This window comes from Aromatoleum buckelii, assembly GCF_012910785.2.
GTDB lineage: Bacteria > Pseudomonadota > Gammaproteobacteria > Burkholderiales > Rhodocyclaceae > Aromatoleum > Aromatoleum buckelii.
The window spans coordinates 1,819,531-1,862,418 of record NZ_WTVH02000010.1 but is presented as its reverse complement, the minus strand read 5'-3'; the positions used below and the strand labels follow the sequence as shown (position 1 = coordinate 1,862,418).

Annotated in this window: 44 protein-coding genes (1 of these 44 only partly in view); 10 read left to right on the top strand and 34 right to left on the bottom strand. The window is 64.3% G+C overall.

The features are described 5' to 3' along the window. On the bottom strand, window positions 1-1,533 hold a 1,533-nt coding region (istA, locus tag GO608_RS19470), incomplete at its 3' end, for an IS21 family transposase (RefSeq protein WP_247003382.1). A gap of 355 nt (window positions 1,534-1,888) precedes the next feature. Here istA and GO608_RS19465 point away from each other — a divergent pair. The 6 genes from GO608_RS19465 to GO608_RS19440 all read left to right on the top strand — a co-directional run bounded on the left by GO608_RS19465 (window position 1,889) and on the right by GO608_RS19440 (window position 9,920). After that, the gene (locus tag GO608_RS19465) at window positions 1,889-3,055 is read left to right on the top strand and encodes an IS91 family transposase (RefSeq protein WP_169200652.1); all 1,167 of its coding nucleotides are present in this window, start codon (window positions 1,889-1,891) and stop codon (window positions 3,053-3,055) included. Between the two features lie 802 nt (window positions 3,056-3,857). Next, window positions 3,858-4,889: an IS630-like element ISAzo33 family transposase gene (locus tag GO608_RS19460; RefSeq protein WP_247002968.1), complete on the top strand. Its 1,032-nt coding sequence runs from the start codon at window positions 3,858-3,860 to the stop codon at window positions 4,887-4,889. Window positions 4,890-7,021: 2,132 nt separating this feature from the next. Further along, window positions 7,022-7,444, top strand: coding sequence for an IS66 family insertion sequence element accessory protein TnpA (tnpA, locus tag GO608_RS19455; RefSeq protein WP_169200637.1), 423 nt, complete (start codon window positions 7,022-7,024; stop codon window positions 7,442-7,444). Next, window positions 7,441-7,788, top strand: a complete 348-nt coding sequence (gene tnpB, locus GO608_RS19450) for an IS66 family insertion sequence element accessory protein TnpB (RefSeq protein ID WP_011236007.1) — start codon at window positions 7,441-7,443, stop codon at window positions 7,786-7,788. The genes tnpA and tnpB overlap by 4 nt, the downstream gene beginning before the upstream one ends. Window positions 7,789-7,866: 78 nt before the next feature. Further along, the gene (gene tnpC / locus GO608_RS19445; RefSeq protein ID WP_247003351.1) at window positions 7,867-9,423 is read left to right on the top strand and encodes an IS66 family transposase; all 1,557 of its coding nucleotides are present in this window, start codon (window positions 7,867-7,869) and stop codon (window positions 9,421-9,423) included. Beyond that, window positions 9,420-9,920 carry a hypothetical protein gene (locus tag GO608_RS19440; protein WP_169200605.1) on the top strand — a complete coding sequence of 167 codons (501 nt, stop codon included), beginning with the start codon at window positions 9,420-9,422 and terminating at the stop codon, window positions 9,918-9,920. The genes tnpC and GO608_RS19440 overlap by 4 nt, the downstream gene beginning before the upstream one ends. Here the strand turns inward: GO608_RS19440 and GO608_RS19760 are convergent. Together GO608_RS19760 and GO608_RS19435 are read right to left on the bottom strand one after the other, a co-directional pair. Further along, a complete protein-coding gene (locus GO608_RS19760; RefSeq protein WP_211159649.1) occupies window positions 9,869-10,063 on the bottom strand; it encodes an SEC-C metal-binding domain-containing protein in 195 nt (64 codons plus the stop codon). The genes GO608_RS19440 and GO608_RS19760 overlap by 52 nt on opposite strands. Window positions 10,064-10,245: 182 nt before the next feature. Beyond that, entirely contained in the window at window positions 10,246-10,860 is a 615-nt protein-coding gene (locus GO608_RS19435; protein ID WP_169200606.1) for a tyrosine-type recombinase/integrase, read from the bottom strand. Between the two features lie 245 nt (window positions 10,861-11,105). Here GO608_RS19435 and GO608_RS19430 point away from each other — a divergent pair, with 245 nt between their 5' ends. The 3 genes from GO608_RS19430 to GO608_RS19420 all read left to right on the top strand — a co-directional run bounded on the left by GO608_RS19430 (window position 11,106) and on the right by GO608_RS19420 (window position 13,765). After that, the gene (locus GO608_RS19430) at window positions 11,106-11,714 is read left to right on the top strand and encodes a toll/interleukin-1 receptor domain-containing protein (RefSeq protein ID WP_169200607.1); all 609 of its coding nucleotides are present in this window, start codon (window positions 11,106-11,108) and stop codon (window positions 11,712-11,714) included. 144 nt (window positions 11,715-11,858) lie between these two features. Then, on the top strand, window positions 11,859-13,283 hold the full coding sequence (locus GO608_RS19425) for an SIR2 family protein (protein WP_169200608.1): 1,425 nt from the start codon (window positions 11,859-11,861) through the stop codon (window positions 13,281-13,283). Next, window positions 13,280-13,765 carry a TIR domain-containing protein gene (locus GO608_RS19420; protein WP_211159650.1) on the top strand — a complete coding sequence of 162 codons (486 nt, stop codon included), beginning with the start codon at window positions 13,280-13,282 and terminating at the stop codon, window positions 13,763-13,765. The genes GO608_RS19425 and GO608_RS19420 overlap by 4 nt, the downstream gene beginning before the upstream one ends. Before the next feature lie 601 nt (window positions 13,766-14,366). Here the strand turns inward: GO608_RS19420 and GO608_RS19415 are convergent. From GO608_RS19415 to GO608_RS19340, 16 genes are all read right to left on the bottom strand, one after another. Then, a complete protein-coding gene (locus tag GO608_RS19415) occupies window positions 14,367-15,533 on the bottom strand; it encodes an IS91 family transposase (RefSeq protein ID WP_169200652.1) in 1,167 nt (388 codons plus the stop codon). Window positions 15,534-15,540: 7 nt separating this feature from the next. Continuing rightward, a complete protein-coding gene (locus GO608_RS19410) occupies window positions 15,541-16,416 on the bottom strand; it encodes a tyrosine-type recombinase/integrase (RefSeq protein ID WP_247003349.1) in 876 nt (291 codons plus the stop codon). Window positions 16,417-16,704: 288 nt separating this feature from the next. Next, window positions 16,705-17,566 (bottom strand): IS5 family transposase gene (locus tag GO608_RS19405; RefSeq protein ID WP_169200595.1). Its coding sequence is split into 2 segments (ribosomal slippage): window positions 16,705-17,152 and window positions 17,151-17,566, totalling 864 coding nucleotides; the frame shifts between segments, so codons are not numbered across the junction. 66 nt (window positions 17,567-17,632) lie between these two features. Further along, entirely contained in the window at window positions 17,633-18,076 is a 444-nt protein-coding gene (locus tag GO608_RS19400; RefSeq protein WP_169200596.1) for an H-NS histone family protein, read from the bottom strand. 192 nt (window positions 18,077-18,268) lie between these two features. Further along, window positions 18,269-19,168: a putative bifunctional diguanylate cyclase/phosphodiesterase gene (locus GO608_RS19395; RefSeq protein WP_169200597.1), complete on the bottom strand. Its 900-nt coding sequence runs from the start codon at window positions 19,166-19,168 to the stop codon at window positions 18,269-18,271. Between the two features lie 430 nt (window positions 19,169-19,598). Further along, window positions 19,599-19,832: a hypothetical protein gene (locus GO608_RS19390; RefSeq protein WP_169200598.1), complete on the bottom strand. Its 234-nt coding sequence runs from the start codon at window positions 19,830-19,832 to the stop codon at window positions 19,599-19,601. A gap of 211 nt (window positions 19,833-20,043) precedes the next feature. Further along, entirely contained in the window at window positions 20,044-20,868 is an 825-nt protein-coding gene (locus GO608_RS19385) for a hypothetical protein (RefSeq protein WP_169200599.1), read from the bottom strand. Then, complete coding sequence (locus tag GO608_RS19380) at window positions 20,865-21,827, bottom strand: helix-turn-helix domain-containing protein (protein ID WP_247003347.1); 963 nt, start codon at window positions 21,825-21,827, stop codon at window positions 20,865-20,867. The genes GO608_RS19385 and GO608_RS19380 overlap by 4 nt, the downstream gene beginning before the upstream one ends. Window positions 21,828-22,467: 640 nt before the next feature. After that, entirely contained in the window at window positions 22,468-23,049 is a 582-nt protein-coding gene (gene radC, locus GO608_RS19375; RefSeq protein WP_247003345.1) for a RadC family protein, read from the bottom strand. Window positions 23,050-23,499: 450 nt separating this feature from the next. Then, window positions 23,500-24,153: a hypothetical protein gene (locus GO608_RS19370; protein ID WP_247003343.1), complete on the bottom strand. Its 654-nt coding sequence runs from the start codon at window positions 24,151-24,153 to the stop codon at window positions 23,500-23,502. Between the two features lie 5 nt (window positions 24,154-24,158). Then, window positions 24,159-25,076: a transglycosylase SLT domain-containing protein gene (locus GO608_RS19365; RefSeq protein ID WP_169200431.1), complete on the bottom strand. Its 918-nt coding sequence runs from the start codon at window positions 25,074-25,076 to the stop codon at window positions 24,159-24,161. A 10-nt stretch (window positions 25,077-25,086) separates the two neighbouring features. Continuing rightward, window positions 25,087-25,647, bottom strand: coding sequence for a hypothetical protein (locus tag GO608_RS19360; protein WP_169200430.1), 561 nt, complete (start codon window positions 25,645-25,647; stop codon window positions 25,087-25,089). 10 nt (window positions 25,648-25,657) lie between these two features. Beyond that, complete coding sequence (locus tag GO608_RS19355; RefSeq protein ID WP_169200429.1) at window positions 25,658-26,197, bottom strand: PFL_4695 family integrating conjugative element protein; 540 nt, start codon at window positions 26,195-26,197, stop codon at window positions 25,658-25,660. Window positions 26,198-26,202: 5 nt separating this feature from the next. Further along, window positions 26,203-27,231 carry a TIGR03756 family integrating conjugative element protein gene (locus tag GO608_RS19350; protein WP_169200428.1) on the bottom strand — a complete coding sequence of 343 codons (1,029 nt, stop codon included), beginning with the start codon at window positions 27,229-27,231 and terminating at the stop codon, window positions 26,203-26,205. Between the two features lie 10 nt (window positions 27,232-27,241). After that, on the bottom strand, window positions 27,242-27,661 hold the full coding sequence (locus GO608_RS19345; RefSeq protein ID WP_169200427.1) for a TIGR03757 family integrating conjugative element protein: 420 nt from the start codon (window positions 27,659-27,661) through the stop codon (window positions 27,242-27,244). Then, window positions 27,658-28,386 (bottom strand): DsbC family protein, encoded by a 729-nt coding sequence (locus GO608_RS19340; RefSeq protein WP_169200426.1) that lies wholly within the window; start codon window positions 28,384-28,386, stop codon window positions 27,658-27,660. The genes GO608_RS19345 and GO608_RS19340 overlap by 4 nt, the downstream gene beginning before the upstream one ends. Before the next feature lie 122 nt (window positions 28,387-28,508). Between GO608_RS19340 and GO608_RS19335 the strand changes: the two genes are divergently transcribed. After that, window positions 28,509-28,817, top strand: coding sequence for a hypothetical protein (locus GO608_RS19335; RefSeq protein ID WP_169200425.1), 309 nt, complete (start codon window positions 28,509-28,511; stop codon window positions 28,815-28,817). An 11-nt stretch (window positions 28,818-28,828) separates the two neighbouring features. On the opposite strand, the gene GO608_RS19330 is transcribed toward GO608_RS19335, so the two are convergent. The 15 genes from GO608_RS19330 to traD all read right to left on the bottom strand — a co-directional run. Further along, window positions 28,829-30,421 (bottom strand): conjugal transfer protein TraG N-terminal domain-containing protein, encoded by a 1,593-nt coding sequence (locus GO608_RS19330; protein WP_169200424.1) that lies wholly within the window; start codon window positions 30,419-30,421, stop codon window positions 28,829-28,831. A gap of 12 nt (window positions 30,422-30,433) precedes the next feature. Further along, a complete protein-coding gene (locus tag GO608_RS19325) occupies window positions 30,434-30,808 on the bottom strand; it encodes a hypothetical protein (protein ID WP_169200423.1) in 375 nt (124 codons plus the stop codon). Further along, the gene (locus GO608_RS19320; protein ID WP_169200422.1) at window positions 30,805-32,124 is read right to left on the bottom strand and encodes an integrating conjugative element protein; all 1,320 of its coding nucleotides are present in this window, start codon (window positions 32,122-32,124) and stop codon (window positions 30,805-30,807) included. The genes GO608_RS19325 and GO608_RS19320 overlap by 4 nt, the downstream gene beginning before the upstream one ends. Next, a complete protein-coding gene (locus GO608_RS19315) occupies window positions 32,121-32,657 on the bottom strand; it encodes a hypothetical protein (protein WP_169200421.1) in 537 nt (178 codons plus the stop codon). Before GO608_RS19315 ends, GO608_RS19320 begins: the two co-directional genes overlap by 4 nt. Beyond that, window positions 32,657-35,506, bottom strand: a complete 2,850-nt coding sequence (locus tag GO608_RS19310; RefSeq protein WP_169200420.1) for a conjugative transfer ATPase — start codon at window positions 35,504-35,506, stop codon at window positions 32,657-32,659. Before GO608_RS19310 ends, GO608_RS19315 begins: the two co-directional genes overlap by 1 nt. Window positions 35,507-35,519: 13 nt before the next feature. Further along, the gene (locus GO608_RS19305; RefSeq protein WP_247003341.1) at window positions 35,520-36,017 is read right to left on the bottom strand and encodes a TIGR03751 family conjugal transfer lipoprotein; all 498 of its coding nucleotides are present in this window, start codon (window positions 36,015-36,017) and stop codon (window positions 35,520-35,522) included. Continuing rightward, a complete protein-coding gene (locus GO608_RS19300; protein ID WP_169200447.1) occupies window positions 36,004-37,458 on the bottom strand; it encodes a TIGR03752 family integrating conjugative element protein in 1,455 nt (484 codons plus the stop codon). The genes GO608_RS19305 and GO608_RS19300 overlap by 14 nt, the downstream gene beginning before the upstream one ends. Window positions 37,459-37,467: 9 nt before the next feature. After that, window positions 37,468-38,178: a TIGR03749 family integrating conjugative element protein gene (locus GO608_RS19295; protein WP_169200446.1), complete on the bottom strand. Its 711-nt coding sequence runs from the start codon at window positions 38,176-38,178 to the stop codon at window positions 37,468-37,470. Window positions 38,179-38,519: 341 nt separating this feature from the next. Continuing rightward, a complete protein-coding gene (locus tag GO608_RS19290) occupies window positions 38,520-39,293 on the bottom strand; it encodes a PFL_4703 family integrating conjugative element protein (RefSeq protein ID WP_169200445.1) in 774 nt (257 codons plus the stop codon). A gap of 16 nt (window positions 39,294-39,309) precedes the next feature. Beyond that, the gene (locus GO608_RS19285; RefSeq protein ID WP_169200444.1) at window positions 39,310-39,744 is read right to left on the bottom strand and encodes a TIGR03750 family conjugal transfer protein; all 435 of its coding nucleotides are present in this window, start codon (window positions 39,742-39,744) and stop codon (window positions 39,310-39,312) included. A gap of 8 nt (window positions 39,745-39,752) precedes the next feature. After that, complete coding sequence (locus GO608_RS19280; RefSeq protein ID WP_169200443.1) at window positions 39,753-40,190, bottom strand: TIGR03745 family integrating conjugative element membrane protein; 438 nt, start codon at window positions 40,188-40,190, stop codon at window positions 39,753-39,755. Between the two features lie 81 nt (window positions 40,191-40,271). Continuing rightward, complete coding sequence (locus tag GO608_RS19275; protein WP_169200442.1) at window positions 40,272-40,502, bottom strand: DUF3262 family protein; 231 nt, start codon at window positions 40,500-40,502, stop codon at window positions 40,272-40,274. A gap of 16 nt (window positions 40,503-40,518) precedes the next feature. After that, window positions 40,519-40,815, bottom strand: a complete 297-nt coding sequence (locus GO608_RS19270) for an integrative conjugative element protein, RAQPRD family (RefSeq protein ID WP_169200441.1) — start codon at window positions 40,813-40,815, stop codon at window positions 40,519-40,521. A 17-nt stretch (window positions 40,816-40,832) separates the two neighbouring features. Next, entirely contained in the window at window positions 40,833-41,603 is a 771-nt protein-coding gene (locus tag GO608_RS19265; RefSeq protein ID WP_169200440.1) for a TIGR03747 family integrating conjugative element membrane protein, read from the bottom strand. Continuing rightward, window positions 41,600-42,888, bottom strand: partial view of a type IV conjugative transfer system coupling protein TraD gene (traD, locus tag GO608_RS19260; RefSeq protein WP_169200439.1) — the 3' portion only. 841 nt of this gene lie beyond the right edge of the window; the window shows 1,289 of its 2,130 coding nt (coding positions 842-2,130); the start codon falls outside the window, past its right edge; it ends in the stop codon at window positions 41,600-41,602. The genes GO608_RS19265 and traD overlap by 4 nt, the downstream gene beginning before the upstream one ends.

Genomic DNA, 42,888 nt, shown 5'->3' with positions numbered 1-42,888 from the left:
CACGGTGGGAAGTGCCAGTTCGGTTTGGCTAGCGGCAGTGGGAGTGGGAGTGGGGAGCGGCGCGCGGTCGAGCCCGCTCTTGAGGATCGAGGCGACGTTGCGGTAACGCATCGCCCCGAGGGTGACGGCCCGGGTAGCCGCGGCTTCGAGGCGTTCGTTGCCGTATTGACGACCGAGGCGCATCAGCCCGAGGCACGCCCGGTAGCCCTGCTCGGGGTGCGGCATGCGTTCGAGTTGGTGGCTGACCACCTGCTCGGTATGAGGTCCGACCGTGGCGCCCCAGGCGATGAGTTTGCCCGGGGACCACTGGCGATGCGCCTGATGAGAAGCGGGCATGTGTTCGGTGAGCGTGGTGAACGCCCCGTGCCGGTGGCTTCTCGCATGCACCGCGACGCGGCGGCCCGCGGCAAAGCATTCGATGCTGCTCGCGGTGATGCGCAACTCCACCGGTTGACCCGCGAGCGCATACGGCACGCTGTAGTAATGCCCGTCGAACTCGACGTGGTAGTCGATATTGGGCTTGGCTCCTTTCCACCGGGCGAACTGGAAGGGCGTGACCGGCAAGGGGCGCAGCGCCGGCCGGTCGAGCGTCTCGAACGCTTCGCGGCGGCAGCCCGGCAGGCGCCGGAAGGGGCGCGTGTTCAGCGGCTCGAGTAACGCAGCGATCGCACCGTTGAGCTCCACTAGCGAGAAGAAACGCCGGTGCCGCAGCCGCGCCAGAATCCAGCGCTGCACGATCTGCACGCCGACTTCGACCTTGGCCTTGTCCTGCGGCTTGTAGGGGCGCGCGGGCAGGATCGCCACGCCGTAATGTGCGGCGAATTCGGCGGTGGTGCGTTGCAATCGCGGCTCGTAGCGGTCGGCCTGACCGACGAGCGAGCGCGTATTGTCCGGCACGATCAACTCGGGCAGGCCGCCGATAAAGGCCAGCGCCTTCGCGAGCGATCCCAGCCAGTCGGCCTGCGACTGCGTCGCCGTGGCGCAGGCAAACGTATAGCTCGAGGCGCCGAGCACCGCGACGAAGATCTGCGCGCGCGAAATCTCGCCGGTGTCGGCGTCGACGATCGGCACCGTGTCGCCGGCGTAATCGATGAAGAGCTTCTCGCCGGCGCGATGCACCTGGCGCATCGAGCGCTTCAGGCGCCGGGCGAACGCGCGGTACAGGTCGCAAAAGCGCGAGTACTGATAGCTCGGCCCGCCGGCCGTCTGCACGTACTCTTCCCACAGCAACGCCAGCGTGACGTTCTTTCGCTTGAGCCCCTGATGCACCGCCGCCAGATCCGGCGCCGCATAGCCGACGCTCGCGCCGCGTCCACGCCTGGCCACCCCCAGCACCCGGCGCAGCTCTGCCTCGTCGGCCGCCGACAACTCGGCCCACGTCAGCTCGCTCGCCTTGGCCGCCTTCACATACTTGGCGACCACTCCTTTGGAAATCGACAGCGCGCGGGCAATGCGCTCATGCGACAGCGCGCAGTCGTATTTGAGCCGTAACAGCTCCCTGATCTTGTGCATGGCAATCCGCTCCGCCGGCATTCCCGTCTCCGCGCAAAGCACGCGAGGGTAGCCGGCCTGACAAACGACGTTGCCACGCTTGGCCTCACAAACCCGTTCCGATTTGATCGTGACCGACGATTCCGACATCGTGACCGCCCATTCCGACAACTCGCCGAAATCGGTCACGATCAAATCGGAATCCGCGGTCACTACCCACGGAATCACCGGTCACACTATTTCGGTATCAGCGGTCACGTTGGGTCGGAATCCGCAATCCAGGTCCTGCTCGGGCACAAGAAGCTGGAAACCACCGCCCTGTATGCCCAAGTCGCCACCGACATCCTGCGCGAGGTCGTCAGCCCGTTGGAGAAGCTGAACTCGCCGTAGCGCGGCCATGGTGCGGCCTGCCCTGGAGGTCGCCGACATCTTCCGCACCCATGGCCCCGCGTGGCGAACAAAGCAGTCAGGCCACCTGAGCCTCGGTCAGCTCAAGGTCATGTCGGCCATCGAACAGTGCCGTACCGCGGCGCTGGGCGGACACGCATTGCGTTGCAATGCCTGCGGCCATGAGGAGATCAGCTACAACTCCTGCCGCAATCGACATTGCCCGAAGTGCCAGGCGCGTGCCGCGCAGCGCTGGCTCGAGGCCCGACAGGCCGATCTGCTGCCCGTCGAGTACTACCACGTCGTCTTCACGCTGCCCGAACCGATCAGCGCCATCGCCTACACCAACAAGGCGGTGATCTACCGGCTGTTGTTCGACATGGCAGCGGAAACGCTGACGACGATCGCCGCCGATCCGAAACACCTCGGCGCCCAGATCGGCGCCACCCTGGTCCTGCACACCTGGGGTTCGGCATTGACGCATCATCCCCACGTGCATGGCATCGTCCCCGGCGGTGGAATTTCTCCAGACGGCAAACGCTGGGTAACCTGCCGGCGCGGGTTCTTCCTGCCGGTGCGCGTGCTGTCGCGCTTGTTCCGTCGGCGCTTCATCGAGGAACTCGAGAAGCTCTATCGCGCCGGCCAGCTGCAATTCTTCGGCGAGCACGAGCCCCTGGCCGATGCCGGCGCGTTCGGCCGGTGGTTGGTGCCGCTGCGCAGGTGCGAGTGGGTGGTGTATGCCAAGCGTCCGTTCGCCGGTCCCGAGGCCGTATTGGCCTATCTCTCCCGCTACACCCACCGGGTGGCCATCTCGAACCGGCGATTGGTGGCGATGGATGAGCACGGCGTGTCCTTCCGCTGGAAGGACTACCGCGCCAAGGGGGGTACCCGCCACAAGACGATGACGCTTGCCGCCGACGAGTTCATGCGGCGCTTCCTGCTGCATGTGTTGCCAACGGGTTTCCACCGCATCCGTCACTACGGACTGCTGGCCAATGCCGGGCGACAGCAGAATCTGGCGAGGGCGCGTACCTTGCTCGATGTGCCTCGACCCGAACCGGTCGACAACGAAAGCGCCGTCACGCCGTCACCGACCTTCGTCTGTCGCTGCTGCGGCAGCGCCATGCTGGTCGTCGAGATCATCATGCGTCGACAGCCAATTCGTGCTCCGCCATGATGCACCGCTTGCAGCTCTCTCGTCACACGACAGCCTCGGCGCCCGAGTTCCCGGCGCCGGCAGCGGCCGGCTGTTGTTCGATGCCTTCTCGCCAGCATTCGCCGCTTCCGGCACGCGCGATCGTGGCGCCAATGACCGCCCTCGGTGCCGAGCTGTGCGTTGCCGACGGTTCGAGGCGCCAATCATCGGTCATCCCGGGAACACCGGCTGGCGTCAAATTCCCATAGGCCGCGTCCCGCCCAAACCGCGCGGCAGCATCCCGCGGTTTCGTCCCTGGAGGTTTATTCAACGTCTGCCCGCAGGCGCTCTCGCGTCATCCAGCCTCGTCACGTGGAGGGCAGACGTCAAACAAACCTAAACCTGACCGGCCGTTGGGGTATGTCGCCGCCAAAGGCAGCAACGCGTCAGTCAGCGGTCGTAGCTCCGAAAGTTGGCCTCTACGTCCGCTCCGAAGTTCATCCTACAGCCGGACCCGACCCCGAGCGGAGACCAAGCTATGAAGCTCCAGCCGATCTCACTGAATCAATTCCCGCTCCGCGCTGGGGGTTGGGCGATTCCCTTGTGTTTGAAGGCTATCTAGAGCTTCGCCAACTATTTCCTGTGGGGTGCGCTCGACGATCAAGAGTGATTCAGGGCTGCCCACTTGAACGTGCAGAAGTGCATCAGTGAGACGGTTAAGGCTATTCCTACCTTTGCTGCCGAGGACCCGACAGATCTGTTCCTCGACCGACGTAAACCAGTCCGGGTTACCGCGGTTACTAACTTTCCCGAAAGTAATGCCATATAGGCGATAATATGCGGCATGAAATGCAAGCGAACTTCCGACGGTCGCGCCCACGATCATCACACCTTGCAGGTGATGCGGCAGCAGGCCATCAAAGCGGTGCGTGAGGGGCAGACCGTGCAGAGCGTCGCCGCCTCGTTCGGCGTGAATCCTCGCAGCGTCTTCCGCTGGCTGGCCGACTTCGCCAACGGCGGCCAGAACGCCCTGCTCGCCAAGCCGATCCCGGGACGTCCGCCCAGGCTCAGCGCCGAGGAGATGGCCTGGCTCGCCCGCGCGGTCCGCGACCACACCCCGCAGCAGTTCAAGTTCGAGTTCGGGCTGTGGACGCTGACGCTGATCCGTCACCTGATCAATCGTCAGCTCAAGAAGGAACTGTCGGTTTCCTCGGTCCACCGGCTCATGAAGATCCTGGGCTTCAGCGCCCAGAAACCGCTCTATCAGGCCTGGCAGCAGGATCCCGTGCTGGTGCGGACCTGGGAGACCGAGACCTATCCCGCCATTCGCGCCGAAGCGCGTGCGACGGGCGCGACGATCTACTTCGCCGACGAGTCGGGAATCCGTTCCGACTACCACACCGGCACCACCTGGGCGCCGCAGGGCCAGACGCCGGTGGTGACGGCCACCGGCCGGCGCTTTTCGCTGAACATGATCTCGGCGGTGAGCGCGCAGGGCGAGTTTCGGTTCATGCTGCATGAAGGCTCGGTCGGTGCGAAGGTCTTTCTGGAGTTCCTCAAGCGCTTGATGATCGGCGCTCAGAAGCCGGTGTTCGTCATCGTCGATGGTCATCCGATCCACAAGGCAAAGTTGATCAAGACCTATGTCGACAGCCTCGGCGGCCGGCTGAAGCTGTTCTACCTGCCGCCGTATTCGCCGCACCTGAACCCGGACGAAACGGTCTGGGCGCATGTGAAGCGCAAGGTTTCGCGCCAGGTGGTCGAGAGCAAGGAGGACATGAAGCGCCTCGCACTCGGGGCCCTGCGCAGCATTCAGAAACTCCCCGAGCTCGTGAAGTCATTCTTCCGGCAACCAGAGTGTCAATACACTCTATAGTGACACTACTTATTGAAAAGTTAGTAATCTCCATGTTCGCGTGCAATTGGATGTCGTCCCTTTGCGAGGGCGAGATCGTTGCGTTGGCAACAAGTGGCAGCAAGACCTCCGAGACGTGAGCCATTCGAAGCATCCCGGCCAGGAAAGATCGCCAATCAATTCCATGCGGACTCCGCCGTAGTGCAAGCGGGAGGAACTCGGCTATTCGAAGGGCTAGCCTGGCGACAAACACGGCCTCGACGCGTGCATCGATAGGAAGCAACGTACCAAGAACGGCTCGTGCTCCCAGCAATAGCATTCCGGCCGAACTAGAGCCGTGAGACCCGTCAAGGGGAAACGTATCGCAGGCGCTAAACAGCGCGATGGGGGGAACTCTTACCTCGGTACGGTATTGCCACAAGTGTAAAGGCGCTCCACCGATCACAATCGTGCCCGAATGATCGTCGTGATCTCGGGCTCCGTGGCAATCAAAAATCACTACAGAGGAATCGAAAGAGTTAAGAGCAGCTACGAATTCCTCAGGCGTATTTACATCCACTATCCTGAACGATACTGAGACGCCCCTTTCTTGCTGCAGACGGCGGATTGCGCGCTCAAGCAAGAGGCGGCATGGATCCCCTTCGCAGAACGAACGCACTACGAGAATCTCGGCGAAGGTGCTTCTTGGGAGGATCGCCATATCCGACCGGAGAAGGCTCCAAAGGGACAAGCTGCCGGGTGTTACGGGGATTCGGCTACAGTCGTATCGCAGGCTGAGTGGTAGGGATCCGATGGTAAGGAACTCAATGGGCAGATCAGTTACAAGTTTGATCCCCCCAGTGCGATGGGAAGATTCTGCGAGTTCCGACAGCACCCGGATGTCGATAAGGTCACGCATCTCATGGCAGAGCGCTGTAAACAACTTCTGCATCTTGAAAGGACGGTGCGGTCCTGATCCGCGCGCGCATCCTCCAAGTTGGATTAGCCTCGGACGTATTTCATTGATCTTCGGCTCGAGGCGAAGCACAGGAGTCAGATCCTGCGCACTGAGAGCAGTTAAGCCAGCTACGTATGCCATCATCTCTGCACTTCGATGCTGCATCATCAGCTGGATGAGCGGATTGCTCACGTCCACCCCGAGAGGAAGTGGCAAATGAGTAACGAATTCTCGTTGTCGTCTCGTGTGTGTCCAGAGGACTCGGAGGAGCCGCCGTTCATTGGCATCCTCAACGCGATGAAAGTCGGGCGGTGATCGGTCAAAGACCCATGCTGGCGACATTGCCGTCAGGATGTAGCGATTTAAGACCTTGCTCTTGAGATCATCGCGAAGGAGTTCTGATCTTGCTTCCGCTACTGCGCGTGCCGATTCCAGCATAGCCTCGATCAGGATGTCACGCGCCTGCCCGTCAAGGCGTGTCTCGGTGCCCGACGCGTGACTGAACGCCGCCAGAGCCACTTCATTCGCCGCAGTGAGGCCGTGACTGTAGGCAGCACACCGAGCTGGTAGGACCGATCGATTAATGTCCTCCGCTAGTACCTCCCCAGCTGCTTGGCGGAAGCCGTCTTCGGACTCACGATTGTTCAGGACTGATCTGGCAAAGTCACGTAGCAACTCGACTGAGACATCGCCGATTGCAACGATGCCTTGGCTAGGTTCATCCGAAATATGAAGGATAGGACGGTCAATGCGACTCAAGATCGCTGCAACATGGTCGCGGGTAGCAGAAGTAGTGATCACGACCACGAATGGACCAATCTGGAGATCGCCCAAATGCTCCAGTGCCGCAAACTCGATCGGCAAGATCCGCTGGTCAATGAGGCGCAATGCTCGGAACATCAGCTTGTGTCTCGGATCAGCGGCAAACTCGCGAATATCGCCTGGCCATTGACAGACTGCCATGACCAAATGCGCTGTGTCGAGCACTCCCGGCGTGTAGAGCTGAAAAGCTGAGGCATCGTCGAGATCCTGATCGGGGTGAGGGATCAGGTAGCAGATACGAAAGCGAGGATCTCTAAGCATAAGATCAGCCAATGCCCGTCGTGCTCGCGAACGCTCGCGCGCGATCAACGTATCCGTCCGGTAACCCCCGTTCTTCCGTTCCTGCCCGCGTTGTTGGATCGTTGTCGCTCCTTGAATAGCGGAGCAGGCGACGATGGAAGGACAGTTGGGTTCGGATGGCGACAGCGGTATGGGTGCGGCGGGCGGTCGGATCGACTGGCGCACGGGCAAGCGGATGATGGCCCGCGGCGACGCGTTCTGGCAGCAGCATGAAGCGCTGCGTCGCGAGCAGGGGCTGAGCATCCCGCAGTACTGCGAGGCGAACGGGTTGGCGCTGTCGACGTTTCGGCGTCGGGTCGGGCGTCTGGTGCGCGCCGAGACCGACGTCGAGCCCGCGTCGCGGGCAAAGTCGAAGTCGGCCGATGCGCGGGGCCAGTTCATCGCACTCCCTCATGGTGCGGATGCGTCCTCCCGCAGCGCGGAAATCGAAGTGCGCCTGCCCGGCACGATGACGCTGCGTCTGCAAGGGGCGGCCGCGCAGCAGGTGCTCGATCGCATCCTGGCGCAGTTGCTGTGATCCTGTCCTCGGCGGTCAGGGCCTATGTGTATAGCGAGGCGGTCGACATGAGGAAATCGATCGACGCGCTGGCGCAGCTGGTCGCCTCCTGCATGGGCATGGATCCGCTGTCGGGGCAGGTGTTCGTGTTCATCGGCCGGCGCCGCGACAAGGTGAAGCTCCTGGTGTGGGACCGCCACGGCTTCTGGGTGCTGTACAAGCGCCTGGAACGGGGCCGCTTCGCCGATCCGGCACGCCTTGCGGCCGGCGCTCTGGCGATGAGCGAACTGGTGGCGTGGCTCGAGGGTATCGATCTGGCCCGCGTGCGGCGCCTCCCGGCGGTGGCCGCGTCCCGCGTGAGCTGAGTGCGAGGCCGCGCTCTGCCATGCAATTGGGGTTTGACCGACTGCCCCGAGGCGGCGCCCGCTGGCAAGATGGGCGCCATGAATCGCCCTGCCGTCATCGATCGCGCGACCCTGCCCACCGCCGTGGAGCCGCTCCAGGATATGGTGCTGGAGATGGCCGCGCAGCTCGACGGGTTGCGGACGCAGTTCGACGCACAGATGGAGAGCCTGCGCCACCAACTGGCCGAACTGCGCCGGCGGCTGTTCGGTCCGCGCAGCGAAGCGATCCACGCGGGGCAAGGCGAATTGTGGAGCGAGACGGTCGAAGTACCGGTGCCGCCGGAAGCGTTTCGCGAGGTCGAGGCGCACCGCCGGCGCCAACCGGGGCGTGCCGCGATCGGTGAACACTTGCCGCGGCGACGCGTCGAGCACGATCTGTCCGCGGACGAGAAAGCCGCCTTCGCCGTGGTCGAGCGCATCGGCGAGGAAGTCTCCGAGATGCTCGAGTACATCCCGGCGCGCCTCGAAGTCATCCAGAACGTGCGTCTGAAGTACCGCTGCGAGCGCGCCGACGGCAGCAGCACGATCCGCACCGCCACCGCCCAGGGTTCGCCGCTCGCCAAGAGCAACGCCGGGCCGGGGCTGCTCGCGCACGTGATGGTGTCGAAATACCTCGATCATTGCCCGCTCGCCCGTCAGCAGCGCATCCTCGCCCGCGACGGCGTCGTGATCGCGCGCCAGACGCTGTGCGACTGGGTACTCGACGGGGCCGAGCTCTTGAGCGTGCTGATGCCGGCGCTGCATCGGCACGTGCTCGCGAGCCCGGTGATCTTCACCGACGACACGACGCTCGCGCTGCAGGCGCCGGGCAAGACCGTCACGGCGCGGATGTGGGCATATCTGGCCGGAGGCCATCACAAGGACGAGCACGGCCGCTGGCAGGCGGTGGCGCCGGCGGCACTGTACGACTTCACGCTGGATCGCAGCGGCACGCACCCACGCCGTATCCTCGGGGACTGGCGCGGCTATCTGCAAGCCGACGACTACAGTGGTTACCACGCAAGCTTCCGTGAAGGGGTGACTCACGTTGCGTGCTGGGCCCATGCAAGGAGGAAGTACTTCGACGTGGTCAAGGCCATGCCCAAGGGGGCCCGGCCGGGACTTGCGCATCATGCGCTGCGCTTCATCGGGCTGATCTACCGCATCGAAAGCCAAATTGCCCAGGCCGATCCCGACGTCCGACGGCAACAGCGACAACGACGCACGACACGCGTGCTCGCCTGGTTCCATCGCTGGCTCACCGCACACGCCCCGACCCTGCTGCCGAAGTCGCCGCTGGCGAAAGCCTTCGCCTATACGCTGTCGAACTGGACGGCGCTCACCGTGTTCGTCAATGACGGCAGTCTCGCCGCGGACAACAATCTGAGCGAACGCGCCATGCGCCCGGTGGCCCTGTCGCGCAAGAATTGGCTCTTCGCCGGCAGCCCACGCGGCGGGCGGGCCGCTGCGGTACTCTTCAGCCTGATCGAGACGGCGCGCCTGAACGGTGTCGAGCCCTATGCCTATCTGAAGGACGTGCTCGCACGGATCAACACCCACCGCGTCGATCGCCTCGAAGAACTGCTGCCGATGAACTGGACGCCCGCCGCCGCATGAACGCTGCCCTGATCGAAGCCCTCAACCGCGCCACCAGCCTCGAACTCTTCCACCTCTCGACGATTCTCGAACGCCTGATGTCGGACCCGGCCCGGATCATCGAAATCCGTCGCCATCTGCATCTTGGGCAGTCGGTGCGTTTCCTCGACGGGCAACAGGCCGGCGCCCAGGTGTCGCTGCGCACGGGGCGGATCGTCGCGATGAAGGACACGCAACTCACCGTGCAGGACGAGCGCACCCGGCGCGAATGGAAATTGCCGTATGCGGCGATCGAAATCCCGGACGCCGCTTCGATCCCGGCGCCATCGGTGCCCGAGCCGCCGTCTCCGACCCGCGCAGACTTCCGAGTCGGCGACCAAGTGAGCTTCGAAGACCGTCACCTGCAGACCCGCATCGGAACCATCGTGCGCATCAATCAGCGCACCGCCACCCTCGACTGCGACGGTCAAAGCTGGCGCGTCTCCTTCCCGCTGTTGCGGCACCTCGTCGATCTCTGATCCGTGCCCCTGACGGGGATTGCCGGACAGATACCGATCAACTCCCCGGCGCCCGGTTGCTTAACGCTCGCCCCGTGGCATTTTTTGTACTTCCGCCCACTTCCGCAGGGACAGGGATCGTTACGACCAGTTTTGGTTCGCATAGGCCTCATCCAGGCAGCGCCGATAAATACTTCATCATATACCGCTGGAGAATCAGTTCTTTTGAGTTCGCCTATCGGCACCGTGGTCTGAACGGCCGCGTTTGGCCGATCCTACCCTTCCGGCTGCGCGCTCGTAAGCAGCCGCTCGCCGCGAATGCTCTCGGAGAGCGGCCGTGCTACGGTCAGATCTCGATCTGCTCTGAGATCTCCAAGGCATCATCGACCTCGATGCCGAGGTAACGGACCGTCGACTCCAACTTGGAGTGGCCAAGTAGGAGTTGGACGGCCCTCAGGTTCTTCGTCCGTTTGTAGATCAGGGTCACCTTCGTCCGCCGCATCGAATGCGTGCCATAGGCGGATGGATCTAGCCCCGCTGCGGTCACCCATTGCTCGACGATCCTCGCATACTGCCGGGTGGATACATGCGGCGAGTCGTGCAGCCGGCTTGGAAAGAGGAAGTCCTCCGGCCTTAGCTTCGCCTTGTCGATCCATGTCGCCACCGTCGTTCGGGTTGGTTCGGTCAGTTCGAACTGAACCGGCCGCTGCGTCTTTTTCTGAACGACCGCTGTGCGGGACAACACTTGACAGCCGTGGGTCACGTCACGGACGCGCAGGGCGACGAGGTCGCATCCACGCAGTTTGCTGTCGATGGCCAAATTGAACAGCGCCAGATCCCGAACTCGGTGGCCGTTCTGAAGGTGGATACGGATGGCCCAAATATCCTTGGGCTTCAACGGCGCCTTCTGACCCACCAGCCTTCCCTTGTTCCACGGTTCCCGATGCTCATTGGATTCCATGTCAGACTCCTTGGCTGTTGATCGGAATCTGATTGAAGACCGGCGAGCGTCCGACCGCTTACAGGGAGGACTTCAACTCGTGCTGACGGCCACAAGGCGACGGTCGTCGTCCTCACATTACCACGCGTACGTGATATGCCATCTGGGGCAGTAGCACGTGTAATATTTCATTTCAAAGAGCCCATACGAAAACGGTGCAATCGAGGCGGAGCCGTCTGGGCCCAACCACCGCCCCAGGGGGAAGCTTGGCTACGTACTTCACCAAGAGCGAAGCGCGCACTGCTGCACGCACGGCCACAATCGCAAAGTCTCAGTTCGTCAAGGCATCCGCGCAGATCCTGAAGGAGGACCGCCAAGCGAGTAGGGACAGCGAGTCCTTTGACGTCTTCCTGTCCCACTCGAGCACTGACGCCGATCTGGTGCTGGGCGTCAAGCGTTTGCTTGAAGCGCGCGGCTTAAAGGTCTACGTGGACTGGGACACTGATACACAGCTCGATCGCAGCACTGTTAGTTCCGAGACGGCGGAATTACTACGACGCCGGATGAGGCAGTCGGCCTCGTTGATCTACTTGGCAACCGAGGCGGCGTCTACTTCCAAGTGGATGCCGTGGGAACTCGGCTACTTCGACGGACTGCGTAGTGGCCAGGTAGCGGTCATGCCTTTGATGAATAACGAGAACGACAAGTTCTCGGGTCAGGAGTACCTAGGGCTCTATCCCAAGATCACTAAAGACACGTACCAAAACACGAGGCAGAAGGATGTGTTCGTTGAGGGGCAAGGCCGCTGGACAACGCTGCGTGAATTCAACGACCGCAAACCGAACTGGAGATCCTACGCTACGTCCTCCAAGTGAGAAGTGGGTTGCCAGCATGGGGAGGATGGGCGCTTTAGCGCTCGCGTGGCAAAGGCACCGGCGTCCGCGCAGACCACAGAGCGCTGCATGATCCGATCACCCCGAATGGCAATCGCCATAACCTAACCACAGAGCCAAGCACCGATGACCCCAAAACATGAGATTGACGCGTTCATCAAGGATTTCGTGAAGGACCTGGAGCAGGGCACCGCGGCGGTATTTGCCGGCGCCGGGATGTCGAAGGGCTCCGGGTTTGTCGACTGGCCTGAACTGATGCGGGATATCGCTGCGGAGCTCGGGCTAAAAGTCGAACTCGAGCACGACCTCATCTCGGTAGCCCAATTTCACTTCAACCGTCGCAAGACAAGCGACGGCTTGGCCAAGAAGATCCTCGAGGAGTTCTCCGGCCACGCGGAGCCGTCGCCCGTCCACGAGGTCTTGGCGCGCTTGCCCATCCATACCTACTGGACAACCAACTACGACACCCTGATTGAGGATGCGCTGCGCAAGGCCTATCGCGTGCCCGACGTCAAGTTCGACGTAGAGCACCTCACGACCACCAAGCCCAAGAGGGACGCCGTGGTCTACAAGATGCACGGTGACGTTTCTTTCCCGAATTCCGCGGTCCTGTACAAGGAGCAGTACGAGAAGTACCACAACACACACGCGCCCTTCATCACGGCACTCGGCGGTGATCTGGTCTCTAAGACGTTCCTCTTCATTGGCTTTAGCTTCTCCGACCCCAACCTGGACTACATGCTCAGCAGGCTTCATGTCTTCGGAGGCAAGAAGCGCACGCACTACTGTTTCATGAGAGAGGTCCAGAAGGAGGCAGGAGACGACGACGAGCTCTTCACGTACAAGCGAAGGAAGCAGGACCTCCGCATCGACGATCTGAAGCGGTTCGGCATCCAGACGCTACTGGTTGATGACTACTGCGATATTCCGGAGATCCTGCAGCGCATAGAAAGCCGGTTTCGCAAGAAGACCATCTTCGTGTCGGGAAGCGCCGAAGAGTATGGCGACTGGGACCGCCAGGAAGCTCTGAACTTTGTGCACGCGCTGGCCGCAGAGAGTGTCAAAGCCAACCTGCGCGTGGTCAACGGGTTCGGGTGGGGGATAGGCAGCGCGGTCATTAACGGCGCGCTGGAGGCGATTTACGGCAACCCGCAAAAATACTCTGAGGATCAACTCGTGGTCAGGCCGTTCCCGCAGCATGGCGATAACCTTCAGATGCTCTGGGAGCAGTACCGGCAACGCATGGTCTCACTTGCCGGCATTGCGGTTTTCGTTTTTGGTAACAAGCGCGTCAACGGCGACGTGGTGGACGCGTCAGGTGTGCGTCGAGAGTTCGAGATCGCCATCGAGCATGGCCTGGTGCCGATCCCAGTTGCTGCTAGCGGCTACATGGCGAAGGCGCTTTGGGATGAAGTGCTTGCAGACCCTGCCAAATACTATCCCGGCATGGATTGGATCGTACCCCTCATTAAAGCCCTGGATACACGCCAGCCGAACGACACTGATTTGGTTTCGCGCATCATCAAGATCATAAAGGATCTGAACAAATGAACGGCATAAAACGCAAAGTCTTCTACAGCTTCCATTTCGACAACGATGTGTTCCGCGTACAACAGGTGCGCAATATGGGTGTTATCGAGGGTAACGAGCCAACCACTCCGAACAACTGGGAGCAGATCAGGCGCACGGCCGGTGGGGTAGAGCGATGGATTAACGACAATATGCAAGGAAAGACCTGCGCCATAGTGCTCATCGGCATGGAGACTGCGCAAAGACCGTGGGTGCAGTATGAGATCAAAAAGGCTTGGAAGGATGGCAAGGGGCTCTTCGGCATCAATGTGCATAACTTGAAATGCCCGAAAATGGGGATTTGCCGGAAGGGCCCCAATCCGTTTGACGGCACCAAGTTCACCAAGGCAAATGGGCAGATCTACGTTCCTAAAACGTACGACCCCTCCGCATCCGACGCGTACGGTGATATCAACAGGAACTTGTCCACGTGGATTGAACGAGCAATTGCGGACGCCATGTGAGCAATCCCGCTCTGACCTCTCGCGAGCGTTCCTTCAACCGGGCCTAAGCCGCCGGAACTAGCCCGTTGAGCTTGGCCGTTGCCACGAGGATGTACATCGCGCACCCAGAGGACACGCCGCTATGGGTCGTTGTTCGCGTTCAACGGTTAGCGAAGCCGCCGTTCGAGCATTCTCAAGGTTGAACGGCTGGTAACCCATGCAATGCAGCCCGATTGAGGGCGACAGGCCAACGGCGGCATTGGTTTAGGTTTGTTTGACGTCTGCCCTCCACGTGACGAGGCTGGATGACGCGAGAGCGCCTGCGGGCAGACGTTGAATAAACCTCCAGGGACGAAACCGCGGGATGCTGCCGCGCGGTTTGGGCGGGACGCGGCCTATGGGAATTTGACGCCAGCCGGTGTTCCCGGGATGACCGATGATTGGCGCCTCGAACCGTCGGCAACGCACAGCTCGGCACCGAGGGCGGTCATTGGCGCCACGATCGCGCGTGCCGGAAGCGGCGAATGCTGGCGAGAAGGCATCGAACAACAGCCGGCCGCTGCCGGCGCCGGGAACTCGGGCGCCGAGGCTGTCGTGTGACGAGAGAGCTGCAAGCGGTGCATCATGGCGGAGCACGAATTGGCTGTCGACGCATGATGATCTCGACGACCAGCATGGCGCTGCCGCAGCAGCGACAGACGAAGGTCGGTGACGGCGTGACGGCGCTTTCGTTGTCGACCGGTTCGGGTCGAGGCACATCGAGCAAGGTACGCGCCCTCGCCAGATTCTGCTGTCGCCCGGCATTGGCCAGCAGTCCGTAGTGACGGATGCGGTGGAAACCCGTTGGCAACACATGCAGCAGGAAGCGCCGCATGAACTCGTCGGCGGCAAGCGTCATCGTCTTGTGGCGGGTACCCCCCTTGGCGCGGTAGTCCTTCCAGCGGAAGGACACGCCGTGCTCATCCATCGCCACCAATCGCCGGTTCGAGATGGCCACCCGGTGGGTGTAGCGGGAGAGATAGGCCAATACGGCCTCGGGACCGGCGAACGGACGCTTGGCATACACCACCCACTCGCACCTGCGCAGCGGCACCAACCACCGGCCGAACGCGCCGGCATCGGCCAGGGGCTCGTGCTCGCCGAAGAATTGCAGCTGGCCGGCGCGATAGAGCTTCTCGAGTTCCTCGATGAAGCGCCGACGGAACAAGCGCGACAGCACGCGCACCGGCAGGAAGAACCCGCGCCGGCAGGTTACCCAGCGTTTGCCGTCTGGAGAAATTCCACCGCCGGGGACGATGCCATGCACGTGGGGATGATGCGTCAATGCCGAACCCCAGGTGTGCAGGACCAGGGTGGCGCCGATCTGGGCGCCGAGGTGTTTCGGATCGGCGGCGATCGTCGTCAGCGTTTCCGCTGCCATGTCGAACAACAGCCGGTAGATCACCGCCTTGTTGGTGTAGGCGATGGCGCTGATCGGTTCGGGCAGCGTGAAGACGACGTGGTAGTACTCGACGGGCAGCAGATCGGCCTGTCGGGCCTCGAGCCAGCGCTGCGCGGCACGCGCCTGGCACTTCGGGCAATGTCGATTGCGGCAGGAGTTGTAGCTGATCTCCTCATGGCCGCAGGCATTGCAACGCAATGCGTGTCCGCCCAGCGCCGCGGTACGGCACTGTTCGATGGCCGACATGACCTTGAGCTGACCGAGGCTCAGGTGGCCTGACTGCTTTGTTCGCCACGCGGGGCCATGGGTGCGGAAGATGTCGGCGACCTCCAGGGCAGGCCGCACCATGGCCGCGCTACGGCGAGTTCAGCTTCTCCAACGGGCTGACGACCTCGCGCAGGATGTCGGTGGCGACTTGGGCATACAGGGCGGTGGTTTCCAGCTTCTTGTGCCCGAGCAGGACCTGGATCAGGCGGATGTCGACCTTCTGCTCCAGCAGGTGGGTGGCAAAGGCATGGCGCAGCGAGTGCATCGATACCCGCTTGTCGATGCCCGCTTCGTCGGCGGCTGCGTGGATGGCACGGTCGAGTTGCCGGGCGCTGAGGTGTCGGACCGGATCCTGACCAGGGAACAGCCAGCCGCCATCGAGCATCTTGCCCTGCGCATGGGCCACTCGCCACCACACGCGCAGCCGTTGCAGCAGCAACGGCGAAAGCATCGCATAGCGATCCTTCTGGCCCTTGCCTTGTTCAACCCGCAGCGTCATGCGCTGGCTGTCGATGTCGGCGACCTTCAAGGACACGACTTCGCTGATGCGCAAGCCCGTCGCATAGGCCAGTGCCAAGGCGGTTTGGTGTTTCAGGTTGCCGGCCGCAGCGATCAGGCGCTTCACCTCGTCCGGGCTCAGGATCACCGGCAGCTTGCGCGGCAGATGCACCGGCTGCATCTTGGCCATCAGCTCGGGACGGTCGAGCGTGACGGTGAAGAAGAACTTCAAGCCGCAGATTGCCGCGTTGAGCGACGTGGGCGACGTCCCGTGATCCACCAGGTACAGCTGGTAGTTCCGCAGATCCTCGACGGTCGCGGTATCCGGCGAGCGCCCAAGATACTTCGCGAAGTAGCGCACGGCGCGCACGTACCCTTCCTGGGTTCGATCGCCCAGCTTGCGCATCCGCATGTCCTCGATCATGCGCTGGCGCAACGGACTGATGCTCGGCTTCTGGGTTTCCATGGCTTGCTCCTGTCGAAAACGAGGCGGATCGCCTCATTTCCAACATGGCAGAGCACTGCCAATGCACACCCGCGACGTCCTGACCGTCCGAAGCGGTTCAGCACGCCCTACCGCGCGAGCGGTTTAGTCCTCCGGCCGAGGAGTTCCCGGTCATCCTCTGCTCCGGACGCCTGCTCCGCTCAGGAACCTGCCACTCGTTACGGCTAAGCAGTCCCAGTAGAACGGTCCGTGAGGCCCGGCGCTGCCGGGACGCGGGAACTCCCCGATAGCCCGAAGCGGGCTTAGAACTTATCCGTAAATTATGTTGATGCCGAGCGGCACGTTGCGAAAGGCGATGATGGCAGCGGCAAGGTGGTTGAGGGCGAGGAAGCTTCGTTCCAGCTTCTCATATCGCACAAGCAACTTGCGGAAGCGATTGAACCAGCTGTGGGCGACCTCAACGACCCATCGTTTTGCCTTCTTGCTGGGGTCGCGTCCCTTGATGTCTGCTTCCTGGCGGTGGCTAACGACGTGAGGGATATAGCGGTGCGTCTCGATCGTGCGAAGATTCTCGGCGCTGCGGTAGCCTGCGTCGGCGCAAAGGTGCTTGCTGCGTCGAACCGGCGGGCATCTGCGCTTGACGACGATGGCATTGAGCACCTCATTGAGCCGCTTGCCGTCATTGACGTTCGCCCCGGTCACGATGAGCGACAACGGGACGCCACGGCCGTCCACCAGCAAATGGCGTTTGCTGCCCTTTTTTTCCCCGATCCGTCGGGTTGGGGCCGACGGCTTCCTGCGCCAAGGGGGCCTTCATCATGGCTCCATCGACGCTTTGCCAGCGCCAGGCGATGCCCTCCATCTCGTCGTATTCGGCCAGCCCCGCTTTCCACACTGCCTCGAAGAAGCCCGCTTCTTCCCATTCAAGGAAGCGCTTGTGGATGGCGCTGGCGCTGCCAAAGCGCTCCTTGGGCAAGGCCTTCCATTGGCAACCCGTGCGAAGCACGTACACGATGGCCTCGAACACCTGTCGCGCCGGCTTCGGGGGACGGCCGGCGCCGGGCTTGCGCAGGTACTGCTTGTCTGGCGACGGCACGCGCTGCGGTACCAGCGGTTCCACCCGCTGCCAGAACGCATCCGTTACCACCCACGATTCGACTCGCATCGCCATCCTCTCACTCCGACGCCGTGCTCATTGCGGCTCAGGAGGAAAGTATATCTATTTACGGATAAGTTCTTAGCCAGCCACGGGCTCTGCCGGCGGTTCCTGCACTACCGGCTGCGCTTCCGTCGCCTTCTTCATGCGCGGCCTTGCCATCTTTTGCGCTGCGGTCTCCAGCGCGCTCATTGCACCTCCCTGCGCCAACCAAGCTTCGATCCACTGCGGCCGGCGCCCGCGTCCGGACCAAGCGAGATCGCGGTTGCTTGGGTGTTGATATTTAATTGGCAGCGGCTCTTTGCGCGCAACTTTCTCCTTGGAGGCAACCTTCGGGGCTTTCGCCAGAGCCGGAGTGGCGTTTCCGAGCACGTCGTCAAGCGAGAGGCCATTTTCCTTCGCGAGCTTCGTCAGCTTCTTCAGAAGATCTGATTTGGTCGCGGACTGGCGCTTGGCGATTTCCTTCTCGATTCGGGCGGTGAGTTGCTTGAGCTGGGGGAGGGTGTAGTTGGAGAGGTTGGTCATGGTTGCCGGCTGAGTTCCGTTTATTTGCAGTCGATCGCATTGTATAGCGACCAGAGGGCATGCCCGGCCAGTTCGAGACCGACTTGGAGCGGACGGCTGCGTCGATGACCGCGCATGTCATCTCCTCCGGCATAGCGAGGCCGCATCGGAATGACCGGCACGCAGCGCCAGCTTGTCGGTCGACCTGTCCATTCAGACCCGCTTCTGCACTACGATCGCGTGCCGTCGGTGCGCGAGGAAAGCGTCGTGAAACAGGGCCGGCGGCAGGCTCTTACCAACCAGGTAGCCCTGGACCACGTCGCAGCCCATGACGCGCAGGAGCTCGTGTTGATCTGCCGTCTCGACGCCTTCCACAATGACGGTCAGATCCAGCTCATGCGCGAGCGAAATGATGTTTCGCACGATGGTCGCATCGGCGGCGTCGGCGAGATCGACGACGAAACTTCGGTCGATCTTCAGGATGCGGACCGGCATGCGTTTGAGGTAGCTCAGCGACGAGTAGCCGGTGCCGAAGTCGTCGATTGCCAGCCGTACACCCAGCTGAGCGAGGTGGGCGAGACTCTCCCGCGCGCGGTCATGGGCGTGCATGCAGATGCTCTCGGTGATCTCGACGACCAGGTCATCTGGCCGGAGGTCGAATCGTTCGAGCGTGTAGGCGACGGTGTCGGTGATGTCGCGCCGGCGCAACTGCTCGACCGAGAAGTTAACCGCGACTCGCAGATCATGGCCGGCGGCGCGCCACGCGTGAAGTTGCGCACACGCGGTTTCGAGCACCCATTGCCCGATCCGGCCGATCAGGCCCACGTGTTCCGCGACGGGGATGAAGGTATTGGGGCCGATCATGCCACGCTGCGGGTGCAGCCAGCGGATCAGTGCCTCGGCCGCCACCATGCGGCCGGTGCCTGTGTCGATCTCGGGCTGGTAGTGAAGGACGAACTCCTGATGCTCGAGGGCGCGTCTGAGGTCTCGCCCGATGTGAAGGTGCGAGCGAGTCGTAGCGTCGGTGGCCTGATGGACCCTACGCCTGGGCCGGGCACTGCGTCGTCGATTCCACCGATGCGGGGATTCCGGGGGATTGTGTGTCGTGTGCATGGTTTCTCTCCGTGTCTCGGTTGCCGGTGGCCGAGAGTGTCTCGGCCGTGGTTTTTGGCTTTTCGACGTGTCATAGCCGGGCGCGGGGCGCGGCGGCAGGGGACACCGATCGCGAAAGCGGAGCGAGGCCAGGCGCGCAAGGCCTGGACAGTGCGCCGGCATGCGCCGGCTGCAAGAGATCTGACGAGACGAGGCAACCCGCATGGGTGGGTCGCTCAGACAACAGCGAAGGGAAGGCAAGGCGCGAAGCTGCTTCGAACGGTGATCGAAGGGGCGTCGCTGAGCGAGGGGATCGAGCGCAGAAATTGTCGAGGGGACCGATTTACGATAGTGCGTCGGTCGACTATTCGCAAGGCATTGTCACGGCGTGTCGGCCGCGTGGGTAGTGTCGAGCGTTCCGGGCTCACTCACCCGGAACGCTGCTTTCCAGTCAGAACGGTAGCGCTTCATCGGCGATAGCGCCGGTGGTGCGCAGCAAGAGATGCTCGCGGAACCAGCTCTGGTAGTTGGCGAGCTCGTTTGCAAGGTAAGCGGAGCCGGGAAAGACGAGCAGCAGCTCCTGATAATGTGCGATGCGTTCGCGAAAACGGTCCTCCCGTTGGGCGAATGGAAGGCAGGCTTGGGGATCCTGTCCCGGCCTGTCCACGGGTTCGTCGTGCCACATTTGGCGATCTCGTCGAGGGGTAAGTGCTGGACGGGAGAACGCACGATCCGCGAACCAGGACGTGGGTCATCCCGAAGGGGGAAATTGAATGCAACCTGGACGAAAACCCCGGGCTGACGCCGTACCTGTTTCAGGGGCTGACAGGTCGCGCGGCTGCGAGGAGCCGCCGCTTGAGAATGTTTTTGTATTCTGGTTCATGCCAAGTTGGCATTCAAGGAACAAGCAAGGTCTTTGGGAGAGGGCGGTCGTCCGTCGAAGCCGTGTCGTTCATGCGCTCCTGCACGGCGCGGAACATGCTGGCCTTGCGCGCCTCCACGGCCGCCTGCTGCCCTCGCTCATCGGTCGCGCGCTGCGCCTCACGCGCCGCTGCCCGGGTTTCCCGTTCGGCGAGGTGGGCGCGGAGCCACTGGAGGTTTTGCAACGCGGTCTCGCGGCCATCCTTTGGAACGTGGGCGAGCAGTTTCGCGTCGTCGCCGCCGATGAGCGCCGCGACCACCGCATCGCTCTCCGCCGGGGCGGGCAGCAGGGGCTGGACGGCTGCATGCGTGAGCCGGCCCGCCTCGACCGCCGCCGCGAGGGCCTCCGCGCGCCGGCCCGGGTCATGGCCAAGCGACGCACACCAATGGCACGGCACCTTCACCTCGCGCGCCTGACGCACCAGACGTTCATAGGCTTGGCAGAAAGCCATGCGTGCGGCCACTTTGTCCCGGGCATCGAGGAGCGGTTTGGCCACCGCCAGTGCCTGGACGATCTCGTCGGTCCACACCACGGTCGCCGCTTCGTCGTCCGCGGAAAGCGCGGTCGCCCACGCCTCCTCCGCGCCAAGGCGGCCATCGAGCTCCGCGACCCGCTCGAGTACGGCCGATAGCGTCAGGCGGCCCTTCAGCTCCTTGCGGCAACGGTCCAGGGCGTGCAGCACGTCGGCCTCCGGGTAGGCGGACAGGTCCGCATCCATGGCCTTCAGCGCCACCGTCGAAAGCTCGATACCGGTCAGTTCGGCCGTCACGGCGATGGCCTTCAGTATGTTTGCGCTCACAGCGACTCTCCTCGCTCGGCCAGCACCTCGGCGAGTGCGGCCATGGTCGTGCCGGTTCTGTCGGACTGGCGGGCCTTGCCGGCGGTCATGACCCTTCCCGTCACCCACTCGGTGTGCAGCTTCTCGGCGTCGCTCAGCAAGCAGCCCAAGTCGTGCATGCGCCCGACGTAGTAGCTCCCCGGGTGCTGCACGAACCACGCGGCAACCAGGGGCGATTCCTCGTAGCCGATGCGCTGCACGAACTGCTTCACCTGGGAGCTGACCTTCTGGTTACGCACCGGGGCGGCACCGTAGCGGTCTGCATAGGCTTGCCGGTAGGCTGCCCAGGTCGCCCGGCAGGCGGCCTGCAGCGCCGTCTCGCCCGGCGGGGCCTGGGCCTGCTGGGGGGCTGGCGCCTTGGCGACAGCAAAGGGGAGTTCTGGCTCTGCAGGTGCCGCCGTCCCCCTGACGGTTAACTGGTGGTTCATTGGTGGTTCACTGGTGGTTTGGCTCCCACCGGTGGGAGGCGTCTCGGGACACCCATGGGAGCCCTCTCCTCCCATGGGTGGGAGCCGTCCCCTCCCATGGGTGGGAGGGGTGACATCGAAGGGAGGGGTGACACGCATGGGAGGGGTGACGCTGGCGGGAGGGGTGACATCGACGGGAGCCGTCTTTTGGGCTGCCGCCTCGTCCGCCAGCGCCTTGAGCTTCACGACGTTGAGCTGGTACTGCTTGGTGGTGCCGGGCGCGCCACCATTGGCATTCCCGACCACCTTGAGGTATCCCGTTTCTTCAAAGGCGTGGATGATCCGACGGGCCTGCTTTTCCGAAACACGGATCTTTTCCGCAACAGCTTTCATCGACGGGTGGAGACTTCCGCCCTCGTCGTTGCACCAGTCGGCGAGAGCGAGCATTGCCAGCATCTCGCTTCCGGATGCAGGGAACCCTTCCCACACGAGCGACATGACCTTGATGCTCATGACGACGCTACCTCACTCGCATAGGTTGCAGATCGAGGAACACGGCGACACCTCTTGATCGACGCGCAACAGGTCGCACTGACACTCCCCATGGGAGCTACGCCAGAATGCCCACCCTCATTTTCCGCGCCACGTCGAGGCTCGTGCGACATCCTCGATGCTGATGTGGCAGGGGCATCGTGCTGTCGCGCGAGTCCTGTCCGGCGCCGATCAGGCCGCCGATTCGGCGCCTGGGACATGCTTCCTGTGATTCCTTCATGTGCTTCCTCGCTGTTGTTCGTGGTCCGGATGGTCGATGCGTGCCATGGCGCGGCCGATGGCGGTTGCATCCGCGGCGGGCGGGGAGTCGGGACGAGTCGAGGTCAGAGCGGCGAGAAGCGCCGGTCTACGAGCAAGGGAGTGAGCGAGTGTCGCGCGAAGCGAGAGAGCGAGGGCGTTCCCCGCCGGGTCTCGAGAGACGGCATGGCGCCGTGGAGACGACACAAAAATACCGGCCAGATCGCGGTTTGGCAAGTCCAGGGGAATTTCAGGCGATTTCCCTGGACGGATCGACGCCACGGCTGCAGTGGCGCTTTCGACGTAGTACCTCTGCGGTACGGGATGAAGGCGGCCCCACAGAGGGGCCGCAGGATTGGCAGGACTACAGGAGCCCGCGCTGGGCAAAAGATACGTCCGCAGCGCCGGCGATGACGAAGTGGTCGAGCACCTTCACGTCGACCATGGCGAGTGCTTCCTTCAATTGCCGAGTCAGGAACTCGTCGGCGATCGAAGGCTCACATGCGCCCGACGGGTGCTGGTGCGAGAAGATCACTGCGGCCGCACGAAGCTCGAGCGCTCGGCGCACGATTTCGCGCGGATAGACGCTGGTCTGCGTCAAGGTGCCACGGAAGGCTTCCTCCGCATGGAGGAGGCGGTTGCGGGCGTCCAGGTACAACACGACGAAGATCTCATAGGGGCGACCCATGAAGAAGGTGCGGAGAAACGCGCGCACGGTCTCGGGGGCATCGAGCGCATCGCGCTCCGCCAAGTCTTCGCTCAAGCCACGCTGCAGGATCTCCAGTGCATTCGCGAGGGCATGCCAGGGCTCCGTGCGCGGATCCCGCGCGATCTCGAGAACCTTGGCCCAGGAGCCGCAGCGCTCCCACACGTCTTCGGCCTCCTGGCCGAAGAAGCGCTCGAGCAGGGCTGCGTCAGACAATGTTGTCGAATGGAAGTGGAACATCGGCATCTCCTTGGAAAGACATGGAGAGCCGTCTCCGCGTGGGGGAAGGACTCCCCACGGGAAAAAATGAAACTGAACAGAACCCCGGGCTCGAAAGCCGTTCCGGTGTCAGGGGCTAACCGGATTCAATAGGGCCGCGAACGGCTCGTCAGCTGCACTTATCCTAGGCGCAGTTGGTCATGCTCGCAATCGCCCGATTCGATGCTCGCCGACGCCGACCCCGTTTCAAACATACCCCCGTCCGTTACACCCAGTGCAAAGCTGGAACTCGGATGCGGATTCCATGCCGCGGCCGCCGCAGGTGTGGCAAGGTTCGTCGTCGTACGAGCGGCGCTCACGACCGCTGCCGCCGCAGCTGCGGCACGGGCGTTCAACCTGGGCGCGGACTTCGCGGGCGCCTCGGCAGTGTGGGCAGGGACGTTCGTCGTCGAGCATTGTTGATCCCCGTGGCTAGAAAGTGTTGTTGAGGCTTTTGAGCACCTGGTCCGGCAAATCGCGCCAGCCGGTCGGATCGTCGGTGGTCACACAGTACTGGCCGGTGACACGGGTGCCGGAGCCGTCGCGGCCGAGGTCGAGCCGCAGCTTGTACTGGCGCCGGCCGTTGGCCACGTCGGGCGAATGCACCACCTGTTCGAGGCGGTAGAGGGCGCCAGGGTTGGTCTCATGAAGATAACCCGCGATGTAAAGCCCCGCCTCGCCGGTTCCTGATTGAACCTTGGCTTGGTTCGGGGTAACAAAGCTGTACCGGCTCATTACCCGCGCATAAGTCGAATCGACGTCGCGCACGGTGCGTGCAGAATATGGATGGCATTCCAAGTTCTTGCGCCAGTTCCGATAGATCTTCTTGCCGAGCGTATCGTCGGGCGAGTCAAGATCCGTCAGGGGCCGGTGGCTCGGGTCCGGCTGCTGGCGTATCCGCTCCCGCGTATCCTCGGCATCGCGTTTGGCTTGCTCCTCGCAGGCCTTGCGATCGGCCGCGCCCATGCACTTGGCCCCGAAGATCAGGCCGTCGAGCACGTCCGCGCGGGCGGGCTGCAGGGATGCCGCCAGAAGGAGGGCGGCCAGGTATGGCGTCCGTTTCATCATCGCCTCCACGGGAGTCATCAGACTTACATCATGATGAGCAGCACAATCCATGTCAGAACGATAGCCCGACCGATATCGAGCGCAAGGTCCCGTCTTGTATCAAATCCCTCCGATAGACCGCGCCACTTGGCGACGACGAGCCATGCGAGCCAGGTAACGAGGGTCATTGCGGCAATTCCGACCAGTAGTTGACGGACCTGCTCCATGTGATACCCAGTGGCGCCGAAGAAACCTTGGGCGGCTGAGGTGTAGCCGAAGCTGCTGCCCTTGAGTAGGGTGGCGGAGCCTGTCCCGGCTGACGGCCTTAAGGGGGCAGGACTAGGGACATAGCCGCCGGGTGAACCGCCCGAAGGGGCGCCCGCGAGCACCTCGGCGTAGCTCGGGGGCGCGAAGACCAGCGTATAGCCGGCAAACTGCCCCAGGTATGAGACGAGTCTGGTGCCGTTGCCGTCGGCCGGATCCGTCGTGCCGCCCGACTTCAACCATTCCCCGACGGTGCCGGCGCCTACGAGGTGTGCCGCGGCGACGAGACCCGACGCGGTGATCGGGATGCCGTTGATCGTCGTCCCCAGGTATCTTTCGGCACCATAGGCCTTCGTGAGGGTGTTCCACGCCTGCTGGTGGTAAGCGGACACCGCCTGGATCTGAGCGTCGGGATTCGCGAGGAGGTCAGCCAGTGAATTGACGCCGTACTTGCCGCTGAAGGTGCCTGCCCAGTCGTTGCTCTTCGGTGTGCCGTCGCCCGCGTATAGGCCTACGTCCTGCAGAGCGGCCTCGCCGAACTGGAAGAGGCCGACGTAACCGACCTGGTTGATGACCTCCGGGTTCATGCTGCTCTCGCGTTGCCCCAGGGCTTTGAGGAAATCGGTGTATGTCACGCCGGCCCAGACCAGGCCGGCCAGCAGAAACAGGACGAGAGCGAGCCGAATGTGGACGTTCATTCCACGCCTCCTATTGGCCCGGGCACGCGGTCCCGTCGGGCTTGACGGAGCGAACGTACCGGTACTTATTGTCCGCGGCGAAGCGCCATACGCCGTGGCACGATCCCCGGCCGCCTATGGCCAGGTCTCGCCATCCTTGGGTCGTTGTTGGGAGCACGCGGTAGGCGACCCCCGTGACGTCGAGGCGCTGGCTCCAGCGCCCGTCGAGGCGTTTGGCGAACAGCCAGATGCTGCTGCCCGTCATCCCCGACGTGCAGGAATTGCCGGCGACGACGAAGACCTCTGAGACGCCGTCGCCGTTCAGGTCTTCGACTGTCACCTCGGGGTGCATCGCCGTTTCGCAGCCGAGGAGGCTGCTCACGACGATGCCGTCGCGCAGGGCGAGGGGCGTGAGGGCGGCGATCTCGCGCCGGTCCGCTTGGGACAATGCCGCAGGCGGCACCGTGGCGAAGAGCGCGGCAGCGAGGGGTCCGAGTTCGCCGTGCGACGGATCCGTGGCGGGCGATGCGCCCGAGTAGGCGAGGGCAAGTGCGATCGCAAGCCGATGGGCGCGGATGCTTCTCTGGCTCATCACGTGCCTCTTACTGGGAAATCGTCCCATCGGCGCCGATGAGGACGGGCCAAACGTGGATCCCGGCCGCTTCGAGGAGCGCATCGGGCGACATGGGCGTCATGTGCAGGTCGACCAAGCCCCGCAGGCGCAGAAAATCCTCCGGGGTGCGCACCGACGCAACGATTCCCCGGGCGCCCATCCGCTGCAATGCGTCCGCGTTGCGTTGCAGCCAGTCGACGGAGGCCGCGTCGTCGCCGACGATGAAGATGGGTTGTCCCGGCCCGCCCGGCAACTTGCTTGGCATCGGGTTCTGCAGCAGCCGGCCGGGCCCCCCGCGGGCTGAGGCGACCGGGAAGAGCTGCGGAGGCGGTGGTTGCGCCGGCGGCTGGCGGACGGGCTCGCGGGCCCCCTTGTCGGCGTCGTCAGCGAACGGCTCGAAGTAAGGTGCGAGCGGTACGCCACCGGCGTCGTGGATGACAGTGGGCGGCCGGCTGGTAAGGGGGGGCGCCGACCAGGATGTCGCGGCGATGAAGACGGCCAGCAGGGGCACGAAACGGACAGGACTCATCGCATTCACCACAAGCCGAACTGGATGCTGCCGAGGAAGATCTGGCCACGCACCCGGCAGCAGGCGTATGGACGCCAGAGTGTGTAGGCATAGCTGCCGGAATGGGTGGTCATGGCGTCGCCGTAGGAGACCGGGCTCGCGGTGTCATTGAGTCCGAAGATATGGCAGGGAGTGGGGACTGCCACGTTCATCTGCCACAGGCCGCCCATGGGATCGTTTTCGCGCGCCGGCGGCGGATCCCACACGAGCTGACCTCGCCGCCGTCGAGTGCCGCCCGAGGCGACGTAGGCGTAGACGTGCGGCTGCGCCGGCCGGGTAATGAAATCGGCGACGCGCTGTGACAGGACCGCGGCGGCCTTGACCTCGTGTTGCTGGACGACCTCACCGGTACGCGGATAGACGTTGCCCCAGGTATTGAGTGGTGGGGTGCCGACCTCGCGCATTCCCGGCACCCAAGAGGCCGGAAGGAGTAGCTCTGCCGGTAGGTAGGAACGCCACACGGCCGCGTCGAGTTTCGACTGGTAGTAGGGCACGAAGGGAATGACGGCGGAGGGGCAGGTAACGAGATCCGGTAGCCCGGCCCCGGGGTGACCGATGGCGTCGGCATCGCGGAAGCGCCGTTGCTTGTCGGTGCGATCGGCCTGAGAGTGTGTGCCGGCGCTGTCGGACAGTTCGACGCCGAGCAGTGCCCCGAGGAGTCCGCGGCTCGCCGCTGCGATCGGAATTCCGATCTCAGGCCAGGGGTGGGTGGCCGTATCGTGATAGGTGCTCACCACCAGATCGGGGGCGAAATGGCTGAAGCGGGTGGATGTGCGGATGGAGCAGCCGGCGGGCGTGCACCGCAGCCAGAAACAGATCCCCGAAACATGCCACGCGCTGCAGGCAGGGTAGCTCGCGACAGCCTGGGTAAGGAGGGCTGCGGTGGTAGTGGACTCCACCGCGCCGGCCAGGGGCGTGCAGATGGCGACGCAGGCTGCCACGAGCGCGCGTTGACGCGGCGCCTTGGCTGACCGGGTGATGGAACATGCACGCATGCGGCTTCCCCTACCGGCCGACCCGTGCTCGCCACGTCCGGTAGATGGCGAGGGCCTGATCCACATTCTCCACGCCATAAACGACCGCCACCCCATCGAATACGATCGCCGGGACCTTGGTGAGCCGGTACTGCATGGCCGCGGTCAGGCCCTGTGCGCTGGCCCCGATCGCCTGGCGGTCGGCTGCGGTAAGAGCCTCGAAGCGGCGCTTGGCGACTGCTTCGGCCTGGGCAGGATCGGAGGGCAGTCCGGCGGACAAGGTGGCGTTGATCCGCTCTATGCCATCTACGTGATACACCGTTGCTGCCCCAGTTCCACGAACCTGTTGCGTGCCGAGCTGGAAGACTTCGACCCGCTCCTGGGCCTGGACAGACGGAAGGACGGTCGCGCAGGTCAGAGAGGCGATCAACCGACGCACTGCCGCGTTCACTTTTGTGCTCCCTTTGCAGCGCGCGTCAGGGCTTCTTCGAGTTCGGGGCCGGAGATCGCGCCGACTACCCGGCGCCCGTCGGCCAGTACGAGGGTAGGCGTGTTGCGGATTCCATGGCGACGTCCGAACTCGACGATCTGCCGGACACGGTCCATTGCGGGCTCGCAGTGAGGCTCGATCTGCCGTGGCGCAGGCGCACCTTCCATGTAGGCCTGCCATTGCTCGGCCTGGTGATCGCTGACGCACCAAGTGCCCACGGCCGCGGGAATTGAGTCGGAGGAGACGACTGGGTAGGTGAAGGTGTAGATCGTCACGTCGTCGAGCGCGGTGAGCGTGGGCTGTAGGGACCGGCACGCGGGGCAAGCTGGATCCTCGAACACGGCGAGCCGCCTCGAGCCGTTCCCTCGGACAGTCTTGATCGCCATTTCGAGCGGCAGATCGGCGAATGGGATCGCCGTGAGAGCCTCGAGCCTCGCCTGAGTGAGATCGCGACGCTCAACCATGTCCACCAGGCGACCGTCCACGAAGGCATAGCGACCAGTCGCGTCCACATAGAACACGTCCATCCCGTTGACGACCTCGTAGATGCCGGAAACCGGCGTGGGGGCGACCGAGACGGGCCGAACCTGCCCGGAGGCGTTTCGAATGATGGCGGCCTTGATGTCATCGGTTGCCTTGGACGTATCTGCTATGGCGAGGCCGACGGAGAACGGCAGGACGAACATGCTTGCCATCACGTGACTTACAGCGCGGTACACCTTCGAGGTGTACGTACCGGGTCGGGCGGCGTATATGTCAATATGGGTTATTGTCATTTGTACATTCCTCACAGGCGTAGGAGGCACGTATGAAGCCGATTGCGAACCTGATTCGCGTGACCTTCGTTGGCGCGTTTGCCCTCTTGGCGGGGACGGCGAAACTGTTGGCTTTCTTCATGACGGCTGCACGGGATGACGATGTGGAGAACCATGAACGTGGCGCTGACGCGTTCGGACGTAACGCCATCGCACCGTTCGATTACGGACCTCTTGGGGGCTTGGACATCGCCGAGGGGGGGTACACGGGTTATACGGTGCATGGGCGCGAACCGATTTCTGTCGGTCGGAACGGGGAGAGAGTCGGCGCGTTCTCCGGCGATCCGATCGTCCATTTCTGAGCCAGGTACGCTCATCTTCGACCCCGTCGGGGTGTGTTCCCGACGCCACCGACGAAGCGGGTGGCGATGTTCGTTCCGGATTGCCCTGCGGCCATGCCTGCTGTGATTGCGCTGTGTTTCATGGCGTCGATGCCGTGGACCACGTGCAGGCTCGCCCACCCCATCATCCCGCTCCAGATCAGGGGCAGGCCGAGGTAAAGGCCGATGAGGAGCGTATTCAAGCTGCTGCGTTTGAGTGCCGTGTCGAACTCCAGGTGCAGGACGTTGAACAGCAGATGTCCGCTGTCGGGGTACATCGCAACCCACAGGTGTTCGTCGATCCACATCGCGATGTACCAGAGGACTGCCCACAGCTTGACTGTGAAGATGGCGAGCGCACCCAGGAACATGATCTGAACGCTGTAGCGCCCGAAAACGAGGATCAGGGGCAGGAACATGTAGATGCCCATGAGGATCAGGGGCTGGGCCAGGGTTGCGAACTGAATGATGGGGAAGCGGGATGCCTGGGCGTGAAGCGCCTTGTTAACCATTCCGGCCATCCCGGCGACGTCAGGGCCAGCGCCGAGGAGGGCCTGGTACCAGCGGCGGTTGTCGTCGGGCAGCATCGTTTCGGGTGCAATCGCAGGGTTCGACCGTCCCATGGCGAGCCTTGCCAAGCCATCCTCGCGCTTCTCGGCGGCCACTGAGCTGAAGACCAGCGCCACCTTCTCGGTCAGCGACGTGGTTGCCGACGCAAGGCTGCCGATGCCTTTGACCAGCTTGGCGCGCACCCCGAGCGTGGGATCCGTCCACCATTCATGACAGGTGGGGCGCCCATAGTCCGGGACGGCGGCGTTGGCGTCCATGTCAGCATCCTGAAGGGCAACGTCCAGGGCGAAGCCCGGCACGCCGGCTCGCGCATGCAGGGCCGGGTAGAGTTTCGGGTCGGACTGAAAGGCGTGGCTTCCCATCCAGTCGGGATCACCGTCGCCGTAGGCCTCTAGGGCGGCTGCCGCGGCAGGGGATGGCGGATCTTCTAGGTAGCGGGACCGTGCCGGCAAGTAGCATTCGTTGTAGAAGCGCTGTACCTCCGCGCGCAGGGTCGGGTCTTCCACCGCGGCAGAGCGGGCGAATTCCTCCACCTCCCGGAGGCCGCTCAAGCCACCCGAAATGCCTCCCCGCACCGCATCGTTGAACCCGCCAGACACGCTCATGACGGCAAACCACCAGGGGGGCAGCGCGAGGTGCTGCGGCACCGAACTGAAGGCATCGTCGTAGGTGCTGTCCGAGTTCGTTCCGGTTGCAGTGGCAGGGGCCTGATCGAGTGCGGTCGCGGCGGGCGTGTGGCGCAGGTTGACGTTCTCTAGGCTGGTGCCGACCGGCGTGAAGCAGAAGGCCATGACGAAGATGGCGGTCCAGAACTCGACCTCCATCTTCCGGACCATCCAGGCCGCATCGGCGCCCTCGACCGCGTTGATTTCATGAGCGCGCAACCAGGTGCCGATGATGATGAAGAGGAAGGGGAGGAAGATGATGCCGGTGTCCACCAGGATGTCGCGAAAGACGCCCGCGAACGCCCAGCCGTACATGGTGGTGAAGAGCTCCAGGTAACTGTCGACGCTCACGATGGGTTCCTCCTACATGCGGCCGAACGGAATGCCGAGCACCACGAGGAGTTCGATCGCGAGCAGGGCGATGCAAATCCGATGGCGCGCGCCCAGAAACGCCGCACGAGCCTCTTCTGGCCATCGAGCCGGCAGCCGGTGGGCAAGCCGCGGCCAGGCGAGCCACAGGGCTGCGATGGCGAGGAGGTGCACGCCGACCAGATACGGCTTGATCCGCCCAACGGCTCGGTGCAGGACGACCAGATCGTCGCGGAATCCGAACGAGACCACCGCTACCACGACAAAAGCGGCGACACCGATGACCGCTAGAAGGGCGACAACGGCGGAGCGCGCGAGCGGACGGGTGACGAGGCGCCGGCGTCCCGACGGCAACGGATGAACAGTCATTTCTTTACCCGCCCACCGATCATCGGTTGCTGGTCGACCGGCTGCTGCACGGCGTTTGCGGCCGAAGCGGCGCGCGTCGCGTGATAACTGTCCAACAGGACCGTCGCCGTCTCGGAGATGACGCGCTTACGGACGTTGGCCTCGTAGAGCACGTCGTCTATGTGGCGGTTCAGCTCCGCGAGCTTGGACTCGATCTGTGTATTGGCGGTCTTGTATACCTCGGGGATCATTCGTCCCGTCAGGAGCAGGTTCCGGATGATCAGTGCCTTGTCGACGGTCCTCGCTAGCGCCACGTCCTGGACCAGTCGCTGCCGCGCAATGCCTTGCTCGATGGCAGGGAGCTCGCGGATGGCGTCGACGAGCTCGCGCGTCACGACGACGCCAGGGGCGGAGGCCACCGCCAGATCCGTCCCGCGTGGCACGACGTTGGCAAATACGGCGTCGATTTGCCCTTGCACAACCGGGATTTCAAGCTCGAACTTCTGTATCAGGCCAAGGCCGGTTTTCGACTGCGGGACGGGGCAGCCATTCTCCTTGCAGGTAGTGACCTCCACATCGCCAAGTACGTCCGTTCCGAACGTGGCGGCACTTCCCGGAGAGGGGAAGGTGCCGGTCAATTTGACAGCGGGATAGGTGGCGGACGGCGTCTTGGGCGCTTGCCCCATTGTGACGTTGAAACCTCCGAATACCGTGTCGTATACGATCCGGACCGGTTCCTGGTCGACGCCCCCAGCCTTTCCTCCTCCCACCCAGGTGATGCCGTCATTCCCCGCACTGAGGCCCACACTGTCTTTCGCCGCTACCACATCCCTGGTGAGGGTCGCCTGCTGCTTCCAGGCCTCGCCCCGCGCCATGCGAATGAAATCCTCGTAGGGATCCTCGCCGGCCTTGATCTGGGCCTCCATCTCCTCGCAGCTTTTGGTGGCGATCTGGATCGCCACCTCGGCCTTTTTAGCGTAGGTCTGAAACAGCTCATACAAGCCGGGCGAGGCGCGCTGGAACAGGTACAGCGGAAGCGCCGTGATGCCTGCCTTGACGCCGTTGGTGACCTGGGTCCCAAGCGCTGCGAACTGGTTCATCAAGGTCTGAAAGGACAACCCGAAGTCGTAGGCTCCGCATGAGTAGTGAAGGCGTGCCACCCCCGACAAGGCGAGCTTGTAGGGGACGCCGCGGGGGTTTGCGGCACGCGAGGCGGGATCGCCGCCTCCCAGCCGGTAATAGAGGCTGGAGCCGGTGCTTGGGATGTCGGCCGCCTGGACGACCGTCGCAGTGAGGCCAAGGAGGACGGCTGCAGCAAAGTTTCGCATTGTCTTCATGGGTTTTCCCGCGAGGACTTGATGGCGCGGTCCGCGAGCTGGGCGGCCGTGCCCGAGAATCGGCCGTTGAGGATCTGGTCGACGGCGACGGGGTGGCGTCCCAGACGGCGTACGAACGGCGTCGCGTCCACGGTACTGGCGACCATGAGCGGCAGGGCGGTGGCGGCCCAGTCCAGCCAATCGAACGGGCGCCCGCCCAGATGCTTGCGGGCATTGTCGAGGCCGGCCACGAGGACCAGAGCGCGCCCGAAGAGCACGGTGTTGAGGTCGTCGTCCAGGCCGTCGCCGTCCACCTCGAGGCCGGTGATGACCCCGGAAACGACCCCTCGGCCGCTCGGCAGCAGGTGGATGTAGGCCACATCGTCCGGCTCCGCGATAGCCTTGGCGCGGGCCCACAGGGCAAACGTGTCGTCGGGTAGGTGCTCCAGGAAGAGTAGCCGGTGATTCCCGCGGGCTTCGGCTGCAACGCGGTCGAGCTGCACGCTCAGGGCGAGGTCGCCGGTAAGGGGTACGCGAGGATCCGGGGCGTCCATCACGTGGCCCTCTTCGCCGCGATCTCGCGGGAGATCGCATAGGCCGCCTCGAGCTCCGTGCAGCCGGTGGCTTTCATGATGTCCAGGCGCCAGGCCTTCTCGTGTTTCTCTGTCATCGCGAGCGCGATGGCGAGCGGCGGGGGCACGTTCCTGAAGAGGGCCTGCATCTGCGGATTGAGGATCACCCCCTCGGTGTACTTCGGCGGCTCCTTGCGGGCGGACTCCATCAGCGCGCGCTGCTCGTGGGTCAAGGTGCGGAAGCGGGCGACCTGTTCGATCTCGTCGCGATCCATCGTGAGCAGCACCCAGTGCTCGCACATGTTCAGGATGCGGGAGGCCGAGGCCGGGAAGTCCTGCATGTTCTGGGTGCCGAGCCAGTACCATGCCCCGAGCTTCCGCCACATCTTGGTGATCTTGACCGAGTAGACGTTCAGCAGATCGTTGGCGGTGATGATGTGCCCTTCATCGGTCAGGTTGATGATGGGGCGATGGTCATACTGGGTCGCCTCGGCGAGCGCCTGGACGTGGGTGATCAGGGACGTATAGGCGACTGCAAGGGCATCCTCATAGCCCTCCTGCGCCAGCGTGCCCATCTCCACAATTGTGACGTCCGCATCCGGCCAGGTCGCGCCGTACCGGTTGAAGAGCCGTCCGCGCAGTCCCTCGCAGAAGACCATCATGGCCTGGCCCATCTCCTCGGCCCGGTCGCGCCGCGAGGGGCCCAGCTTTTCGTCGCTACGCATGGCCATCAGGGCGTGGGCTAGGTCCTGCACCCGCGGATGCGACTGGCCGCGATCGCGGCTTTGGCGCGCGGCGGCCAGGATTCCGCGAGCGATCAGGTAGCGGTCGGCGCGGCTCATCTTGCGCATTTCGCGTTCTTCTCCGCCGGTAATCATCAGCTTGGCTGCAATCACCATCTCGCCCAGGATGTCGCGCTTGCCGGGGTCCGCAGCTTCGTCATCCTCCTCGAGTACCGCGGAAACTTCGGCAGCGTCCGAATCCGGGAGCTCGTCTTCATCCGGCGTCCCGAACGTCTCGTCGAAGGCCTTGATTCCGTCCTGATCGAAGAGTCGGGGGGCCATGGCGAAGGGCGGGAGGCTGACCTCCGTGTCGGGGGTGAGCTCGACCTGGTTGACGGTGAGCCCATGGCGGCGCATGTGCTCGCCCAGTAGGCCGAAGGATTTCCCTGCGTCGATGATGAAAAAGCGCGGACGGTAGATGGCCATCATCTGCATCGCGAGATAGCACAGCGTCGCGGACTTGCCGGCGCCGGTCGGACCCAAGGTGAGGAGGTGGGCGTTCTTGTTGCGATCGCGGGGATTCAAGGGATCGAACAGGAGGGGTTCGCCGCCGCGGTTCCACAGCCAGAAGCCGGGGTTGCCTGTGCCGCGGGCGCGCCCATAGAGGGGAAGCAGGGCGGCGATCTGGGAGGCGAAGGCGAGGCGCGAGCGGCGCAGGTGGCGGGCGTCGAACCGGGGATCGAAGCACATCGGCAGTGCGCGCAGGAAGACGTCGCAGCCCTGCAGCTCGTCCACCGGCTGAATGAACCTGAGCCCCGATATATGCAGGGCGGCCGTGAGGTCCGCCACCGTGCGCCCCAGCTGGGTGGTGTCCTCGCCCCGCACGAAAAGCGTCAGATACATCGGGTAGAGCTTGTCGGTGCGCATGTTGTCGAGGACGGCCACCGCCTCGTCATAGGTGTGGGCGGCTTCGAGGGTGTTTGCGCGCGAGGCGCTCTTGATGGCTTCCACGCGACCGGTCATCGTGTCCTGGGGGCAGATCACGAGGGTGGCCGACAGCATCGCGCCTTCGGGAAAACGGTCGAAACGCGCGAAGAGCTTGCCGGCTTGGTCACGTTCGGCGGTGAAGTGGCCGATCTCGGGGAGCTTGCGCATCGACTGCAGTGCCAGCGCGCGCACGGGACGGCCGTCGAAAAACCACAAACCCGCTTCGGGATCCGACTTGGGTGCAGCGAGGAAGAGCAGTTCGCCAAGATCGAGGTCGTCAGGCGCCTCGTCAGGTCCAGGGTACGGACACAGCCGGAGGAGCTCGCCCACGGTTCCGGCGAAGTCGGGCTTTGGGTTGAAGAACGGCAGGAGCCACGCATGGAAGTCTGCGGCGTTCATCGGCCGGGCATGGATGCCGGTCTGCGCCAGACCGGCGACGAGCCCGCGTGCTGTCTGCCGCAGCGTCTCGACGGGATCGAGGAGCTCCCGGGAGAAATCGAAGTTTGGTGGGAAGCGGCGATAGATGGCGCAACGCACGCGGCGGATCTGACCGCGCCACCGGTTGCCCGAAACGCCTTCGTCAAGGAAGAGGCCCTCGGGCCGGGCTACGAGCGACAGATGCTCAGCCATCTCGGCGAGGAAGTGGCGCGTGAAGTCGCTCGCGAGAATCTGCCGCGCCCGCTCGGGGGCCTTGGCATGTACCGAGACAATGTATTCGCGTATGCGCTCGATCTGCCACGAGAGGTCTGTGTCGTCGTTGCAGAAGAACTGGACGACCCAAGGCGCCTCGTCGTACTCGGGCAGGGCCTGAAGGGCTGCCTGGATCTCGGCGCAGCGTGCCTTGAGGTATTGGTCGGCGCAGGCCTCGCTCGGCAGCGGGTCGAGTTCGTAGAGCAGTGCGCGCGAGACGCCGTCCTCAAGGAGGAAGGTACCGGTCTCCTCGTCGAAGTCCCGCCAGGGCAGAAGGTCGGTGATGCTGGGAGGACGGGAGGCAAGCCGCCGGCGCTCCCGGACCGGGAGCGGTTTCCTCGACATGGCGGGCTCGCGGTGGGAGCCCTTGTCGTCATCCGGGGCGGACCCTGCCTTTAGTGTGAGCCCCAGCATGCGAATCAGTCCGAGCATGGCAATCGCTCCCTCAGGGACGGGCAACCCGGGTGGTGGCGGGGTCGCGGGCCGGCGGGACGCTCGGGGCGGGAGTGGACGCGGAAGTCGGCGTGCGCGCCGGCCGCATCGCGTCCGCCTCGCCGGGGAGCAAGTACTCGATCCGCTCGTACATTGGAAAGGCCGTCACGTAGCCCGGCGCCGGATACTTCCCTCGGGACAGGTGGGGAAACACGACCATGATGAGATCCGGGTTGGGGAGCCGGGCGAAGCGGCGTTCGAGCTGGAGCATCGCCGGCTCCAGGACCGGGCCGGGCAAGACTTCGGTGGCGGGCCGCAGCGGGAGGGCTTCGCGGGCGCGGATGCGCTGGTACTCGGAGGTGCGTTCGCGGTAGATCTCCTCGACGGTGGGCCCGTCGTCGGGCAAGGGCGATTTGCGGGGTCCGGCGACGCTGCAGGCGCCGAGGGCGAGGACTACCATCGCCACGGCCGCGAGGAGACGCGCGATTCGCGAAGAATCAGTCCAGTCCATAGTAGCTACCTCGCAGATGGGAAGTCCCGGTTGCTGACGCGTCCAGACGCCCGTAGTCGATGCGCCTCGCGTCGGGCGCCTTGTCGATCTGGATCTCGGCGTCGATGTGCACGTCCACCTCGCCGCCAGCGCGTACGACGACCGCATCGAAACTGTCGGCGAGTCGGCGCATCAGCCAGTTCGTCACCTCGTCGGTGCCGGCGCTCGCCATCTGCCCGAGGATGTAGGTGCCCTTGCTTCCCGTGACCCGGCTGCTGGTGGTCCCGAAGACGTTCTCCGTCGTGGTCGTTTGGGCCGCGGCCGCTGCCTGGCCCGCGATCGACAGGCTCCGCAGGCCGATGGTGTCGGTGAGGACGGTCGGAGCGTTGGTGACGAACTGCCCGGGGATGCAAGGGTTGCCGTGGCGGTCGGAGATCCAGCCGAGCTTCGGCGCCGCGGCGAGCGAAGGTTTGCCGACGGCCGTCCCGCCGGTCGCGCCGTACAACGGGGTCGTGCCGTCGCGGCGACGGCTGACCGTCTGAATGCTCCCGTCGTTGAAGACGAAGGTCATAGACTGGATGAGACCCTCGGCGCAGGAGAGCGTCATGTCCCCGATGGCGATTCCCGATACCACGACGCCGGCGAGGTTACGGGGAAGGTAATGACCGTTGGCGGCCAGGTTCTCGGGCCCCAGCAGAAGCTTGAACTGCATCGGATCGGTCACCTTGCCGTCCACCGGTACCCGGCCGATGATCGCGGTCATGTTGGCGACACCCGTCAGGGTCGCGTTCTCCGGGATCGTGTAGAACGGCGTGGGGGCAGGGGTGGCCGTTCGAGCCTGGGCACCCTTCGTCCGGTTGGCGGGCGGCGCCCCTTCGCCGAGGGTGACCTTGCGCACAGCACCTTGCCGTCCATCGGCGCCCTTGCCCATCTCGTAGCCCAGTGGCAGGACGCGAGTCGGCGCGCCGGTCCCGGCGAATGTTGCCGCATCCGGTTTCGCCTTGTCGAAGCCGAAGCCGGCAGGAAGGTTTGCCGCGCCGACCGCTGATCCGAGTAGACCGCCCGACGGCTGAGAGTCGGGCGCGGCGGGCTGCTGGCGCTTGAGGGCGTCCATTTCGGTTGTCATCTCGGTGCGCAGCTCGCGGCGAAGCTGTTCGCGGATGCGGTCCTCGCTGCGCTGGTGGCGATCGTTCTGCTCCTGCAGGCGGCGGTTTTCGGCGATCAAAGACTGCACCCGGTCGTTCAGCTCGGTGTAGCCCGCGACCACGGTCTTGAGGGTTTCCTGCGGCGTATCGGCGTCGGCCCCCTTGGCGGTGGGTGGCAAGGGGGCCTCCGGCACTTTGGTCAGGGGCGGGCCAGGCTCGACGCCCGGCGACTCGCTCTGCTTGTAGAGGATGTATCCGGTCCCGATGAGGGCAATCACGGCGAGGACGGGGACGAGCCTGTTCTGGGCGATCTGCATGACGGCCTCCTAGCGCCACAGCGGCACGGCCGGGAACGGCCGATCGGAGACGAGGTAGACGGCGGTGGTGTCGGCCTCGGAACCATGGGGTGAGAGATGCCAGTGCTGGGGCGTGGCGGCGATCCACTGCCCCCGTAGCCACCGCATGTCCAGCTCGAGGTCGATGGCGCGCCCGGTGCGGTTCGTGAAGCGCACCGCCGTCACGTGCAGTGACCCACTCGACCAGGCCCCGAGAGGCGCGGTTTCGATCTCTCCACCCCGGTAGAGGCCGACCATGGGCGACTGATCGACCGCCTCCTGGCGCACACCCGGCAGCGCGGGAAGCAGGCGGGCTGGCGCATACAGCATCTGCGCGGCGTAGCGCGTGAGCTGGATCATGTCGACCGCCGGGTCGTCGTTCGACCGGCTTTCGGCGCGCTCATCACGCTCTCCTGCGACATCACCGGGTAGATGGACGCGGAGCATCGGCGGGACCTGGACTCCTTCGAGCGACTCGACATCGAGCGGAACCGTCGCGTTGCCGTCGATCGCCTGGGCATACAGGCGTGTGCGCGGGAAGGGGGCGTTTGCAGTCAGATACGCGGTGTCTTCGATAATCTGGACCTCGAGCAGACTCTGTAGGCCGGCGGGCACATCGATTGCCGCGACGAACGGGAATTGCACCAGGCGCTCCCGCTCCGGGCTCAGGAGCAACTGGACGGGGAGGCGCTCGAAGAGCATATGCTGGGTACGGCCGCCATCGGGCTGGCGATCGACGGGGCGAGCGGGTGGGCGGGCTGCCGCCTGCGTTTCGAGGGGTGATGGAGAATGTGCGGGTTTCCCAGCCGTAGAGCGGTCGGAATCCGGAGTGGGTGCCGGAGCGGGCGAGGGAGCCGGTTGCGGGGGAAGGGCACCGAGATCCATGGTCGTCGTGCCTGCGGGATGCCAGGTTGGCACCGCCTCTGGCCCGACAGGACGCGGTGACAGGTTTGCCGGGAACGTGGCCGTGGCTTCGGGCTGCTGTGCAGAGGCGGAGGCAAGAACACCGAGGCAAACAAGCGCTGGGGCGGCGCGACTGGCGATCATGGCGACTTCTCCTGGGGTTCCGGGATCCGTAGCGGCACGGCCTCCGGCAGGTCCGAACCTGGATCGGCAGCCGAGGGTGCTGCGGCCGGAGGCAGTGGTGCCGCGGGCGCCGGCTGGGTGGCGATCGGCGCCTCGAGCGCCTGCGGGTCGATCCGTTCGGGATAACGGCCGGCAAAGCAGTTCAGGGCGAGACCCCAGGGGTTGCGCTCACGGTCCACGTCGTAGCGCACGACGTGCAGGGGATAGCGGATGAAGGTGTCCTTGACGGGCATTCCCCTGGAGGTCTCGAGAATCTGGGCGTCGAGGAGCACGGTCCATCCTCCGTTGCCGTGCGCCGTCACCCGGTTCGCGGTATAGCCGTACCCGGGAATCTCCAGGAGGGCGCGGGTGCGCTGGATCAGCTCCGCATCCCCGGCCTTGGTGCTGACATCCCTGAGGAGCTGCTCCCGGCAGGAGGGCGTCAGGTAGTTCTGGAGCGCGTAGATCTGCGCGACGTAGTCCTTGGAGCCATCCTTGGCCCAGCGGTTGACCTGCTGCCAGATCAGATACCCGAAGGCATAGACGTTCGGAGGCGGAACCGCCGGTGTACGTCCCCCCCGAACGGTGGCTCCGCGGGAGAGGTCTGGCGGAATGTGCACGGTGAAGTCCGTCTGCCTCATGAACCGGTCGGCCACCGCGATCAGCACGATGACCAGCGCAACGAGGATGGCCCAGGACTGGAGGCGAATCGTCGCGCGGGCGTTTGCGAGGTTGTCGGTGTAGGCGGGCATGGCAATGCTCCGGGTCTCAGCACAACGGGTTCCGGCGTTTCGCCACCCGAGGGGGCTCGAGTGTGCGGCCGAGGTCCCAGGCGCCCGCGTGCGTGACGAAATGGGAGCGGATGAGGCCGAGGCGCGCCGCGCGACGCTTGAGCAACTGAACGTAGTAGTGATCGGGGCGATTGCGCTTCATCGTGGCGAGGTACCCTGCCGTGAGCCAGACCGTGGCAATGGGACCGGTGGCGATGATGAGCACGGCCACCGGGAAGTGCCGCAGGGCGAGGCCCACCACGCTGCCCACCGGGAACCACAGCAGGAAGGCCATCCCGATGGTCCACTTGGACTCGGTGTACGAGAGTCCTTTGATGATCGCGGGCTCCGCGTTCACCCGATCCGGCAGCGGTGCTGGGCCCGGCCCGACGGAGATCTCCGGCAGCGACGCCAGGGGGCTGGAGGAGTCCATGGCGGCGTCTAGTCGATGATGACGGCGGCCTCGTTGAGGAGGTAGACCATGAGCACCAGCACCACGGCACCGACGACGGCCAGCACGCCCAGATCCCCGAGCTCCGCGCGACCCATGCGGTATTCGTTGAACTTCGCGATGCCGCCCGCGGCGACCGCGATGAAGCCCAGCGTGGCGATGATGAGTCCGAGAACAATCAGACCGTTCTTGAAGTACTGCTTGCCGATCGCGATGTAGTCCCCGGAAGCGGCGCCGTCTGCGGCGACGGCCGTCGGCAGTTCGGCCAAGGCCGGTTCGACGAGGAAAGCCGAGGCGAGGACGGCGAGGCCCAGCAACAGGGCGCGGGCGGCGCGGTTCGCCTGGTGCCACAGACAAGGCGCCGGCGCTTGTGCCATGTGACGATCCGTGGTGCTCGCTGCGCCCGAAGGTGGGATGAGGAGCTTCATGGTTTCCTCCGTGAAAAGGTGAGGCGCCGCACCGTGGAAGGCTTGCAGGCTTGCGGCTCAGCCTGCGAGGGTGGCCGCGATCTAGGTGAGCAGATCGATCAGCAACAGGACGATGATCAGCACGCGCAGCTTGTAGAACAGGAGCATAGGTAGACGGCGCGGGTCGTCGATGCCTTCGATCCCGAGTCTGCGCACCATGTCGGCGGCCCAGAGGACGATCACGGCGCCCACGAGCAGGGCAAAGAACAGCGCGATGTAGCCGGGCTGGTAGCCGGCGGCGGCAGCGAAGGCGGCGGACTGTTGGGGCGACATGGCGGTGCTTCCGGGCTCAACGCCGGTAATCGCCCTTCAGCGGTTCGATCGGGCGAGGATGGCGCGGCGCGTCGAGGTGATCGGCGATACCGGCGCGGATGAGATCGATGTCGCGGGCGAGGTCGTCGTACTGAAAATGGATGCGAGCAATGGAGGGGGCATCGGCCTTCGCCGCGCGAATCTCGGAGGCGAGAAGCGCGAGCTCGTGCTCGAGGCGCGCGAGGTTCTCGCGCTCGCGGTCGGCGTCGGCCGCCACCGGCAAGGCGGCAGCGGCGACAAGGGCGGCGATGGTGGAGCGGAGCGGCAATGACATGACGGACTCCTCGGTTGCTACAAGTACTTCTTGAACGTGCTGGCGGTGGTCGAGACGGCGGCGGCCACCAGGGTTGCGAAGATCAGGACGAGGTATGCCGGATTGAATCCGTCGAAGGGCCACGCGAGATAGGCGGTGAAGCCGGCAGTGAGGAACCACCAGGCAAAGCGCTTCGAGTGGTGGTAGACGTAGGAGGACTCCCGGCCACCGGTCCACTTGCGCAGGTCGCGGCGGACCAGGCCATCGATCAGGCCGATGAGGATCGCCATCGCGAAGGCCGGCAGCGCAAAGAAGGCGATCGCCAGGCGGATGGCGGTGTCCTGGGCGACGTAGATAGCGGTCTCGACGACGCGCCCGGCTTCCTTGACGATGCGGCGAGCGGCGCGCGCATGGGGATTCGCCACCACGTCGGGCTCGATGGCAGCCGTACGGACGATGAAGGCGGGAGCGCCCAGCCACCGGAACGGACGTGCGACGAGTTCGGCGAAGTCGCGCGCAAGGGCGACCGTGTCGTCGACCATGAGCGATCGGGGATAGCCTTGGAGGTAACCGAAGTCCTCCTCCACTGCGGCCATCGCGCGCTCGACGCCGCGGCCCTTCCAGAACGTGTGATCGCCCAGGACGGTGAGGGCCGTCCCGAAGATCCATGAGCTGAGGGTGGAAAAGGCGAGGCCGACTACAACGCTCACCAGGGCGGCAATGGGGCCGCGGGACCGGCCCGCCGCTGCGGTCGATGCCTGGGGTGCCGGGTGGTGGGCGGGGGGCGAGGTCGAAGCGGTCGTACTCATGATGCCTCCCCGGTGTCACCGCCCGACGTGTCGAAGCCCAGTGGCGCGACGAGCCCGATCGGCATGTCCTTCAGCCAATCGGTCTGCGCGGCCCAGTCCTCGGCCGTTCGATACTTGGCCCGCATCTGGATCGCCACGTCGCGGAGCGACGCCGGAATGAAGCGATCGTTCGTGGCATCGGGCAGCGGAAAGCGCAGCTTGAAGAGGCGGTTGCCCTCCAGTAGCGCGAAGGCCTGGCCTTGGGGCAGGGCCATGATGTCGGCGGGGGAGATCATCGGCATCCGTTGTGTGGTGAGGCGGTCCTCGTTGCGCGAGGTGAAATCCGTCTCGGTCGACCCGTCCGTGTCGCTCACGCCGGTCACCACCATCAGATGCTGGACGTCGACCTCGGGCAACTGGTTGCAGAAGAACTCCGCGGTGCCCGGGTCCTTCACGCGCAGCATGATGAGGTTGTTGAAGTTGCCCAGCACTTGGCGAGCCTTGGCGGCATCGCCGAGCTTCGCCTCGATGTCGGGAATGGTCTGGGTGTAGGCGGTGATGCTGAAACCCGAGCCGCCGAGCTTGTTCACCATCGGCACGAACTCGGGGCCCGCGATCTCGTTGACCTCGTCGAAGTGGCAGGCCACGTCGGGCAGGATGATCTTGCCCTCGGGGTGGTGAGGATCGAGGCCGGTCTTGTAGAGCTTGCCGCCGACGCTCACGAGATCGGCGAGCATCGAGTTGCCGACAGCCGCCGCGACCGTGGCATCGGAGAGCGCGTCGAGGCCCACATAGACGATGCCGTCCTGGCGGATGATCTGCATCCAGTCGAAGATGGGACGATCGTCGGCCGGATCGAAGTAATCGGGCGAGATCAGCTTGCCGACGGGGCCGGTGGTGAGCTTCTCCAGGAAGGGGCCGAGCGAGGCCACGATCTTCTCAAAGAAGCTCCGTTCGTAGCGCACTGCGGTGGCAAGCCCCTGCAGTACCGCATTGGGCAGTTGCAGATCTTTCAGTACGTGCACGAGGGCGATCAGGCGGTCGCTGCGATCCTGTAGCGCGCGCGGAACGGTGATCTGGCGCTTTTCGATGCGGGTCTGTACGTCCTCTACCAGGGTCTCCCAGTTCTCGGGTCCCTCCGTGCGCAACACGTGGGTCGCGTAGCGCAGGAAGAGGGGCTCGATGTCGGTGATGTTGCGAAGCAGCAGGCCGTAGGTGGGGACCTGCCCGAGGGCGACCTGGGCCTGGGCGACGAGATTCGTGAAGCGCCACGCGAATTCCTTGAACGCCGCCGAGTTGCCGCTGG

Excerpts from the sequence above, each read along its gene's own strand:
- GO608_RS19465 (WP_169200652.1), top strand. The coding sequence starts at position 1,889 with ATGGTGCGGCCTGCCCTGGAGGTCGCCGACATCTTCCGCACCCATGGC.
- GO608_RS19460 (WP_247002968.1), top strand. The coding sequence starts at position 3,858 with ATGAAATGCAAGCGAACTTCCGACGGTCGCGCCCACGATCATCACACC.
- tnpA (WP_169200637.1), top strand. The coding sequence starts at position 7,022 with ATGGAAGGACAGTTGGGTTCGGATGGCGACAGCGGTATGGGTGCGGCG.
- tnpC (WP_247003351.1), top strand. The coding sequence starts at position 7,867 with ATGAATCGCCCTGCCGTCATCGATCGCGCGACCCTGCCCACCGCCGTG.
- GO608_RS19440 (WP_169200605.1), top strand. The coding sequence starts at position 9,420 with ATGAACGCTGCCCTGATCGAAGCCCTCAACCGCGCCACCAGCCTCGAA.
- GO608_RS19760 (WP_211159649.1), bottom strand. The coding sequence starts at position 10,063 with ATGCGAACCAAAACTGGTCGTAACGATCCCTGTCCCTGCGGAAGTGGG.
- GO608_RS19435 (WP_169200606.1), bottom strand. The coding sequence starts at position 10,860 with ATGGAATCCAATGAGCATCGGGAACCGTGGAACAAGGGAAGGCTGGTG.
- GO608_RS19425 (WP_169200608.1), top strand. The coding sequence starts at position 11,859 with ATGACCCCAAAACATGAGATTGACGCGTTCATCAAGGATTTCGTGAAG.
- GO608_RS19420 (WP_211159650.1), top strand. The coding sequence starts at position 13,280 with ATGAACGGCATAAAACGCAAAGTCTTCTACAGCTTCCATTTCGACAAC.
- GO608_RS19415 (WP_169200652.1), bottom strand. The coding sequence starts at position 15,533 with ATGGTGCGGCCTGCCCTGGAGGTCGCCGACATCTTCCGCACCCATGGC.
- GO608_RS19410 (WP_247003349.1), bottom strand. The coding sequence starts at position 16,416 with ATGGAAACCCAGAAGCCGAGCATCAGTCCGTTGCGCCAGCGCATGATC.
- GO608_RS19400 (WP_169200596.1), bottom strand. The coding sequence starts at position 18,076 with ATGACCAACCTCTCCAACTACACCCTCCCCCAGCTCAAGCAACTCACC.
- GO608_RS19395 (WP_169200597.1), bottom strand. The coding sequence starts at position 19,168 with ATGCACACGACACACAATCCCCCGGAATCCCCGCATCGGTGGAATCGA.
- GO608_RS19390 (WP_169200598.1), bottom strand. The coding sequence starts at position 19,832 with ATGTGGCACGACGAACCCGTGGACAGGCCGGGACAGGATCCCCAAGCC.
- GO608_RS19380 (WP_247003347.1), bottom strand. The coding sequence starts at position 21,827 with ATGAGCATCAAGGTCATGTCGCTCGTGTGGGAAGGGTTCCCTGCATCC.
- radC (WP_247003345.1), bottom strand. The coding sequence starts at position 23,049 with ATGTTCCACTTCCATTCGACAACATTGTCTGACGCAGCCCTGCTCGAG.
- GO608_RS19370 (WP_247003343.1), bottom strand. The coding sequence starts at position 24,153 with ATGACTCCCGTGGAGGCGATGATGAAACGGACGCCATACCTGGCCGCC.
- GO608_RS19365 (WP_169200431.1), bottom strand. The coding sequence starts at position 25,076 with ATGAACGTCCACATTCGGCTCGCTCTCGTCCTGTTTCTGCTGGCCGGC.
- GO608_RS19360 (WP_169200430.1), bottom strand. The coding sequence starts at position 25,647 with ATGAGCCAGAGAAGCATCCGCGCCCATCGGCTTGCGATCGCACTTGCC.
- GO608_RS19355 (WP_169200429.1), bottom strand. The coding sequence starts at position 26,197 with ATGAGTCCTGTCCGTTTCGTGCCCCTGCTGGCCGTCTTCATCGCCGCG.
- GO608_RS19350 (WP_169200428.1), bottom strand. The coding sequence starts at position 27,231 with ATGCGTGCATGTTCCATCACCCGGTCAGCCAAGGCGCCGCGTCAACGC.
- GO608_RS19340 (WP_169200426.1), bottom strand. The coding sequence starts at position 28,386 with ATGTTCGTCCTGCCGTTCTCCGTCGGCCTCGCCATAGCAGATACGTCC.
- GO608_RS19335 (WP_169200425.1), top strand. The coding sequence starts at position 28,509 with ATGAAGCCGATTGCGAACCTGATTCGCGTGACCTTCGTTGGCGCGTTT.
- GO608_RS19325 (WP_169200423.1), bottom strand. The coding sequence starts at position 30,808 with ATGACTGTTCATCCGTTGCCGTCGGGACGCCGGCGCCTCGTCACCCGT.
- GO608_RS19320 (WP_169200422.1), bottom strand. The coding sequence starts at position 32,124 with ATGAAGACAATGCGAAACTTTGCTGCAGCCGTCCTCCTTGGCCTCACT.
- GO608_RS19315 (WP_169200421.1), bottom strand. The coding sequence starts at position 32,657 with ATGGACGCCCCGGATCCTCGCGTACCCCTTACCGGCGACCTCGCCCTG.
- GO608_RS19310 (WP_169200420.1), bottom strand. The coding sequence starts at position 35,506 with ATGCTCGGACTGATTCGCATGCTGGGGCTCACACTAAAGGCAGGGTCC.
- GO608_RS19305 (WP_247003341.1), bottom strand. The coding sequence starts at position 36,017 with ATGGACTGGACTGATTCTTCGCGAATCGCGCGTCTCCTCGCGGCCGTG.
- GO608_RS19300 (WP_169200447.1), bottom strand. The coding sequence starts at position 37,458 with ATGCAGATCGCCCAGAACAGGCTCGTCCCCGTCCTCGCCGTGATTGCC.
- GO608_RS19295 (WP_169200446.1), bottom strand. The coding sequence starts at position 38,178 with ATGCTCTTCGAGCGCCTCCCCGTCCAGTTGCTCCTGAGCCCGGAGCGG.
- GO608_RS19290 (WP_169200445.1), bottom strand. The coding sequence starts at position 39,293 with ATGCCCGCCTACACCGACAACCTCGCAAACGCCCGCGCGACGATTCGC.
- GO608_RS19285 (WP_169200444.1), bottom strand. The coding sequence starts at position 39,744 with ATGGACTCCTCCAGCCCCCTGGCGTCGCTGCCGGAGATCTCCGTCGGG.
- GO608_RS19280 (WP_169200443.1), bottom strand. The coding sequence starts at position 40,190 with ATGAAGCTCCTCATCCCACCTTCGGGCGCAGCGAGCACCACGGATCGT.
- GO608_RS19275 (WP_169200442.1), bottom strand. The coding sequence starts at position 40,502 with ATGTCGCCCCAACAGTCCGCCGCCTTCGCTGCCGCCGCCGGCTACCAG.
- GO608_RS19270 (WP_169200441.1), bottom strand. The coding sequence starts at position 40,815 with ATGTCATTGCCGCTCCGCTCCACCATCGCCGCCCTTGTCGCCGCTGCC.
- GO608_RS19265 (WP_169200440.1), bottom strand. The coding sequence starts at position 41,603 with ATGAGTACGACCGCTTCGACCTCGCCCCCCGCCCACCACCCGGCACCC.